Origin of the sequence: Pseudomonas sp. R3-52-08, from assembly GCF_003851745.1 — a bacterium.
In the GTDB taxonomy this organism is placed as follows: Bacteria; Pseudomonadota; Gammaproteobacteria; order Pseudomonadales; family Pseudomonadaceae; genus Aquipseudomonas.
Map to the genome: position 1 here is coordinate 3,247,485 of NZ_CP027730.1, position 57,509 is coordinate 3,304,993.

Consider the following 57,509-nt stretch of genomic DNA (forward strand, 5'->3'; position numbering starts at 1 on the left):
TGCTCTGCAGCCCCCACTCCACGTGGCGCTGCCCGGATAACGCTGCATACGCCGCCTTGCCGAGAAACGCCACATAGCGCGGTGCATAACGAGCGATCTTCTGTTCGAAAGCCGCTGCCGCTGCGATGAACTCCTGCCTGGACAATTGATCGGCCCGCGCCGTCGGCCGTTCGACCACGGCGGTCAGCCCGCACTGGTACTGAAGCAGGGTGCGATCACTTTGCGCAGGCACTTGCCCAGAGGTAAACCCGGCCAGATGCAGCGTGCGCCAGAAACGATTGCCTCGGCCCGCAAAGTGATGCCCTTGGGCGGCAGCGGTCATGCCGGGGTTGATTCCGCAAAACACCACCGCCAACTGCTCGGCCAATATGTCTTCCAGGCCTTCATTCACCGCAGATCACCCTTATCAGGAACTATCGCCAGACGAACTGTCGAGCTTACAACGCAAACGTAGCGCCACGCGTATTCACAAACAGCGAATAGATCGAGTGACTACTGGCCATGAACAGCCGATTCCCTTCACGTCCCCCAAAGCACACATTCGGGCAGCGCTCTGGCAGCGAAATGTGCCCGATGGCCTTGCCCTGCGGATTGAACACGCGCACGCCATCGAGCTTTTCCAGGTCAGCCTTGGGATCCCCATTGCCGCCCCACCCACACCACAGGTTGCCGGCTTCGTCGCATTTGATGCCGTCGATTGCGGCATAGTCCAGCCCCTCGATGTGCTTGCGGCGTTCGCCCAACGTGCCGTCGTCCTTCACGGCAATCGCCCAGATCAGGCGATTGGGCTTGGCGCGACCTTCGACGACGTACAGGGTTTTTTCATCCGGAGAAAAGCACAGACCGTTGGGGCCATTGAGGTCGTCGATTACCCGCGTGACGGCTTGGCTCTCGCCATCGATGCGGTACACGGCGTGGGGTTGGGTCGGGGTGATTTTGTGCCCTTCGTAGTTGTTGCCGGTCTGGAATGGCGGGTCGGTGAACCAGATCGATCCGTCACTTTTGCAGACAATGTCGTTGGGCGAATTGAAGCGCTTGCCGTCGAAGCTGTCGGCCAGCACGGTGATCGTGCCATTGTATTCGGTGCGCGTGATGCGTCGGCCTTCGCTAGTGGTGGTCGAGCCTTCGCAGACGATCAGACGCCCCTGGCGATCCCGGCACATGCCGTTGGAGAAATTCGAATGTTCGCGGTACACAGTGAAGGTGTCGCTGATTTCGTCCCAGCGCATGATGCGATTATTCGGAATGTCGCTGACCAACAAATAGCGGCCATCACCCACCCACACCGGCCCTTCGGCCCAGCGCATACCGGTGGCGAGCTTTTCAACGCTGGCGTTGAATACGCGTAGCTCGAGAAAACTGTCGTCGAGGATGTGGACCAATGGATCAGGGTAACGCTGGCTCAAGGGTTCGGCGGCTTCGGAGAATCGGCTCAGCGCGGCGCCGCCGACGGTGGCGAGCGTGGCGGAAACAGCGAGGGATTTTTTCAGGAAGCTGCGGCGGGTATTGCCCTTGGCTTGGGTAAGGGTTTCAGGCGTGGCGGACAGGGATGATTCCATGGAGTGGTCTCCGTGAATTTATTTTTGTTGGGAAGAGGTAGTAATACCGCGTGGTAGGACATCGTACAAGTGATTGTTGCGAGACCATAACGCATGAGGTTCTGAAAGCCGGATGACACCGAACCGCAGGCAATACAAACCCCGTAGACGTTAATCTACGGGGTTCTTAAGAGTGGAGGCGAGGTCGGAATCGAACGGCGTAGGCGGGTTACAAACCACGGATGTTCATTATTTATCAACTAGCTGCAAAAAATTAAATTCCGAAAACGATGGAAAAACTGTACGTTTCTGCTCAATTCCCCAGGGGCAAGCAATCATTTGCGGAACTGATTTTCCAGTGTGCAGCGCAGCTACATCCTTTTCTTCACCGTAGCCGCTGGTTTTAAAGGTAAACGTGGACAAACCAAAAGTACGCACTCTCTGCCCAACCTTTGCTACATGAGCTAACCTAAGGCAACCCTCTCTCATTAATGGCTGAATGACATGTATAACCGATTTATAGGATTGCAGATCAATGACTGTGGAATCGGGATATCTATGCCCAACGGAGGGACGGGGGATGTCTTCATTAACCCGCAGATTAATCGCTGTGGCGTAGCAGTTGAATATCGCGACGCCCCTAGCGTGCTTGAGTCAATCGGGCTACCTGGGGATACACCCCATGACGCCATTATTGAAGTACTACGGATTTTGAAAGCGCACGAAAAAAGCGACGCTGTTCAAAAGACAGCTCTCATTAAACGCTCAAAGCTGGGTGCATTAGTCAATGGCTCTGTGAACGCATCAACAATTATGGCTAATTTGATCACCATCTCCGCATCTCTACAGTTTTCTACAATCGTCAGTATGTTGAAGAACCTAAACCCATAGCACTCAACACGAGATCAAGCTGGCGCTGTCGGAGACTCTTCCTTGGAGGCGCTGATTCGCCAGTCCCAATTCAAGGAGATCCCTCCGAAGCGGCCAGCGAGATCAAGCTGACACACGCGAGCCGCCTGCTTGGCCACACCACGGAAGAGATGACCAAAAAGATCTATCGACGTGTCGGGGAAATCGTTAAGCCAACGAACTGATTTATCCGTTTAATACTTACATCCCAAAGAACTTTGTCAACGCAGAGGTCAGCACGCCAGCTCCAACCTGAGCCGGTATCTCCCATGCTGGAGTACCGGCTTTAGAAATCATGCCGGCCAGCCAAGCGCGTACACCAGGCCCAAAATTCTTGCTATCTGATTCAGCATTTAGGTCATCGTCATTAATGGCAATTTGCAGCTCTGCCACATCCGCCTCTGCAACCTTGTTTCTTCTTAGCTCACGAATCAAAGACGGCAAATCCTTTATGCCAACAGTTGACTTATTATGTGATGCTTGATTCCCCTCACCAATAGCCAAACTTATATTTGCACCATCACCAAAAACGGCGCCTTTGAACATTTCACTTAGCCCCTCAACCTTTGGTATGACCTTGGGGTCGGCGCCCGCTTCCGTTTCCGGTAAGACATGTTCAAGGTTTAGCAAAAAGTCCAGCAGTCGGGATCTTGACTCGTTAAGGATTTGCTCAAAACAACCAGCAGGAGGCTTTCCCCAAGCACTTGAAATACCGAACGATTTCTCTATTCCTTGCCGTAGGAATGGAAAAAAACGGTGGTCAATATTCACTATGAGGTCATCGGGCTTTTTGGAAAACTCTTCAATTACGGCAATACTTTGACTGTGCCGGACAACCAATACTTTTTCTATAAAGTCTTCAGGCATGCCGCCAATTGGCAATCTATAGTTCGTATAACGTTTGACCCCATTCTCCACATTGCCGTACGGAGTTAAATTTGAGATGCGATATTTTGGAAGCTCATCGTCATCTCCGTACCCCTGAATTTCACCCTTCACCCACTTTGCGAAGTCTTTGTTCTGCAGTTTATGCGCAATAACCTGAGCCTTAAAAAAAGCGTTTGCCAACGGGAGATTAGCATCACTCAGGATGTCTATCGCTTCGTCTATTAGCTTCATTGAGCCCCTCAAACCTTCGTAGTTGCAGCTCTTTCGGCTGTCTGTCTCACGTCATCCCCACTGACATCATGCGAGCCATCACGCGCTCAAATCAAGTAGTCAATTCACAGGTTTCACCGCGCTTACGACCTAAAATCCCGCCGCATTGAGTGTCCTTGGATTTGCAGAAATCATTACATAGTTGCGGAACACATACCAAAAGTTGCGGAACGTTTCCTAAATTTCAGCCAATAAAAAACCCCGCAGACGTTAATCTACGGGGTTTTCAAGAGTGGAGGCCGAGGTCGGAATCGAACCGGCGTAGGCGGATTTGCAATCCGCTGCATAACCATTTTGCTACTCGGCCTCAAACGATCAATGCCTGTGTTGCCAACATTCATCGCATACAAACTTGAGTGGGCTCTGTGAAGCGCGCCTCTACTCTAACTCATTGAATACATTGAAGTTTTTAATGCTTCATTGCGTTCGATGGGCGCCATTATGTACTCATTTGCTTTTGCCTGCAACCCCTTGATTTCAAAAATATTTCGCATTGGCATCAAGGGGTTGCGTGCCTGCCCTACTCCTGGATGCGTTGCTCCTGGTAGTGCGGGTCGGCTTTGATTTGGGCGTCGGTGAATGGCAGTGGGCGCAGGTTTTTCGCGGAGAAAGCCTGGGTCTGGTCCTTGGAATAGTTTGAGTCAGGATTGCTGGACTCGGAGAACGCCAGTACGCCTACCGCCTGGGGGCCTTTGTCGTCGAAGGTGACGATTTGCAGGTAGCTGGTGCCGCTGACGACTTCGCGTTTGCCGTCGGCACGGGGCACGGTTTGCATGGCGTTGTAGATGCCCAGTTCTTGCGGGCCACCATGGATCGGGGTTTGGCCGGAGACTTGGATGTCGCCCCAGCGGCTGACGCCGAGTTTACCGACTGCGCTGCTCGAGGCCAGCATGGCTTCGCGCAGGGCTTTGGCCACGGGCGCGCGGTCGATGGCCAGGCCGCTGGGAGTAGTAAGCGGGTGCGCCGGGTCGAAGGCAACGCGCCAGGCATCGGGTATTTGCTGCAGGTGCTCCACCAGGTTGATGAAGTGCACCAGGCCCAGGCCGCTGTCGAGGTTGGCGCGTTGGTCCCAGGTTTTCAGGCTGGTGCACAGCGCCTGCAGCGCAGCAGCATCGTTGCCCAGGTGTTTGGCGCAGAACTGCAGCAGGTCCGGCATGACTTGCCCGGCGAGGTACACCTCGTTGTCCATGACCATATTTTGCAGGGCGCTGACCGTGATCGGCTGTTTATCCAGGGATTGCAGGCGTTGCAGGGCAAAACGGGCACGGGGGCCGAGGCCGATGTTGTCCTGGCTGATCACTGGCGAGAAGCCGGTAAGCGGCGCCTTGGGGTTGGCCAGCCACGCGGAGTCATTGGAATGCTGCACATAGTCCGCGCGGTGCAGTTGCGGCAATTGGGCGGCGGCGAAGATGCCGGCCTGAGCGGCCCGAGGGTCGATGTCCCAGGCGCAGGCACTGCGGCTGCCGTCGAGCATGATCATTTGCAGGCCGGCGCGGGGGTCACTGCATTGCGCCAGTTTGGCGGCGCTGACGTTGGGCACCACCGACAGGTTCATGTACAGGCTCTGGCCCTGGTCATCGGCGGCCAGGGTGTTGACCCAGGGGATGCCTTGCAGGGTGTGCACCGAAGTTTGCAGTTCCGCGAGGCTGCCGGCGCGGTTCATGGCGTACCACTGTTGCAGCACGCGGTCGTTGCCGAGGTTGGCGTCGCGCAGGCTGAAGGCGTAATGATTGTCCCAATCCAGCTTGCCGGGCCACTGCACCACCGGGCCGAATTGTGAACTGTAGACCGTATGGGTGACGTCCTTGACGCTGCCATCGGCCTGCTTGACCTGCAGCGTCAGCGTGGTTTTATCCAGGGGCACGGACTTGCCATCGAGCAGGTAGCGGGTGGAGTCCTTGGGGTCGAGCGTCAGGCGATACAGGGTGAAATGCTTGGAGGTGTCCACCGTATGCGTCCACGCCACGTGCTGGTTGAAGCCGATGTTCATCACCGGCAACCCAGGCAGCGCCGCGCCCATCACATCCAGTTGGCCGGGGATCGTCAGGTGCATCTCGTAAAAACGCATGCCGCCCACCCACGGGAAATGCGGGTTGGCCAGCAACATGCCGCGACCATTGAAGGAGCGATCGCGGCCCACCGCGACGGCGTTGCTGCCTCGGTCAAGGGTGAAGCGCTGTTGATTGGCCGCAGCCAGTTCGAATGCCTTGGCATCGGGCTGCACGGCGGCGGTGGCCTGGGGTGGCGTCGCGCCCATCAAGGCTTCAGCGAATTGGCCGACACCGCCTTCTACCAGCAGCCTACGGGTCAACTTGATCAGGTCTTCCTTGACCAGCGGACGCACCCACGCCGCCTGACACTGCGCCGGCGCGCCCTGCTCTTTCAGATAACGGTTGTAACCGGCCACATAGCCTTCGATACGCTGGCGGATCTGCGGCGTTTGCGCCTTCCAGAACGCCTCTACCGCATCGGGTGTGTTGAGCCAGGTAAAGAACACATCGCTGGCCAGGTTGTTGCGCTCCTCCAAGGTTGCCTGCTCGGGGCCGAAGAACCGGGCGCGCTGGCCATTCACCGTGACCACTTCATTGGCCAGCAGGCACAGGTTGTCCTGGGCATACGCATAGCCGATGCCGAAACCCAGGCCGCGCTCATCATTGGCGCGGATATGCGGCACGCCGTAGGTGGTACGCCGAATCTCTGTGGACGCCTGCGCCACTGACTCCCGCGCCGATGCCGCCAGGCTCATTCCCAGCAACAGCCCTGCCACGCATACCCTGGACAACCCGTTGAAAATAATCACGCCGACTCCACAGTCAAATTGAACACCCTCGGTAGGGACAACTCCCCCACCGTAAGGACGCAGCCAACCGAAAATAATTTAATGGCGTGGGCGGTTTATTCCAGGCGCTCGCACTGTGACAAACCCGATACCGACAAAATTTCTACATCCTGCACTTCATGATTTTGCGCGTTCGTTCGTCTTATTGAATAAGAGCACCATCATTTTCCTGATCAGGCTCTGATAAGGAGTTTTTGCATGTATAACCCGCAAGTGCCCACGGATGGACATTCATCGACCGCCGAGGCCAATGTCGGCAACACCCCCCTAGGGTTCGGCAAAACGCCCGAACAGCAGGGCAACCAGCGTATTCGCCATTTGCTCAAGTGCTTCGGTCTGCGCACCAGCCTGATCCGGCTGAAGGTCATCGACGCCCTGCTCACCGCTGCCGGCAACCAGCGCACCCTCGGCGTGCGCGGCGTGCACAGCCATCTGCTGGAGCTGGGCATCCCGTTGTCGTTTCTCAGTGTGCGCGAGGTGCTCAAGCGCTTGTGCAGCGAGGGCGTGATCACCCTCAATGCCGACAAGAGCTACAGCCTCCACGAAGAGGCCGCCAAAGTGCTCGAGGGACGCGCCTGAATCGCGCGCGCATCAGAAGTGTGGCTTGACCTTGCGACGCATGATGCCGTTGATCACGACCACCACCACGGCAATGGCAATGGCCAGGTACTGGAAGGTTTTCTCGCTGATAGCGCCAATGTTCTGCAGGTAGGACAGGCCGAACATCGAGGCCAGCACGGCCAGGGCAATCAGAATCGAGTATTTCAAGCGTTGTTTCTGGGTCATGACGAGTTCCTGAACCTTAAAGAATGTATCCAGTGTGTATCGCCGCAGATGCCAAGCACATACCCGAAAACGGGGATGGACGCTGGGCGGCAAGGTCTCATGTTACAGGCGATGAAAAGCTTTGGCTCGTTCCGCGCCCGATTGACCTTGTGAGCCCCTGGAGGATTGCCCAAATGCTGCGTCGAATCACCCTGCTGATTCCCTTGCTGATCATGTTGACCCTGAGCGGCTGCTTCTTTTTCCCACGAGGTGGCGGCGGCTGGCATGACCATCGCTACGGCGGTGGCCCAGGCTACGAGCACCGCTGAATGAACGAGCGTCTCGCTGCCGGCGAGACGCTCACCCTGTAAAAACCGCTACCCGCCATGCACCCAGCGCTGATGCAGCCACCGCGCCAACGTATCCAGCGCAAATCCCAGCAGCCCGATCAGCAACACCATCGCCATAAGTTCCGAATACGCCAGGCGGTCACGGGTATCGAGGATGTAATACCCAAGCCCCGCACTGACCCCAAGCATCTCGCACGGCACCAGCACAATCCACAGAATGCCGATGGCCAGGCGCACGCCCGTCAACACGTGCCCCACCACGCCCGGAATGACCACTCGGCGCAACGTCTCCCAGCGCGTCGCGCTCAAGCTCTTGCTCAATTGCAGCCAGCGCGGGTCGAGCTGGCGCACGCCCGCCGCCGTGTTGAGCATGATCGGCCACACGGCGGCGAACGCCAGCAGGAAATAGATCGGCTGGTCCCCTACCCCCATCAGCATCACCACGATCGGCATCCAGGACAGGGGCGAGATCATCCGCAAAAACTGGAAGGCCGGCGTGGTCGCCGCCTCCAGGTTGCGCGAACTGCCTACCAGCAGACCCAGCGGAACTCCAACCAGCAAGGCCAGGAACAGCCCGACGAAGATGCGCTTGAGGCTCACCGCGATGTGCACATACACCTCACCGCGTCCGAGCAATTCCCACAGGCTGCTGAACGTCGCCGCCAGGGAAAAGCGCGCCGACAGGCCGTCCGCCACGCCAAACAGTTTCACCCCCAGCCACCACAACACCAACAACCCGGCCAGGCCGCCGAACCCGAGCAACCAGCCCGGCCACGCGCCGGTTTTACCGTTGTTCAAACGCCAATCTCCTCATGCCGCGCGTAACCCTCAGGCAAGCCGAAGGTCTGCATGCCGCCGACGGCCTCGATGGCGTTGCGCACAAAGCGGTCGTCCACCAGGTCTTTGGCGACGAAGGCCGGGTCGAGATCGGCGAGGAATCGCTTGTCGCCTTCGATCAAGGTGTCTTTGAGGCGGCGCACCAGTTCTTCGGTGTAGCTGGGGAATGGGTAAGGTTGGAAGTCGATGCGGTGCTCGTCCCAGTTGGCGTGCTGGATCGCGCCATCGGCCAGGTACCCGGCGCGATCGGCGGTGGCAGGCGCGAGCACCTTGCTCAACACCGGTTCGGCATGCGGCGTGTAGCGGTTCGGGCCGTCCTTGGACAGTAGCTTCACCGCTTCCTCGCGATGGTCACGGGTCCAGACCTGGGCCTTGACGATGGCGTTCACCACTTTCTGCGACCATTCAGGGCGGTTGGTCAGGTCATGCTCATGCATGAACACCACGCAGCAGGCATGGTTGCGCCATATGTCGCCGGTAAAGCGCTGCACCCGGCCGACCTTGAGGTTCTCGGCCAGGGCGTTGAACGGCTCGGCGACGATGTAACCGTCGATGCGCTTGCTGGCCAATGCCGGTGGCATGTCCGACGGCGGCAGCACGATCAGGTTGACTTCATTGGCGCCAATCGCACCGCCCGCCGCGCGTGCCACCGGCGTCAGCCCGTTATCGCGAAACAACTGCTGCACCACCACGTTATGAATCGAATACCAGAACGGAATCGCCACCGACTTGCCGCCCAGCTGCTTCACATCGGTGATGCCCGGCGCCACGGTCAGGCCCGAACCACCAACGTGGTTCCATGCCACCACTTTGGCCGGCACCTTGCTGCCGTAGCGCGCCCACACGGTCATGGGCGACAACAGGTGAATCACGTTGACCTGCCCCGAGATGAACGCTTCGATCACCTGGGCCCAGCTGCGCAGCAACACCGGGCGTTCAGCCTTGATGCCTTCGGCTTCGAACAGCCCATTATTGTGCGCGACCAACAGCGGCGTGGCGTCGGTGATCGGCAGGTAGCCGATGCGCACCGGCGCGTCGGGCTCACTGGCGGCGCGCGCCTGCAGGCTGCTCAGCAACGGCAAGGCGCCAGCGGCACTGAGCACCGCCGAGAGTTTGAGAAAGTCGCGACGCGAGTGGGACAGGTCATCCAGACACATGGCTAAGCTCCAGCAGATCAAGGGGGTTGGGTTGAGAGCGGCTCGCCTGCCGCAGGGTTTTAAGAATGTCGATGCGCAATGCGCCAATGGCTTCGACCTGGTCCTCACGCGGTTGCGGCAGGTCGATTTGCCACTCGCCCAAGGTGCGCGCGGGGCGGTTCCCCAGCAGCAGGATGCGGTCAGACAGCAGCAAGGCTTCATCGATGTCGTGGGTGATCAGCACGGCCGCCGAGCCCTGTTCGCGATTGACCTTGAGCAGCAGGTGCTGCATGTCCGCGCGGGTCACTTCGTCGAGGGCGCCGAAGGGCTCGTCCAGCAGCAACACCTGTGGCTGGCGGGCCAGGCAGCGGGCCAATGCGGTGCGCTGGGCCATGCCGCCGGACAGCTGCGCGGGAAATTGGTGGCGGGCGTGTTCCAGGCCGACAGCGGCGATCGCATGCTCCACACGCTGGCGGCGCTGTTCATTGCCCAGGTGCGGTTGCCGGGCGAAATCCAGGCCGAAGGCGACGTTCTTTTCCAGGTTCAGCCACGGCAGCAGGCTCGGGTCCTGAAACACCACCGCCACCCGTGGATGCGGGCCATTCAAAGGCTCCCCCAGCACGCGTACGCTGCCGCCCTGGGGCGCCTGCAAACCGGCCAGCACACGTAACAGACTGGACTTGCCCACGCCGCTGGGGCCGAGGATTGACACCACTTCGCCTGGCTGCAACTGCAGGTCGAAGCCTTCCAACACCGGGCCACTGGCATACCCCAGGCAAACGCCCTGCGCCGTCAATACCGCGGGGCTCATAGGTTGGCCTGGCGGTGCAGCTCGGTGCGCAGCTGCACCAGGCTGGGCGTGACGATGGGCACAAACGCCGATTCACGCCAGCGCCGGGCAAAGCCGCTGCCGTGGGCGGTGAGGTAGGCCTTGCCGCCGCTGGCCTGCAATTCCAGCTGCACAGCGCTGGCGGCGGTTTCCGCCAGGGCGATGCGCAGCTTGAACAACGGCACCGGTTCAGCGGCGAACCGCCCGGCCAGCAGGCCGTTCTTGAGTTCGCTGACCAGGTGATCGAGTGTCACGCGCAGCGCTTCGAGTTCTTCGCGCAGCACGGTGCGCGAAGCGCCCAAATGATGAGCCACCTCCGCCAGGGAGCGGCGCGCCAGCCCGATCGACAGGCCGCATTGCAAACCCAGGAACGCCGGGCGCACGGCGGGCAGGAACTGGCGCGCGTCCTCATGCAATAACCAGTCGCGGCTCAGCTCCACGCCTTCCAGGCCGAGGGCGGCGGTATTGCTCGACTGCAGCCCGAGCAACTCCAGGTCGCGGGAGCGCTGCAAGCCGGCCACTGAATCCGGAATCGCCAGGATAAACGGCGCGCCGCCAGCCGCGTGTTCAACGGCCGCAGCGGCGACGAAGCCGCTCTTGCGCAGGTTGGTCACCCAATGCAGGCGACCGTTGAGGGTCCAGCCGTGATCGTTGGGTTCGGCGCTGATCTGCAGCGTCTCGATGCCGGACAGGAACTTCATCGCATTCGACAGCCCGGTGGCACCGGCCAGCTTGCCGCTGAGCAAGTCCGGCAGCAATTGCTCGCGCAGCGGCGCGTTGGGGCTCTGCAGCAGGTATTCGATAAACGAGCGTTGGCCCCAGCAAACGAACGCGGCCGCCAGGGAATGGCTGGCAATATTGGCGATGGCCTCCACGGCCCCGGCCACGTCACCGCCGAGGCCACCCAAGGCTTTGGGCACGCCAACGCGCAACACATTGGCCTCTGCCAGCCGTGGCAGCACTTCCTGTGGATCGCAACTGCCCACGTCCAGGGCCTGCGCTTGAACATCGAGCCAACGGCTCAAGATTGGGTCAAGCATGTACGTTTCTCCTTGTTCCTACAGATGGACCATCGCCGGTTCAGCTTGCCGGTTTTTCCCAACGGTATTGCGCCAGCTCCGGGTTCAGCGGCGTGCGCGCAAACACATTAGCGAAATTGCACAGCGTGGCCAGGCTGACGCCCAGGATCACTTCCAGCGCATGCCCGTCGCTGTAGCCGGCGGCGCGGAACGCGTCATAGCCTGCATCGCTGACATCACCGCGGGTGGCGATCACTTCTCGGGTGAACGCGGCGAGTGTCTCATAGCGCGCATTGGGCAACTCACCGCGCTGGCGCAGCGCGTCAATCACGTCTTCGGGCAGCTTGGCTTTGTTACGCGCGACGGCGGTGTGCCCGGCAACGCAAAAATCGCAACCATGCTGGGTGGCAGCGATCAGTTGCACCACTTCGCGGTCAGCCAGGCTCAGTTCCGACTTGGCATTCAGGCCGGAAACGGTGATATAGGTTTCCAACGCGGCCGGAGCATTGGCCAGCACGGCGAGCAGATTGGGAATGAACCCTGAGCCTTTCAGCGCGTTTTCCAGAAAGGGCCTGGCAGCTTGCGGCGCGGTTTCAAGGGTGAGCAGCGGTACGCGGGACATGGAGTGGTCTCCTCATGGGTGAATGACTCCAGTCTGTTGGTTATAAAAAAACCGCTCAATAGGCTAAAGTAGCGATTACTTGCTCTAGAGTCTTTTCATTAGATGAATTCGTCCAGCGCGCTCGTCGATTGGTTATTAGACAGCCTCGAACTCAACACTAGCCTGTTCCATGTCGGCCGCTATTGTGGCGACTGGCATGCGAGCACCCATGGGCTGGCCAGGGCGAGTTTTCATCTGATTGTGCAAGGCGAATGCTGGCTGCACATCCACGGCCAGCCGGCGCAGTACCTGAACAACGGCGATGCGGTATTCCTGCTGCGCGACCTGGAATATCGGCTGTCCGGTGCAGACACTGCGCAGGGCGCGCAGGAATGCCCGCGCCGGCCGATGCTGGCGCTCGATAGCAACGCTGCGGACGGGGTGGGCCTGGTCTGCGGTTTCTTTCATTTCCAGTCCGGGCTGTCGGCGATGATCGTCGACAACCTGCCCGCCTGGATCATCCTGCGCGCCGGCGACCCGTCGTTGACTGCCGCGCGCAATCTGTTCGAACTGATCCTGCAAGAGTGCGAGCGCCAGCCAGCGCCCTCCTCGGCCATGCTCGAACGGCTGTGCCATCTGTTGTTTTTGTATGTGCTGCGTCAACAAGTGCTGGATAACCGCGAATTGGGCGGGCTGGCGGCACTCGCTCGGCACCCGGCATTTTCCAATTTGTTGGAACAGCTGATTGCACGCCCGGCCGAAAACTGGACGCTGGAAAGCATGGCCGCCTGCACCGGGCTGTCACGCTCGGCGTTTTTCAAGCGTTTCAATGAACTATGCGGACAATCACCCGGCCAGGTATTGTTGATGATGCGCATGCGCCACGCCTGCCAGTTGTTCAAGGCAGACCAGACCGTGGCGGATGCATCGCTGGCGGTGGGCTATCAATCGGTGGCAGCGTTTACCCGAGCCTTTCATAAAGTCACCGGGCAACAACCGGGCGCCTACCGCCGCGCGCAAAGCTAGCGCCGCAACCCATTGCCCGGCGCGGCGCACAGTTGCACCAGCCAGTCGACAAACACCCGAACCCGCTGAGACAGCTGACGATGTGGCGGGTACAGCGCGGTCAACGCCATGGTCGGCACCGCCAGCTGCGGCAATACCTCCATTAGCGTGCCCTCGGCCAGTTGCTTCATGGCGTGATAATGCGGCGCCTGGATCAGCCCGTAGCCGGCTTCGCAGGCGGCGAAATACCCATCGGAACTGTTCACGGCTACCACCTTCGCCAAGTTGATCGTGCGCAATTCGGCGCCGAGCTGGAACTCCAGGCCAAAGCGCTTGCCGCTCGCGCTGGAGACATACTCGATCATCTGGTGCCGCGCCAGCTCGTCCAGGCTGGCGGGCACGCCCATGCGCTGCAGATAGGCGGGGCTGGCCAGGGTCAACTGGTCCATCATCGCCAGCGGACGCGCCACCAGCGACTCGTCCAACGCCAGGCCACCGCGCAGCACGCAATCGACCCCTTCGCGGATCAAGTCCACCGGGCGATCATTGAGCCCGATGTCCAGCTCGATCTGCGGGTACAACGCGGTGAATGTCGGCAACGCCGGAATCACGATCAAACGGCCGATGCCCGACGGCATATCGATGCGCAAGGTGCCTCGCGGGTTTTGTCGGCGCGAGGAGAACACCGCCTCGGTTTCCTCCAGGTCCGTCAGCAACTGCACGCAACGCTGGTAGTACGCCGCGCCGTCGAGGGTCGGGCTGACCTGGCGCGTGGTACGTTGCAGCAGTTGCACGCCCAGGTGCGCCTCCAGTTGCTTGATCAGGATAGTCACTGAGGCGCGCGGCAATTGCAGGCTGTCCGCAGCCTTGGCGAAACCGCCCAACTCCACAATCCGGGTGAAAACGCGCATGGCGTTGAAACGGTCCACCGTGCCCCCCTTGAGGATTGTTTAGATTTTATAAATAGTCATAGTGCTTTTAGCCGGTTTATCCAGGTTTTGTCGAGGATAACAATGGACGCCTTCATCCAAGGAGCTCCACCATGCGCACTCGTCAACTGGGTAAAAACGGCCCGCACGTCTCCGCCATCGGCCTCGGCTGCATGGGCATGAGCGATTTCTATAGCCCCGGCGTCGACACCACGCAAGCCGTCGCCACCCTGCACCGCGCCCTGGAACTGGGGGTCAACTTTCTCGATACCGCCGACATGTACGGCCCGCACACCAACGAACAATTGATCGGCAAGGCCATCGCCGGCAAGCGCGACCAGGTGTTCCTGGCCAGCAAATTCGGGATCCTGCGCGACCCGGCGAACCCGGCGCTGCGCGGCGTGAATGGGCGCCCCGAGTACGTTCGCGCGTCCATCGACGGCACGCTGCAGCGCCTGGGCATTGAAACCCTGGACCTGTACTACCAGCACCGCATCGATCCGCAGGTGGCCATTGAAGAAACCGTCGGCGCCATGGCCGAGCTGGTGCAACAGGGCAAGGTGCGCTACCTGGGCCTGAGCGAAGCGTCAGCCGCCACCCTGGAACGGGCGCATAAGGTCCACCCCATCAGCGCCCTGCAAAGCGAATATTCACTGTGGAGCCGCGACCAGGAGCACAACGGCTGCCTCGCCGCCTGCCAACGCCTGGGCATCGCCTTCGTGCCTTACAGCCCGCTGGGCCGGGGCTTTCTGACCGGCGCGCTGAAAAGCCCGGAAGATTTCGGCGCTGACGACTACCGCCGCTTCAACCCGCGTTTCCAGGGCGAGAACTTTGCCAAAAACCTGCAACTGGTCAAACAGGTGCAGGCGCTGGCGGCGGACAAGGGCATCACGGCGGGCCAACTGGCGCTGGCCTGGGTATTGGCGCAGGGCGACTACGTTGTACCGATCCCAGGCACCAAGCAGCGCAAATACCTGGAAGAGAACGTGGCGGCCGTGTCGATCAGCCTGACCGCGACTGAAGTGGCAGCACTGGCAGCGATCTTCCCGGCGCACGCAACAGCCGGCATGCGTTACCCCGAGGACGTGATGGCCATGCTCCAGATCTGACCTGGCGGCGCCGCTCGACGGCGCTGGCACTTTCTTGCACACACCTACCTAAAGCTCCTACCGTCCAAGCCGATAGCCCTACGAAGCTCTAACAAAGCCGCGCCGACAATAACGCTTCGTAAGGACGATCCCATGCCCCCACTGCGCTCCATCCAAGCTCGCTATACCCTGTTCCTGGTGCTGTTCGTCCTGGTGTTATTGGTGTTGACTGTCGTGGGAATCGGCCAGTTGGTCGCACCCAAGCTGCAATACACCGAAGAACAGGTGGTACTCAATCGCATCGGCGAAGTGGCCGAACAGATCCAGGGCGAACTGAACAAGGTTCAGGCCCAGCAACGCACCATCACTCAAACGATTCCGCTGCTCGACAGCGACGCCATCGACAAGGTACTGCCCGGCCTGGTGGATCAATACGGCGAGCTGAAAGTATTCGGCGGCGGTATCTGGCCGCTGCCCAACCAGCGCACGCCTGGGCGCAACAAACACAGCACGTTCTGGCACCGTGACGCGTCGGGCAAGTTGGCGGTCAACACCTTCTGGAACAGTGACCCCGCGCCCAACTATTACGACCAGAGCTGGTACAAGGGCGGCCTCGCCTCGCCCCGTGGCCAATGCGCCTGGGCCGCCGCCTACAAGGACGACGCCAGCCAGGAGCCGCGCACCAACTGCGCCATGGCGATCCAGCGTGACGGCGCCGCCTATGGAGTGGCGACCATCGACGTGACCCTGGGCTTCTTCAATGACCTGGTGGCCAGCAAGGAAAAAGACATCGGCGGGCAAATGCTGATCGTCGAAGGCGACGGCAAGATCATCAGCAACAGCTCGCGCATCAGCAGCCCGGTGGTGTTGAAGAACATCAGCGAACTGACCGGCACCTCGGCCTTTGCCGCCCAGGTCAGCAAAGCCCTGGCCCATCGTGACCAGGCCTTGCAACGCAGCGAGTTCGACAACCAGGGCGTGGCCAGCACGTTCTACATGCGTCCGATCGAGGGCACCCCGTGGTTCCTGGCGACCGCCCTGCCCACCTCACTGATCACCGCCCAGCGCAATGACGTGCTCGGCAGCCTGGCGTTGCTGCAAATCCCGATGGTGATCCTGCTGGTGCTGCTCGCGGCGTATGCCATTCGCCAGTTGGTACAGCGCATGAAAGCACTCAAGGGCAATATCGACGCGCTGTCCGCCGGCGACGCCGACCTCACGCGACGCATCACCATCCGCGCCGAAGACGAACTGGGCGCCATCGGTCACTCGGTGAACCACTTTATCGTCTACCTGCAAAACATGATCGGCGAAGTGACCCAGGCCACCGGCGCCATGGCCTCGGGCCTTGCGCAACTGCAGCAGACCTCGGCGCACACCAACCAGATCCTGGTGCGCCACGCTTCAGAAACCGACCAGACGGTGACCGCCATCACCGAAATGAGCTCCACCGCCGACACCGTCGCGCAAAACGCCGCTGAAACCGCAGCGTTCACCCAGCGCGCCAACGAACACGCCGACCGTTCCCGGGTGGTGGTGGGCGAAGCGTCCACCAGTGTCAGCGCCTTGATCGGTGAGGTGGCCAGCGCGACCCACACCGTCGAGAACATGCGCCAGGACGCCGCACGTATCACCGAAACCCTCGGCGTGATCGGCGCCATCGCCGGCCAGACCAACCTGCTGGCGCTCAACGCCGCGATTGAAGCGGCGCGGGCCGGCGAACAAGGCCGCGGTTTTGCCGTAGTGGCCGATGAAGTACGCGCACTGGCCGCACGTACCCAGGCCAGCACCTCGCAGATCAACGAGATGCTGGCGCGCTTGACCACCGGCGTAAGCTCATCGGTTGCCGCCATGGAAAACACCCAGGCCAGTTGCCAGTCGGCGGCGGATGCCACCGCGCGGGTGAACAGCGGGCTCGATGAAATGGCCGGTTCGGTCAGCCATATCAACAACCTCAGCACCCAGATCGCGACGGCCGCCGAGCAACAAAGCGCCGTGACCGAAGAGATCAACCGCAGCATGGTGCAGATCCGACATATGGTAGAAGAGCTGGTCGAAAGCGGCCATGCCACTGAAACCAATACCCACAGCCTGCTGGAAGCGAATGGCCGGGTGATTGCCTTGATGGGGCGCTTCAAAGTGCGTTGATCCACGCCTGAATACTCCCGTGCAAAGCGCGGGAGTCGGACTATTCTCACAGCTCCTGGTTTAAAACCCGCCACACAGGAGGTGTGTCATGCACGCTATCGAGCAACCGATCCGCGTGGAGCGAATCAGCCAGGAACGGTTCATCCACGCCCCGGTCGAGGCCGTCTACGACTACGTGACCCAACCCGACCGCTGGCACGAATGGCACCCCACCTCCCTCAGCGCCGACACCGGCACCCACGGCTCCCTGCCGACCGGTACGCGGTTTACCGAAATCATCGACCTGCTGGGTATCCGCGTGCCGCTGAGCTACCGCGTAAAAATCGCCCGCTGCCCCTTTGAGTTCATGACCGTGTTCACCTCAGTGGTGGTCGACGGCTCCCTGCAGTATTGCCTGCAACCACAGCCTGGCGGCACGCTGTTTACGCGGGTACTGACCTATGAGACCGAACTGCAACTGGTGACCTTGCATGAGCGCATGATCGAGCTCTCGCGTATCGCGCTGGACCGGCTTAAGCACCGGCTGGAAAACGCCAGCGGCTTGGCGAAGTAACGATAGGTATCTATACAACTTTCGCGCGGCGCGACGGCACAGCAGCCGAAGCCTCTCTAACTGACGCTCAGCGGTCCAAATGTGGGAGGGGCGGTGCGACGATTCGACTTGCCCCCGATGGCAGCCTGACAGCCGACCAGGATGTTGGATCAGAACGAGTACATATCCGTTGCTGCGGTAACGGCGGCTTAGGGTTCCGCCCCCCCCGCAGCGGGTCTGTTAATCCCCCGTTAATCCCCCCCAAACAGCATCCAGAGCATCTTTTCCCGGAGTTGATGCCCATGCCTTCCATCCGTGACTTATGCGTCGCCGGCCTGCTCACCGCCAGCGCCGCGCCTGTGTTCGCCGCCACCTACGGTCCTGAACTCCAGGGCTTCCAGTACCCCTATCCGGTCGAACGCTTCAACTTCGAATCCCAAGGCAAAAGCCTGCAGATGGGCTATATGGACGTCCCGGCCAAAGGCAAAGCCAACGGCCGCAGCGTGGTGCTGATGCACGGCAAGAACTTCTGCGGCGCCACCTGGGAAAGCTCGATCAAGGCCCTGAGCGACGCGGGTTACCGGGTGATCGCGCCGGACCAGATCGGCTTTTGCACCTCCAGCAAGCCTGAGCACTACCAGTACAGCTTCCAGCAACTGGCGCTCAACACCCACCAGTTACTGGAAAAGCTCGGCATTCAAAAAGCCACGCTGCTCGGCCACTCCACCGGCGGTATGCTCGCCACGCGCTATGCCTTGATGTACCCCGAACAAACCGAGCAACTGGCGCTGGTCAACCCGATCGGCCTGGAAGACTGGAAGGCCTTGGGCGTGCCCCACCAAAGCGTTGACCAGTGGTATCAGCGCGAGCTGAAACTGAACGCTGACGGCGTGCGCAAGTACGAGCGCGACACCTATTACGCGGGCCGCTGGAAGCCCGAATACGAGCGCTGGGTGGACATGCTCGTCGGCCTCAACCAAGGGCCGGGGCATACCCTGGTGGCCTGGAACTCGGCGTTGATTTACGACATGATCTTCACCCAGCCGGTGTACTACGAGTTCAAGGACGTGCAGGCACCAACCCTGCTGTTGATCGGCACCAGCGACACCACCGCCATCGGCAAAGACCTGGCGCCACCGGACGTGAAAGCCAGGGTCGGCAACTACCAGGTGCTGGGCAAGCAGGTGGCCAAGCTGATTCCCCATGCGACCCTGGTGGAGTTCGACGGCTTGGGCCATGCGCCGCAGATGGAAGAACCGGCGCGGTTTCATCAAGCGCTGTTGCAGGGTTTGAAGGCCCTTTAACCTGAGTGAGGCACGCGCATGTCGCTACAGATCGCAGTCATTGATGATTGGCAGCAAGTGGCCAGCGGCGTGGTGGATTGGTCGGTGCTGGCGCCCTTGGGCCAGGTGCATTTTCTCCATGACTACCCCGCCGATACCGCCACGATGGTCGAGCGTCTGCAGGCGTTCGACGTCATTTGCGTTATGCGCGAGCGCTCCCCCTTCGACCAGGCCTTACTGCAAGGTCTGCCGAGGCTCAAATTGCTGGTGACCGGTGGCATGCGCAACGCCGCCATCGACATCGCCGCCGCCAAGGCATTGGGTATTCAGGTGTGCGGCACCGACAGCTATAAGCAGGCCGCGCCGGAGCTGACCTGGACGCTGATCATGGCCTCGGCACGCAACCTGCTGGGCGAAGCCAATTCCCTGCGCGCAGGCGGTTGGCAAGTCGGCCTGGGCGGCGACCTGTATGGCAAGACGCTGGGCATCCTGGGGCTAGGCAGCATCGGGCGAAAAGTTGCGCAGTTCGCTCAGGTCTTCGGCATGCGCGTAATCGCCTGGAGCGAAAACCTTACGCCGCAACGGGCAGCCGAGGCCGGCGTGACCTGGGTCAGCAAGCGCGAGCTGTTCGAACAGGCTGACATTCTGACCATTCACCTGGTACTCAGCGAGCGCAGTCGCGGTCTGGTCGATGCGCAGGCGTTGAGCTGGATGAAACCCACTGCCCGGCTGGTGAACACGGCACGCGGGCCGATTGTGGATGAACAGGCACTGGTTGAGGCATTGAGCAGCGGGCGACTGGCCGGCGCGGCGCTGGACGTATATAGCCAAGAGCCACTACCGCTTGAACATCCCTTCCGCTTGCTGCCGAATGTGCTGGCAACGCCCCATGTCGGTTACGTGAGCGAACAGAACTACCATCAATTCTATCAGCAGATGATCGAAGACATCCAGGCCTGGACGAACGGCGTGCCCATTCGGGTGCTCGGCTGACGCACCATTTCGGGGCGACACCTTGAATGAAATGACTACGTGCCCCTTGTAGAAGCGAGCTTGCTCGCGAAAAACCCAAGGGCGCCGCGTGCATTCAGGATGCCTGCGTCATCATTGACGTCCTTCGCGAGCAAGCTCGCTCCTACAGGGGCGACGCACATCCGCAGGCATAGGGTTAAAACTATTTTGTCCTACAAAATCCCCGTTTAAACCCTATGGATGCTGGAATCTGTCCTAGACTGATGACCGATGGGTCCGTTCCAAAACAAAAACCCCGCAAAAAATCGAAACTTTCGAACTCTGCCGCAGGTCCAGTTTTAGGTAAGGCGAACATATCCGGTTCAGGCCGCATGCCCGCCCATCCAAACTATTTCAGCTAACCGTGCAACTGGCATACGCCTTGCCAGTTTGTATTGCGCTTGTGCGCCTGGCCGCAGGATGCGGTCACTCGGAGCTGATGGCAGCGGGCCATTAGCCGACCAAAGAAACAAGGGGAGTGCATTATGATCAGTGCCGCAGTAGTAACTCAGGGAGAGCGTTTTAGTCAGCCGGCAGGGGGGCCTACATCGTTGGCCGACCTGCCCAACACTGTGCGGCCGATCGTGAGTAAGAACCCGAATCGAAAGAAAGTGTTGTTTGTTACCTCCGAGTTTGCCGACTTGGTGAAGACTGGTGGCCTGGGCGACGTCTCCGCCGCCCTGCCCCGCGCCATGGCGCACCTGCACGATGTGCGGGTGCTGATTCCCGGCTATCCGCAGGTGATGGAGAGCGATAACCCGATCCATATCGTCGGTGAGCTGGGCGGCCACGCGGCGCTGCCACCGTGCAAGATCGGGCGCATGGACCTCAAGGATGGCCTGGTCATCTATGTACTGATCTGCCCTGAGCTGTACGAGCGCGAAGGCACGCCCTACGGCGCCAACAATGGCCGCGACTGGCCGGACAACCATATCCGCTTCGCCCGCCTGGGCCTGGCCGCCGCCGACATGGCCGCCAACCTGGCGCAGATTCACTGGTGCCCGGACCTGGTGCACGCCCACGACTGGCCCGCTGGCCTGGCCCCGGCGTATATGCACTGGCGTGGTTCACGCACGCCCACCCTGTTCACCATTCATAACCTCGCCTACCAAGGCGTGGTGAGCCTGGGCTGCACCCCCGAACTGGGCATCCCGCCCCATGCCCTGCAACAGGAAGGCATGGAGTTTTACGGCAAAATGTCGTTCCTCAAGGCCGGCATGGCCTATTCCAGCCACATCACCACGGTCAGCGCCACCTACGCCGAGGAGATCACCACGCCGGAATTCGGCTGTGGCCTTGATGGATTCCTGGCCAGCAAGACCCAGCAAGGCCTGCTCAGCGGGATTCCCAACGGTATCGACGAAAGCTGGGAAACGTCCACTGACACTCACCTGACCCATAACTTCAATATTGGTGACTGGGAAGGCAAGGCCATCAACGCCGCCCACGTGCGCGAGCTGTTCGGCCTGCACGATTCCACCGGCCCGTTGTTCGCCGTGGTGTCGCGCCTGGTCTACCAGAAAGGCCTGGACCTCACCGAAGCGGTCGCCAGCTTCATCGTTGAGAACGGTGGCCAGATCGCGATCATCGGGCGTGGCGAGCCGGAAGAAGAACAGGCCATGCGTGAGCTGGCACTGCGCTTCCCAGGCCAGGTTGGTGTACGCATCGGCTTCAACGAGACCGATGCCCGCCGTATGTTCGCCGGCAGCGACTTCCTGCTGATGCCATCGCGTTATGAGCCCTGCGGCCTGAGCCAGATGTATGCCCAGCGTTTCGGCTCGTTGCCGGTAGCGCGCAACACTGGCGGCCTGGCCGACACCATTGAAGACGGCGTCACCGGATTTCTGTTCAACGAATCCACTGTCGACAGCTACAAAGCAGCCCTGGAGCGCGCGTTCAAAGTGTTTTCCTTCCCTGGCCTGCTCAACGCCATGCGCAGCCGCGCCATGACCCAACCCTTCAACTGGTCACAGGCGGTGGAACCCTACGCCGAGCTGTACGAACAACTGGTGGTTAAAGCACTGGGGAAATCGACTAAATAATCAAGAGAGGTCTTCATAGATGCCGTTACGGACTTTGGAAACCTGGCCCCACGGCGCACTGATGCTGGACGCGCAACACACGCGTTTTGCCTTGTGGGCGCCAGACGCGTTTTATGTCAGCGTTGAATTGCAGGACGGAAAATCCATCGCCATGCTGCCCCAGGCAGATGGCTGGTTCGAAGTAGAAGTGGCCTGCCCTGCCGGAACGCTTTACCGCTTCAATATCGACGGCGAACGGGATGTTCCCGACCCTGCCTCCAGGGCCCAGGCGCTGGATGTGCACGGTTGGAGCCGCGTCGTCGACCCGCTCGCATATGAGTGGCGGCACAGCCACTGGCAAGGCCGCCCCTGGCACGAGGCAGTCATCTACGAACTGCACGTTGGCGCCATGGGCGGTTACGCTGAAGTCGAGAAGCAGCTGCCGCGCCTGGCCGAGCTGGGTGTAACCGCCATCGAACTGATGCCCCTGGCGCAATTCCCCGGTGAGCGCAACTGGGGCTACGACGGGGTACTGCCTTACGCACCCCACTCTACCTATGGCACCCCTGAACAACTCAAGCACTTGATCGACAGTGCCCACGGGCATGGCCTGGCGGTGATCCTCGACGTGGTCTACAACCACTTCGGCCCGGATGGCAATTACCTGGGCCAGTACGCCAAGGGCTTCTTCCAGGAAGACGTGCACACCCCATGGGGCGCGGGGATTGATTTCGAGCGCCGTGAAGTACGGGATTTCTTCCTGGATAACGCCTTGATGTGGCTGCTTGAATACCGCTTCGACGGCCTGCGCCTGGACGCGGTGCACGCCATCGACAACCCAGGGTTCCTGCTGGAACTGGCGCAACGGGTGCGCCAGCAGGTCGACACCGGCCGCCACGTGTGGCTGATGCTGGAGAACGAGCTGAACCAGGCCAGCCTGCTCGCAGAGGATTTCGACGCGCAATGGAACGATGACTTCCATAACGTGCTGCACGTACTGCTTACCGGCGAAACCGATGCCTATTACAGCGACTTCGCCGAGCAGCCCACTGCCAAACTCGCACGTTGCCTGGGTGAAGGCTTTATCTACCAAGGCGAGCCCACCCGCCACGGCCATGCACGCGGCGAACCCAGTGCGGAGCTGCCGCCGACCGCTTTCGTGGCGTTCCTGCAGAACCACGACCAAATCGGCAACCGCGCGCTGGGCGAACGCTTGCACCAACTGTGCCCGCCGCAGGCGTTGAAGGCGGCGACCGCGCTGTTGCTGTTGTCGCCGATGATCCCGCTGATGTTCATGGGCGATGAAGTCAATGCCGCGCAGCCGTTCCTGTTTTTCACCGACCATCACGGTGAACTGGCGCAGGCCGTCCGTGAGGGCCGACGTAACGAGTTCGCCGATTTCGCCGCGTTTCATGACCCCGAGCAGCGCGAACGAATTCCCGATCCCAACGCATTGACGACCTTCCTGCAATCGAAGCCGTCCCTGGTCGAAAACGAGCATGCCCAGCTCTATCGCCACTTGCTGGGCCTGCGCCATCAATATGTGGTGCCCCATCTGCCCGGCAGTGTGGCCCTGGGTGCGCAGGTGCTGTCGGACAGCGCCGTGACTGCGCGCTGGCGCCTGGGCGATGGCAGCGTGTTGCAAATCGACCTGAACCTGAGCGCCGAGCCCATCGACCAGCCCGCCTCGCCACATGTGATCTTTCAAACGCCTGCCGAGCCCGTGGCGCACCTGCCGCCCCTCAGCGCACGCGTGTCCTTATTCCCCGTCGGAGAAGAGTTTTGAGCGAAGCGAACCTGGAACTACTCGCCAGCCGCGCGGGCCTGGCCGTCGATTGGATCGATGCCAACGGTCGCCCGCAACATGTGCAGCCCGACGCCCTGCGCGCCGTGCTCAAAGGGCTGGGGCACCCGGCCGATACCGAGGCCGAGATCGACGCCAGCCTGCGAGAATTAGAGCAGGCCCAGCAGGACAAGCATCTCCCGCCGCTGCTGACCATCGACAGCGGTGAAGGCCTGGACCTGGCGCGATTTTTTGCACCCGACACGCCGTGCCGTGTCCATCTGGAAAACGGTGAAGTCCTGGAATTGCGTCTGGACGGTGATGCTGTGCTGTCCGGCGTCATCGCCACGGGCTACCACCAAGCGCATATCGACGGCCAGACGTTTACCCTCGCGGTAGCACCCGCCCAATGCTATAGCGTGGCCGAAGCGGTCGACACCAACCCCGCCCGCGCCTGGGGCCTGAGCGCGCAGCTCTACTCGCTGCGCCGCCTGGGCGACGGTGGTTTCGGCGACACCCTGGCCCTGGAGCACCTGGCCCGCTCAGCCGCCGAGCGCGGGGCCGACGCCCTGGCGATCAGCCCGATGCATGCCATGTTCAGCGCCGACGCCGAACGCTACAGCCCTTATTCGCCTTCCAGCCGGCTGTTTCTCAACAGCCTGTATGCCTCGCCGGCCTGCATTTTGGGCGAGCGTGAAGTGCGTAATGCCATCGAAACCGCAGGCCTGGCCGAGGAGCTGCATGAGCTGGAACAGCTCACGCTGATCGACTGGCCCGCCGCCGCCAAGGCCAAGCAACGTCTGCTGCGCGCCCTGTATGAAGATTTCCGCCACGGCCACCATCCGCAACACGCCGATTTCCAGAGCTTTCGCCAGAATGGCGGCGAGGCCCTGGAAAACCACTGCCGTTTCGAAGCCGTGCAAGCGTTGCGCGCCGCCGCTGGCGAAGAACTCGATTGGCGCCACTGGCCGCAAGACTGGCGTACACCGCAGAGCCCGGCGCTGGTGCAGTTTGCCGAGGAACACCGCGAGGAGATCGGCTACTTCGCCTTCACCCAATGGCTGATCGCGCGCAGCCTGCAACGTGCGCAACAGGCAGCGCGTGGCAGCGGCATGGGTATCGGCCTGATCGCCGACCTGGCGGTGGGCGCAGATGGCGCCGGCAGCCAGGCGTGGAGTCGCCAGGATGAATTGCTCGCCGACCTGACCGTCGGCGCGCCACCGGACATTCTCAACCGAGCGGGCCAGGGTTGGGGCATTTCCGCGTTTTCCCCCGAGGGGCTCCAACGCAACGGTTTCCGCGCGTTCATTGAAATGCTGCGGGCCAATTTCGCCCATGCGGGCGGCCTGCGTATCGACCATGTGATGGGCCTGCAACGCCTGTGGGTCATCCCCAATGGCGCGTCGCCGCGCGAAGGCGCCTATCTGTATTACCCGGTGGACGACATGCTGCGCCTGTTGGCCCTGGAATCCCATCGCCACCAGGCCATTGTGCTCGGTGAAGACTTGGGCACCGTGCCCGACGGCCTGCGCGAAAAACTCAGCAGCCGGGCGATTCTCGGCATGCGCGTGTTGTTGTTCGAGCAAAACCACGAAGGCCAGTTCAGGCCCATCCTCGACTGGCCCGACAACGCCCTGGCCACCACCAGCACCCACGACTTGCCGACCCTCAATGGCTGGTGGCACAGCCGCGACATCGAATGGAATATCCAACTGGGCCTGATCGACGCGCCAACCGTAGACCAGTGGAGCGAACACCGCCTGCGCGAACGTCAGGCCCTGCGCCAGGCCTTGAGCCAGGACCCGCAGAACTTCGTCGATGAAATCCGCAACGACACCGACCACATGATCGATGCCAGCGTGCGCTACCTCGGCCACACCCGTGCGCCGCTGGTGTTGCTGCCGCTGGAGGATGCGCTGGGCATGGAGGAACAACCCAACCTGCCCGGCACCACCGACACCCACCCCAATTGGCGCCGCCGCCTGCCAGGCGAAGCGTCCAGCCTGCTCGACAATGCCGGCGCCGCACGCCGCCTCGAGCTGCTGGCCGTCGCGCGCAACCAAGCTTATGAGCGTGATCGATGAAAGCACTGCCCTTGCGCGCTACCCAGCGCCTGCAATTTCATAAAGGCTTCACCCTGGATGACGCGGTGCCATTGGTGCCGTATTTCGCCCGACTGGGCATCAGCCACCTGTATGCCTCGCCCCTGCTCAAAGCCCGTGCCGGTTCGATGCACGGCTACGACGTGGTCGACCCCACCCGTGTCAACCCGGAACTGGGCGGCGAGGCGGCGTTGCAGCGCCTGGTGGCCGCGTTGCGCGAACACGATATGGGCCTGATCCTCGACATCGTCTCCAACCATATGGCCGTCGGCGGCGCCGATAACCCCTGGTGGCTGGACCTGCTCGAATGGGGGCGCTTGAGCCCCTACAGCGAATTCTTCGATATTCAGTGGCACTCCCCGGACCCGCTGCTCAAGGGCCAACTATTGATGCCGTTCCTTGGCAGCGATTACGGCGAAGCGTTGCAGAGCGGCAGCCTGGTGCTGAAGTTTGACGCGGCGCAGGGCGCGTTTTACGTCGAGCACTACGAACACCGTTTCCCGATCTGCCCACGGGACTACGCCCTGGTGCTTGGCGGCGACGAGGGGCTCAAGCCCTTGGCCGATCGCTTCGCCACCCTGGCTTATCAGGACGACGCCTACGCCGAAGCCGGCCTGCTCAAACAGGCCCTGGCCGAGCGCGCAAGCGAACTGCTGCCCGCCATCGAACAGCGCCTCGCCGCATTCGACGGGCGTACGCCGGAAGGTTTCGCGCGCCTGCATCAGCTGCTGGAACAACAAAGCTACCGCCTGGCCAGTTGGCGCACGGCGGCGGATGACATCAACTGGCGCCGTTTCTTCGATGTGAACGAGCTGGGCGGCCTGCGCGTGGAGCGTACGGCGGTGTTCGAAGCCACCCACGGCAAGATTTTCGAGTTGATCAGCGCAGGCTTGATCGATGGCCTGCGCATCGACCATATCGACGGGCTGGCCGACCCACGCGGTTACTGCCGCAAGCTGCGGCGCCGGGTGGATGCACTGTCGCCGCAGAAGCATTTGCCGATCTTCGTGGAGAAGATCCTCGGCGAAGGCGAGACTCTGCGCGAAGACTGGCAAGTGGACGGCACCACCGGCTACGAATTCATGAACCAACTGTCGTTGCTGCAACATCATCCGGACGGTTTCGCGCCGCTGGCCGAGTTGTGGTCACGCCACAGCGAACGGCCCTCGGCATTTATCGAAGAAGCCCGGCTGGCGCGCCAGCAGATTCTCAATGGCTCGTTGGGCGGCGATTTCGAAAGCGTGGCCCAGGCGCTGTTGCAAGTGGCCCGTGACGACGTAATGACCCGCGACCTGACCCTGGGTGCGATCCGCCGCGCCTTGCAGGAACTGATCGTGCACTTCCCGGTGTACCGCACCTATATCAGCGCACGCGGGCGCAGCGCGGCTGACGACAAGGTGTTCCAGCACGCCATGGAGGGCGCGCGCAGCACCCTGAGCGAAGGTGACTGGCCGGTGCTCGACCACCTGGAAAAATGGCTGGGTGGGCAACCCTGGCGCAATCGCCCGGTGGGCCGCGAGCGCAAGATGCTCAAGCATGCCTGCGTGCGTTTCCAGCAACTGACCTCGCCCGCCGCCGCCAAGGCCGTGGAAGACACGGCGTTCTACCGGTCTGCGGTGCTGTTGTCGCGTAACGATGTGGGCTTCAGCACCGAGCAGTTCAGCGCGCCGTTGGCCGATTTTCACGCGGTCAACCAGCAGCGGCTGCAGTGCTTTCCGCACAACCTGCTGGCCACCGCCACCCACGACCATAAACGCGGCGAAGATACCCGCGCCCGTCTGGCTGTGCTGAGTGAATGCGCTTCCTGGTATGCCGAGCAGGTCGAACACTGGCGCAGCCTGGCCGCGCCGCTGCGCGACAGTGCCGACAGCCCCTCGGCAGGCGATGAACTGATTCTGTATCAGGTGCTGCTCGGCAGCTGGCCGCTGGAGCCGAACCCCGACCTTGAGGCCTATCAGCAACGCCTGTGGCAATGGCAACAGAAAGCCCTGCGCGAAGCCAAGCTGCAGAGCAGTTGGAGCGCGCCCAACGAGGCCTACGAACAGGGCGTCGAAGCGTTCCTGAAGCGCGTGTTGCTCAGTGAGGCCGGCGCCCCGCTGCGCAGCGCCCTTACCGCTGCGGCCGAGGCGATTGCACCCGCTGGTGCCCTGAACGGGCTGGCGCAGTCTTTGCTTCACCTGAGCGTGCCCGGCGTGCCGGACGTCTATCAAGGCGATGAGTTCTGGGACTTCAGCCTGGTAGACCCGGACAACCGCCGCCCGGTGGACTTCCAGGCGCGGCAACGCGCGTTGGAGGCGCCAGTGGACACCGCTGAACTGTTGGCCAACTGGCGCGACGGGCGTATCAAACAGGCGTTGATCGCGCAGGTACTGACCTTGCGCAAGGCTAACCTTGAGCTGTTCAGCGACGGTGCCTACACCGCCCTGGAGGTGGTTGGGCAACAGGCCGAGCACGTCGTCGCCTTCTGCCGCGAACACCAAGGCAACTATGTGCTGGTGGTGGTGCCACGCTGGTCCCGTTGCATGCTGGAAAACGCACTGCAGCCGTTGATTCCTGCGCAGGTTTGGGGCGATACGCGGGTGAAATTACCGTTCGCCGCCGCAACGCAAAACTGGAAGGGACTTTTTCAGACGAGCGTAGTCACACCAGACAAGGAGCTGTTGATCAGCGCTGCCCTGGGGGATTTCCCGGTCAATGTCTTTATCAATTCCGATAGTCAAGAAAGCTGAACATTTTCTCTGAGGAGTGTGTGATGAGTAATGAAGACAAACGCATCCGCGAACTAGCGCATCAGATCTGGGAGTCCGAAGGCAAGCCTCACGGTGAAGATGCCCGTCATTGGGAGATGGCGCGCAAGCTGGCCGAAGCCGAGGCGCTGACGCCAAGCAAGCCCAAGCCGGCCGCCAAGCCGAAGACGGCCCCAAAGGCAGCGGCCAAAGCCAAGCCGGCTGAGCCTGCTGCCGCCAAACCGGCGCCAAAGAAGCCCGCTGCGCCGAAAAAGCCCAAACCTCCCGCTCATTGATCGCCGCGCCCCCTGACTGCCTTGCCGTCGGGGGAGCCTTTATCTCTTTACGTCATGCGCTGAATAACTGTCAGTACGGCCGCGTTCGGCCCGAAAAAAAGAACCCCTGCAGGAGCTACACCATGAGCAAGCCCGAAAAAGCCTCAACGACGCCGGACCACGAGCCGTCGCGGATTCGTGAAGGTTTGCCCTTCCCTCTTGGCGCCACCTGGGATGGCCTGGGCGTCAACTTCGCGCTGTTTTCGGCCAACGCCACCAAGGTCGAACTGTGCCTGTTCGATGATGCTGGCGAGGTGGAACTGGAGCGCATCGAACTGCCCGAATACACCGACGAGATCTTCCACGGCTACTTGCCCGACGCCCACCCCGGGCTGATCTACGGCTACCGTGTGTACGGTCCCTACGACCCGGCCAACGGCCATCGTTTCAACCACAACAAATTGCTGATCGACCCCTACGCCAAGCAACTGGTGGGCGAACTCAAGTGGTCCGAAGCCCTGTTCGGCTACACCATCGGCCACCCCGACGACGACCTCAGCTTCGACGAGCGCGACAGTGCGCCCTTCGTGCCTAAATGCAAGGTCATCGACCCGGCGCACACCTGGGGCAATGACCAGCCGGTTCGCGTGCCGTGGGACCGCACCATCATTTATGAGACCCACCTGCGCGGCATCAGCATGCGTCACCCTTCGGTCGGCGAATCCGTGCGCGGTACCTGCGCCGGGCTGATGGAAGATGACGTGCTCAAGCACATCCGCCAGTTGGGGGTTTCTTCGGTCGAGCTGTTGCCGGTCCACGCCTTCGTCAACGACCAGCATTTGCTGGAAAAAGGCATGACCAACTACTGGGGCTACAACAGCATTGCGTTTTTTGCGCCCGACCCGCGCTACCTGGCCAGCGGCAAGATCGCCGAGTTCAAGGAGATGGTCGCGCACCTGCATGAGCAGAAGCTCGAGGTGATCCTCGATGTGGTCTACAACCACACTGCCGAAGGCAACGAGCGCGGCCCTACCCTGTCGATGCGCGGCATCGACAACGCTTCGTACTACCGGCTGATGCCCGATGACAAGCGCTTCTACATCAATGATTCCGGCACCGGCAACACCCTGGACCTGAGTCACCCCTGCGTGCTGCAGATGGTCACCGACTCCTTGCGTTACTGGGCCACCGAGATGCACGTCGACGGCTTCCGCTTCGACCTTGCGACGATTCTGGGTCGCTACCGCGACGGCTTTGACGAACGTCACAGCTTCCTCGTGGCGTGCCGCCAGGACCCGATCCTGCGCCAGCTCAAATTGATTGCCGAACCCTGGGACTGCGGGCCAGGCGGCTATCAGGTGGGCAATTTCCCGCCGGGCTGGGCAGAATGGAACGACCGTTTCCGCGACACCGTGCGTGCCTTCTGGAAAGGCGACGACGGCCAGCTGGCGGACTTCGCCGGGCGCATGACCGCCTCGGGCGAGATGTTCAACCACCGTGGGCGCCGGCCTTACAGCTCGGTGAACTTCATCACCGCCCACGACGGTTTTACCCTGCACGACCTGGTGTCGTACAACGACAAGCACAACGAAGCCAACGACGAGAACAACCAGGACGGCAGCAACAACAACCTGTCGTGGAACCATGGCGTCGAAGGCCCTACCGACGACCCAGAAATCAACGAGCTGCGCCTGCGCCAGATGCGCAACTTCTTCGCCACCCTGCTGCTGGCCCAAGGCACGCCGATGATCGTGGCTGGCGATGAATTCGCCCGCACCCAGCACGGCAACAACAATGCCTACTGCCAGGACAGCGAAATCGGTTGGGTCAACTGGGACCTGGACGACGATGGCAAGGCGCTGCTCAAGTTCGTCAAACGCCTGATCAAGTTGCGCCTGGCGTACCCGATCCTGCGTCGTGGGCGCTTCCTGGTCGGCGACTACAACGAAGACATCGGCGTGAAAGACGTCACCTGGCTCGCGCCGGATGGCAATGAAATGACCACTGAGCAGTGGGAAGACAGCAATGGTCGTTGCCTGGGCATGCTGATGGATGGCCGCGCCCAAGAGACCGGGATTCGGCGTGCTGGTGCCGATGCGACCCTGTTGCTGGTGGTGAATGCCCATCACGACATGGTCAATTTCCGCCTGCCACCGGTGCCACAGGGCGAGTTCTGGAATTGCCTGCTCGATACCAACGACCCTGCGGTGCGTGGCCAGGAGCGCTTTGACTTCGAACACGAGTACGCTGCCACCGGCCGCTCGCTCCTACTGTTTGAGCTGCAACACGACGACGAGGTGTGAGATGGCGTTGCACGGATTCCTTTCCGGCTACCGGGGCTATGCGGACACGCAAGCCCTTGGTAAGGCCTTGAAGGACCTTCAGGAAGAAGGCCTGGACCAACTGCCGTTGCCCGGCAGCGGCCAGACGCTTTCGCGCTATAGCGGGCTGGCGCAAGTCGCCGGCCATGACCTGCGCCTGTGCAAGCTGTTCGAAGGCCACACCGATGCGCTGGCGATCATTGCTGAACTCGACAGCCCGCTGCCGCCCTTGGGCAGCACCTGGGGGATGTGGGCCGCCGAGCCGCCGAGCGCCAAGGTGCGCGTGCAGCGCGACGGCCAGCGCTTGATCGTCGACGGGCGTAAAGCCTGGTGTTCCGGTGCGTCCGTGGTCTCGCACGGGTTGTTGACCGCGTGGGACGAGGAGGACCGTCAGCAACTGGTGGCCGTGAAGATGGACCAACCGGGCGTCAGGGTAACGGATGAAGGTTGGGATGCGGTGGGCATGGCCGCCACAGGCAGTGTCGAGATCGTCTTCAGCGAGGCCAGGGGCCTCGCAGTCGGCGGGCCGGGCGACTATCTGGCGCGCCCGGGCTTCTGGCACGGCGGCATCGGCATTGCGGCGTGCTGGTATGGCGCGGCGCAGCGCTTGGCCGAAGTGCTGCGCGAGCAGTGCGCCAAGCACTCCGAGCCGCATGCGATGGCCCACCTCGGCGCGGTGGACAGTGCATTGAACAGCGCAGCCTGCGTGCTGCGCGCCAGTGCCGAGCAGATCGACCGGGCACCGACCGCCGATGCCCGGTTGCTGGCCCAGCAAGTGCGCGCGTGCGTCGAGGAAACCGTCGAGCAGGTGATCCAGCATGTCGGGCGTGGCGTAGGCGCGGGGCCTTACTGCAAGGACCCGCACTTCGCCCAATTGATGGCGGACTTGCCGGTGTACGTGCGCCAAAGCCACGCCGAACGCGACTTGGCCGCCTTGGGCGTACAGGTAGCCGGCGAGCCCTCCGGGAGGTGGCAGTTATGAAACCCAATCCGATTGTCGGCCAGGGCACATCGCTGCATTACTGGCAAACCTCGTCGCGCCTGGCTGAACTGCCGCATATCAGCGTTGAGCAACTGGTACCGGAGGGGCATCGTGCGGTCATCATCGCCCCGCACCCTGACGATGAAGTGCTCGGCTGCGGCGGTTTGCTGCAAGGGCTGGCCGACCTGGGCCGACCCATTCAGTTGATCTCGGTCACCGACGGCAGCGCCAGCCATCCAGGCTCGCAACGCTGGCCGGTGCAACGTCTGAGCGTGGTGCGCCCCCAGGAGTCGGCCCAGGCCCTGCACCGCCTGGGCTTGCCGATGCACAGTCTGAAGTGGCTGCGCGCCGGGTTCACCGACAGTAAAGTCGCCGAGCGCGAAGAAGAACTGGCCGTATTCATCCAGCGCTACCTCAAACCCGACGACGTGGTGTTCGCCACCTGGCGCGAAGACGGGCATTGCGATCATGAGGCCGTCGGCCGCGCCAGTGCGAAAGCCGCCCAGGCCGTGGGCGCCACCTTGTACGAACTGCCCGTGTGGACCTGGCACTGGGCGACCGCCGAAGACGGCATGGTGCCGTGGGACCGTGCGCGCAAGATCCCTTTGACGCCTGAGAGGGTGGCGCGCAAACGCCATGCCATCCACGCTTTCGCCAGCCAGCTGGAGGGCGACCCCCAGATCGGCCTGCCCCCCGTGCTGGCGCCCTATGTGGTGGAGCGCTTACTGCAACCTTTTGAAGTGGTGTTCGTTTGAGTGTGACAACCCCTTACTTTGACCAGATGTTCGCCGGCAACGACGACCCCTGGGCATTTCGCCAACGTTGGTACGAACGGCGCAAACGCGCCATGACCCTGGCCGTACTGACCCGCGCGCGTTATGCCTCGATCTTCGAACCCGGCTGTGCGAACGGCGAGTTGAGCGCTGAACTGGCGGCGCGCTGTGATCGCTTGCTGTGCTGTGACACGGCGAGCGCTGCGGTGACGCTGGCCAAGAAGCGGCTCGCAGGATTTTCCAACGTGCAGGTGGAGCAATGCCGGTTGCCCGAACAGTGGCCATCGGGGCAATTCGAGCTGATCGTGTTAAGTGAGCTGTGTTACTACCTTGACGCCGCTGATCTTGAGCGCCTGATTGACCGCTGCCTCGATACCTTGACGGATGACGGCCAACTGCTGGCGTGCCATTGGCGCCCGCCCATTGAAGGCTGCCCGCAAACTGCCGAGCAGGTCCACGTCCTGCTCCAGCAGCGGCTGGGCCTGCATTCGGTCGTGCGCCACCATGAAGAAGATTTCCTGCTCGACCTGTGGGGCCGCGACGGCGCCTCGGTCGCCAGCCTTGAGGGCCTGCGATGATCGGCATTCTGATTCCAGTGCACAACGAAGAAGCGCTGCTGGGCGAATGCCTGAAGGCTGCAAAGGTCGCCGGCCGCCATCCCGGTCTGCTCGGCGAAGCGGTACAGATCCTGGTGGTGCTCGATAGCTGCAGCGACGGCAGTGAAGCCATTGCCCGCGCGCATGGGGTGCACAGCCTGGCGGTGCAGGCACGGAATGTCGGGCATGCCCGTGGGGTGGGCGCGCAACATCTGCTGAACCTGGGCGCGCGTTGGATCGCCTGCACCGACGCCGACAGCCTCGTGGCTCCGGACTGGCTGGTGGCGCAACTGGCGCTGGGCTGCGACGCCGTGTGCGGCACCGTGACCGTGGACGCCTGGAGTGCAGACTTCGACGCAGCGGCGCAGATTCGCTATCACCAGGCTTACCAGGCCCGCGACGGGCATCGGCACATCCACGGCGCCAACCTCGGCGTAAGCGCCAGCGCCTATCTGCAGGCCGGTGGCTTTGAACCCCTGGCGTGCCATGAAGATGTGCAGTTGGTGCGCAACCTGGAACGTTGCGGTGCTTCCATCGCCTGGAGCCACAGCCCGCAAGTGATCACCAGTGCACGCCTGGAGTGTCGCGCCCAAGGTGGTTTCGGTGACTATTTGAAGAGCCTGATGCAGGTTTCGTAAAAACAACCACATTTCTTGTCTATGCTTATAACCCATCGCACAGCGCTCCAGGATCGGAGCGCCGCGCACTCACCGCAGCGGAGCCTGGGGTGAACACACACGCTTGAACCGACAAGGATGTGACACTTGATGAAAACCGCCTCGTTAAGCGAGGGCCGTCGCGGCCCCGCGCAAATCTGGAACAGCGCGCCGCAGTTGGCGCATATTCCCGCTATCTCGCTGAGCAGCCTGGTACCGCCCGGCGCCCGGGTGGTGGTGATTGCCCCTCACCCCGGCGACGAAGTGCTCGCCTGCGGCGGCCTGCTGCAGCTGCTCAGCACCCGCGCGCACCCGTTGAAATTAATTTCCATCACCGATGGCAGCGCCAGCCACCCTGGCTCCCAGGTCTGGTCGGCCAACCGCCTGAGCGCGGTGCGTCCCCAGGAAAGCGCCGAGGCCCTGCGCCGCTTGGGCGTGCCACTGCACAGCCTGAAATGGATTCGTGGCGGCTTTCGCGATAACGCCCTGGCCAGCCATGAACAACCGATCAGCCAGTTCATCGCCCGCTACCTGAAGCCAGGTGATGTGGTGTTCACCACCTGGCGCCATGATGGCAACGATGACCACGAAGCCGTCGGCCGTGCCAGTGCCAAGGCGTGCACGCTGGTGGGCGCGCAACTCTATGAATTGCCGATGTGGGCCTGGCACTGGCCGGCACGCGAAGGCTCGGTGATCCCTTGGCAACGCGCGCGCAAGTTGTGCCTCGACACTTGGAGCGTGGCGCACAAGCTGCACGCCGTGCACGCCTACGCCAGCCAGCTGATGGGCGACCCCGCGATCGGCTTGGCGCCGATGCTTGCCCAAGTGTTGCTGGAGCGCATGCGCGAGCCCTACGAAATAGTGCTCACCTAGGCAAAGGTGGCAAAACGCCGGTGCCCGGCGTATGAAAATTTCGTTAACTGATTCATCTCGTAGGCTTTTTCCCACAAGCTCAATCTGCCACACTGATGCGAATAATTATCAACAGATTTATTATTCGCTAAGGATGGCGTTCCGGGAGAGCTACATTCATGTCTGTGCGACACCATGGCGGCAAAGGGTTTTCACCGAGTTCGATAGCAATGGCTATCTGCCTGACCACCACCCAGGCGACCTTCGCGGCCGAAGCCGACGCCCCGCCCACTACCATTGAGCTCGGCGCTACCGAGGTTTCGGGGCACCAGCTTGGCGAAACCACTGAAGGCAGCGAGTCGTACACCACCGGTTCGATGAAAACCGCAACCAAACTGCCCCTGACCCTGCGTGAAACCCCACAGGCCGTCACCGTGATCACCCGTCAGCGCATGGATGACCAGGCGATGACCAGCATCAATGATGTGGTCAACGCCACGCCAGGACTGTTCCTCAACTACTCCAGCGGCCCCGGCCGGCAGGGCTACACCGCGCGTGGTTTCGACGTCGACAACCTCATGTACGACGGCATTCCCAGTGGCTATGACGGCGTTAACGTCGGTGCCCAGCCGAACCTGGCGATGTTCGATCGCGTCGAGGTGGTTCGCGGTGCCACTGGCCTGGTGACCGGCGCCGGAAACCCCTCGGCGGCGATTAACCTGATTCGCAAGCGGCCCTTGGCCGAGCAGAAAGTCACCTTGACTGGCGCCGCCGGCAGTTGGGACGACTACCGTGGCGAACTCGACGCTTCCAGCCCGCTTAATGACAGCGGCACCTGGCGTGGCCGAGTGGTCACCTCTTATCGCGACGCCAACAGTTTCATCGACAAGGCCGAGCAGGATCACGGTTTGTTCTATGCCGTGACCGAAGCCGACCTGAGCGAAGACACCCGCTTGACCCTTGGCTACTCCAACCAGAAAGACAAGACCAACTACTTCTGGGGCTCGTCGATGATCGGCCTGGATGGCCATCACCTCGACCTGTCGCGTTCGTACAATCCCGGCACCGACTGGGAGAACAAAGACCAGGAGATCAACACCGTCTTCGTCGAACTGCGCCAGCAGCTGGCCAATGATTGGGCACTGCAGGTCAACGCCAACTACGCCGTACAAGACGCATTGTTCTCCGGTTCCTACCAGTCGCGCTGGACCGACAACACCCTGGCCCGCACCGTGTACCAGTCCGCCGCCGATGAAAAGCAGGCCGGGTTCGACGCCTTTGCCAGCGGCCCGTTCCAGGCGTTCGGGCGCACCCATGAGCTGGTCGTGGGCGCCAGCAAGCGCATCTACGATCTGACCACCCGCAACTACAGCCCGTACGATCTGAATTGGCCGATCAACGCCGGCAAACCGAACTTTACCCACACCAACAACCAGCGCGATGTCACCACTCAGGACGGTGTCTACGTCACCACCCGCTTGAGCCTGGCCGACCCGCTCAAGCTGATCCTCGGCGGGCGCCTGGACTGGTACGACTACGACAACCGCGATGGCGACGGCGACTATAAGGTCACCCGTAACCTCACCCGCTACGCGGGCCTGATCTACGACCTGGACGACCAGCACTCGGTGTATGCCAGCTACAGCGACATCTTCACGCCGCAACGTGAAAAAAACACCGGCGCCACCCCGCTCAAGCCCATCGTCGGCAAAAACTATGAAGTCGGCATCAAGGGCGAATACCTGGGCGGCGCGCTGAATGCCAGCGTGGCGCTGTTCCGGGTCGATCAGGAAAACCGCGCCGTGCAGATCGTCGTGCCGGACTGCCCACAGGCCTCCTGCTACCAGGCCTCGGGCGAGATTCGCAGCCAGGGTATCGACTTCGAACTGCAGGGCGCCTTGACCGAGAACTGGCAGGTCGGCGGTGGCTACACCTATGCGCGCACCCACACCCTCAAGGACGACGCCAACCCGCAGAAGGTCAACAAGCAGTTCGACACCGACACCCCGGAGCACCTGTTCAAGGTCACCACCCGCTACAACTTCCAGGGCCCGCTGGAAAAACTCCGCGTGGGCGGCAACGTCTCCTGGCAGAGCCGCATGTACAACGACATCCAGTTGGCGGACGGCAGCACCTATCGGCTCAAACAAGGCGGCTACGCTGTCACCGACCTGATGGCCGGCTACCGGGTCAACCAGCACCTGGACTTGCAGCTCAACGCCAACAATATCTTTGATCGTCACTACTACCAGTCCATTTCCAACGCGGTCACCTATGGCGGCGATTCCTACGGCAGCCCACGCAACATGATGCTGACGGCCAAGTACAGCTTCTGATCGTCATCCGCGGCTGCCCGCTCGGGCGGCCGTGCTTAAAGTCCCCTCTCGACTGGCCGATAACCGTCTGTCGGATCTTGTCCGGCCCCCATCGCCACACCTGCTTTTCCTGCGGCCAGCGTGGCACGCCGCATGCTTGGTTCCTGGCCAAACCACATGGAGTACACGTGAATGCTCAACCGCACACGCTTTATGGAGCACTACCGCAAGGCCGACCGCATCATGCTGGCGTTGATCTGGCTGATGTTCCTGTTCTCCTTGGGCCTGGCGTTCTGGCATGACACCTTCACCCAGGCGCTGATCGTCGGGGGCGGCACCGGCGTGGTGCTGACCGCGCTCTACCGCGCCATCGGCGGCACCCGCGTGATGCGTTGCGTGCTGGGTGCCGGCCTGATGGTGATGGCGGCCTTGCACATCAATCAGGCGCAGGGGGTGATCGAAGCGCACTTCGGTATTTTCGCGCTGCTGGCGGTGCTGACGTTCTACCGTGACTGGCTGCCGATCCTGGTGGCGGCGCTGACCATCGCCGTGCATCACCTGGTATTCCATGCCCTGCAGCATCAAGGCCTGCCCGTGTTTGTGATGGCGCATCACGGCGGCTGGACGATGATTTTCGTGCACGCGTTCTACGTGGTGATGGAAACGGTCGCCCTGCTCTACCTCGCCGTGCACAGCCACGCCGAGGCGGTCGAAAGCCAGGAAATGCTCGAAAAAATGCTCGCTGTCACCTCGCAATTCGAAGCCGAAACCGCCAAGGGTGAAGACAAGGTGCGTGTGTCCCTCGCTAAGCGCTTCGACCACTTCCTGCAGCAACTCACCCACCTGATCGACGGCGTCGCACGCGACTCCCATGGCCTCGGCCAACTCGGTCAGGAACTGGCCACGGCCAGCGGCACCCTGGAAAAAGGCGCGCGGCATCAACTAACGCAGATCAATGAGATGACCGGCTCGATGCAGCGCATGGAAGACGCCATGGGCCATATCACCCTGCACGTCGAACAAGCGGTGGAACACGCCGGCCAGGCCAGCCAGCAGATTGTGCGCGGCCAGGAAAGCGTTGGCCGCGCCCGGCATGAAATCACCCAACTGGCCTCGCGCATCAATGGCACGCAATCTACCGTACAGTCGTTGGCGGTGCAGGCCGAGCAAATCGGCTCGGTGCTGGAGGTGATCAGCAGCATCGCCAACCAGACCAACCTGCTCGCACTCAATGCCGCCATCGAAGCCGCCCGCGCCGGCGAGCAAGGCCGTGGCTTTGCAGTGGTCGCCGACGAAGTGCGCAGCCTGGCCCAACGCACCGCCCTCTCCACCCAGGAAATCAAGACCATCATCGAAGGCCTGCAGCAAGGCAGCCGCCAGGCCGTCGAAGCCATGCACGACAGCCGCCAGGGCGTGGAGCGGTGCGTGGAAGACAGCCAGATGGCCGTCGACATGCTGCGCGCCGTGGGCGAAGACATCGCGCATATCGATCAACTCAACGGCCGCATCGTCACCACCACCCGCGAACAGACCTCGGCGAACCTGGAAATTGTCGAACGCCTGCAATCGGTGCAGCACATCGCGCAAAACACCGCCGACGACGTGGAAACCCTGGCCCGCAGCAGCGAACGCCTGCCACCGATCGCCGTGCGCCTGGATGCGCTGGGGCGCAGGTTTCATCCCTGATTCATGCCATCGGCTCAGCAGCCGAAGCCTCTCTAACTGCAGCCCCGCGCTCCAATGTGGGAGGGGGCTTGCCTAATGCCAGTCAGTTAAGCAAAAGGTGCTCACAGTAGGAGCGAGCTTGCTCGCGAAAAACGCTCAGACAACGCGTTCATTCTGCATAAACGCGGGGGCGCTGAGTTCTTCGCGAGCAAGCTCGCTCCTACAAAAAGCCTTAACTGACTGGCATTAGGGCTTGTCCCGATGGCGGTCTGAAACTAGCGAACAACTGTACCTGTAACACTGCAAGTCATCGCCTCCCGCTCGCGCACTACGAAACTCCTGCACTTTCCCCCGGTCGATGCTTTCAAGAGGCCGACAGTGCCTCGGGTGCTTTGTGTGTGTAGTGAATGCCTGCGGAGACGGCCATGAAAGAAGCCATTAGCGATTTGCCCGGCCCTATAAAACGACAGGCTGACCGAATTTTGCGTGAGATCGAACTGGCAGGGTCGATGATCCTGGCTGTCAAAAGCGGTGCCAAAGCCCAGGGGTTTGTGCTGGGCATCACCTGCTGTGAAGGGCTGACGTCGGAGCGCTGCGAGCAGCTGGCAAGCCATTTCGACAGCGTGGTAGAACAGAGGCTGAGGGCCCTGACATTGGGCCTGTAGGGTCAGGCGCATGAGCGCTGTGCGCGCGTAGATTGGATCCATGGCAGCCCCGGCACCGGCCGCGCTTTAAAAGCGGCGAACAACCTCCTACACTGCCGGGAATTTCCCTTCATCTGCGCAGCCTCGCTCTTCTGCCCGACTCGCATCAGGATTTACAGACATGCGCCTGCCCGATTTCATCCTGGAAAACCTTGAGCCGATCCTGCAGGCCTGGGAAGATTTCGCCAGAACCATCGAGACACCGGGCGAGGAACTCGACAGTGTCGGGCTGCGCGACCATGCCGAGCAGATGTTGCGGGCCATCGTCAGCGACCTGCGAACCAAGCAGACCCGCCAGGAACAAATAGCCAAGGCTCAGGGCCAGGCGCCGGCGGACGACCAGGAAACCGCGGCGGAAACCCATGCCATGACGCGGCTGATGGCGGGTTTCACCATCGATCAGATGGTCTCGGAATACCGCGCGCTGCGCACCAGCGTGGTCAGCCAGTGGATGCGCCAGATCAAGGACGGCACCCCGATCAATGTCGACGACATGACCCGCTTCCACGAAGCCATCGATCAGGCCCTGGCCGAGTCCATCGCCAGCTATTCACGCGCGGTCGAGGCCTCACGCAACATGTTCCTCGGCATTCTCGGCCACGACTTGCGCACCCCGCTCGGCGCGATCCTGCTGGGCGCCGACGTGCTGCGCCGCTCACAGGACGCCGGCGCCCGCGCGACCAAAATCGCCAACCAGATCTACACCAGTGTACGCCGCGCGAGCCAGATCGTCGGCGACCTGCTCGACCTGACCCGCTGCCAGATGGGGCCGGGCATCCCGGTCAAAACGGCCGATATCGACCTTTCACCGCTGTGCCAACGCGTCATAGAAGAAATCCGCACCTTTCATCCTGAAGCTATCGTGATGTTCGACGCCAAAACGCCGGTTGCTGGGCAATTCGACGGCCCGCGCATGGAGCAGGTCTTCTCGAACATCGTCAGCAACGCGGTGCAGCATGGGGACACCACCCGGCCGATCCAAGTCGAGTTGGGCATACGCGAGGGCTTCGCGGTCTTCACCGTGCACAACAGCGGTGAAGCGATCCCCGAGGACGTCCTCCCGTTCATCTTCAACCCCATGGGCCGCTTCTCCCAGCGTACCGCGATCAATCACGGCCCCACGGAGGGTTTGGGTTTGGGCCTGTTCATTGCCTCGGAAATCGTGGCGTCTCATGGTGGGTCGATTGAGGTAAGTTCCGATATGGAACAGGGCACGGTGTTTAGTGTGAGAGTGCCGATTGATAAGCAAGAGAACAGTGTTGCCTGAAACGAGGCGCGCCCGATTCGCGAGGGGTGTAACCACTATGGAATACGACGAAAAGCTGATAGAGGAAGCCGTGCTGGCCCTGCTGACAGTCTTCAGCACCGATGACGGAAACTCATGGAAGGGGCACGATTTTCAGGTCATGAACCGATTACATGGACAGGGTTTTATCGATAACCCGGTAAACAAGAACAAATCGGTCTGGTTGACGCCACAAGGGCTGGAGCGCGGTCGGGAACTAGCTGATCGGCTGTTTGGGACGAGGGCTTAGGTCAGGACAACCTGTACCTTAGTCGACATAACTCGGCCGTGATTGCCGCAGCGCCCCCACTCCCCTTATCCTCGACGCTCCCGTCCGACCCACTCCGGAGCCGCCATGGACCTCGCCGCCCTCGCCCTCTTCCTGCCCGCCTGCTTCGCCCTGAACATGGCGCCCGGCCCCAACAACCTGCTGTCGGTGAGCAACGCCACCCGCTACGGCTACCGCACCTCCTGCCTCGCCGGTCTCGGCCGTTTGCTGGCCTTCGCCGGCATGATCGCCCTCGCCTCCGCCGGGTTGGCGGTGGTGCTGCAAACCTCGGAGTTGTTGTTCTACGGGATCAAGCTGCTTGGTGCGGCGTATCTGTTTTACCTGGCCTATCAGCTGTGGCGCGCAGACCCGCACACGGAGGCGCAAACCGCCACGAACAACGTGGGCTTATGGGCCTTGGCGCGTCAGGAGTTTCTGGTAGCGGCGGGTAACCCGAAAGCCATCCTGATCTTTACCGCCTTCCTCCCACAATTCGTGGTGCCCGGCCAACCTATTAACGCGCAATTCGCGTTGTTGGGCGCAATGTTCCTGGCGCTGGAATGGATCGCCATCAGCGCCTACGCCTATATGGGCCTGCATATGCGCCGCTGGTTTGCCGAGCCTAGGGGTAAGCGGATCTTCAATCGGTGCTGCGCGGGGTTGTTGTCGGCGGCCGCAACGGTGTTGTTGACGGCACGCCGGGCGTAATTCCCACGCCTGCAGGCGCCCTACCCTTTGGTCAAATCAACCAACGGCGTCTGCCGCACCTCAGTCTCGCGCCCGGCCTGAATCTCGCTGACCTGCTGCAAGGCCTTGTCCACAGCCGCCTTGTCCGCCAACAAGCTGTAGCTGATGCGGAACTGCTTGTGTTCCTTGGGCCCAATGGTGGGTACCAGGTTCAGTGGCCGCTGATAACGGCGGTTGTAGGAAAAACTCGTCCCCGGCTCCAGCCCCGTGACATAGCCCTGCCCTTGAGTATCGGTGTTCTTCCACAGGGAAAACACCGGCAGCGTCTGCGTATTGAAACCTACCGACACGCCCAGGCTGCCAGCTTTGTTATGCAACACGGTCAAGGTATCGCCCTTGGCATCGGCATAGGGCACCACGTTGTAAACCGTTTCGTCGTAGTCCTTTGTGGGCGCGCGGTAGGTTTGCCAGTCGGCCAATTCGCCCTTGGCCTTGTCGTTGAACGGCGACACCTGCTTCACCGGTGCGGCGAAACGCGCGCCCTGCTCCAGAAACGGGGTGCTGAAGTTACTGTGATACAGCGCCTGGTATTCCTTCGGATAGTCGCCGTTGTTGGTCAGGGTGTCGTTGAGAGCAAACACGACACTGCCGGGCTCGGTGACCAGTTCGGTCGCCACGGAAAAATCGACCTTCTTGAACGCCTGTTCTTTCAGTTCGCCGCGCAGGGTGATGGCGTACGGCGGCTTCTCATCAATGTGCAGGGTGACTTTGTTCGCAGGAATATTCGCGGCCCTGCCATGCAGAGTCAGCAATTCGCCGTTGTCGATGCCAGGGTGACCGACCCATTCATAGCCGCAACGGGTGACCAACTCATTGAAACCTTCCAACCAGCCCAGCCCGCCGCGACCATTGAGCTCGATGAAGGAAGGATTGACCACTTCCTTGACCGGCGAATCCCACCCCATGCGCACATCGCCGACCGAAGCCTGCAACACGTTCATACCGCGAGTCGGCACCACCGAGAGCTTCATCGTGCCGTTATCGATATCGACAATGCTCACCCCCTCCTGCCGACCGCCGTGCAGAGTGCGCAGGGTAACGCTGAAGGGTTTGTCGGTTTGCACACCGAGTTGCTGGCTGGTGACCTGCCAATTCTGCGCGGCTTTGTCGGTGTCGAGAAGCACGTAGTCCCAGGCCATGGCGTGGGAGGCGGCGGAGAGTGCGGTGAGGGCGACAGCGAATTTTAGGGGGATCATGACGGTTGCCTTTCTTGGAGTTGTGGCAGTTTTATAGACTCGATTAAACGTTTCAGCAAGCGTAAAAGGCGGTATTACGTGGGCAAGTGCCGAAAAGGGGTTGCGGAAAGTTGGAAAATCGACTCGGTGCCAGCGCAGGTAGATGCGATCGAAGAATGGTGGTGAAATCGTTCTGGATTATGTCGATCACAACGAGGCTGGGATAGCGTTCGAACACCTGCTTTACATGATTAATGAGCCACCGCTCATTGTTTCTGAAGAATGCACAAAGATATTGGCCCGGATCGCGAAGACCCTGGAGATGCCGTTTACCGGGGACGAAAGCAGCCGCCTATGAGGGGCAGCTATCGGCCGATACCCGACAAATTCAAAGGTTTGTGATCTGCACGAAGTGGCTCGCATGAGTGTCTTCCGTTCGAATAAAGCCGCAGCTCAGGTAAAAAATGTCCCCCTCGATAGTGTCGGTATAGAGGCGCACACGTTCAAAATGCAATGCGGCGTGAGCAAGCAATGCGCTAACCAATCTGCGGCCGACCTGTTGCCCGCGTGACGCAGGCGCCACGTACATACGTCGCAGCCTTCCTGTACGGTCATGGGTGAACGGATCAACAGACAGACCTCCAATGCCTACAAGCTGCTGCTTCAGATACGCTGCCATAAGGCATTCGCCAGGCGCATCGAAGCGATTGGTGCCTGACTCCCAGTCTGTAGTCAGTCGGGTGAGAAACCTGAAGCCTTCTGCAACTGCCGCTTTTTCCAGGTCGAGGATTTGGGGCGGCAGATGGGTGATCCGTTGAATCTGCATTGAGGTCAATCCTCTCTGATCGGGGGCGAACCCCGCTTTTCACCAAGCCCCTAGGCGCGGTTGCCGATTTTCCTTTACACCCTAATGAGGAACTCATACACCCTAAACGGCCGCTGCAGCATGTGTCCAACTGTCCGTCGTACTCCTTCAACTCGATCAAGGGCTAATTAGTAAGTGCAAACCTTAGCTTCGCGGCCTCCAACAGTTGTGCGGCTTATTTCTCCAGAATCTTCATTTTTGGTGATTTTTTAAATTGTGATGTAACACAGCCCTGAGTTAGATTCATAGTCAGCGCCGGCCTCAGGTAAAAAGTGCACACTTGTAAAACATTGATACCTCCCACTTGCTGGTGTACCTGCATACACTAGAGTTATCGGCTTGCCCGGCTCAATATATACTTCTGAGCTATTCTTCATCCCGTCACTACCCGGTATTCCCAGCATGCGATCATTGAACGTCCGATCATTTGCAATAGCAAATGATCTTGAGTTCACCATTCCAACGCCGGGAAGTGCCCAGTCGACACAGGTGCTACCTGGCACCAGACGTACAGTTTGATTGGTGATAACTCTGAGCCTGCTTGATGTAGGACTAGGCGGCTCAATATATGCAGTCGTAAAAGATTTTAGGTTATCTATCGTAGAACAACCTGACAATATTAAAATCGGCACAAATATTAAGTATTTTAAATATTTCATACTTTAAACTCTCCATAAGCTCTGCGTGATTTTTAGAGACTTCAACTCTTGCACAATATGCAGTTAAAAGACCTTCCTATCTGGTCTGCTCAGACGCCTTCTCGCTCTTGAAAATCGGTTACACAAGGCGGCCCTATACGCCCTTTCGGATCGCAGCTTGAAGGCTCACGAGCGCTTGAAGTGGGTCAGTCATATCCATACTGGTTTCCCTGCTCGCCCTCATACTGGATTAGCCCAACGTTGACGGCTGGGCTTGTGATGGACTTGGCCGAGGCATGAGGTACGCGTGGTTACGGTGCAGTCGCCGGCAACTCCTGGCACCATTTGATAGAACGCAGCGCTTCCTCAGCAGGCACAAGCGCATAGCGTGAGTAAAACATTGTTCCACCGAAACGACCCTCGTCGATTTCGCCCAAGGTCTGTCCGTCCTTGTAAGCAGATGTGCTGAGTTGGTCTGCGATGTAATACACCTTTCCATTCTCGACGGTGATATCGAAACGCTTGTTAACCATACCGCTTATTATGGGTGGCGAGGTGGAGGCGACGCTGTGCTTGCCGGCGGGAATGTCGGCTTTGAAAAAACTACCGGAGGGCAAGCTGCCAATAGCGCGACCATCGACCAGAATGGTCGGAGCGACCCCGCTACCGATGCTGGCGGAAGTGCGATAGAAGTAAACCGTGGCCTCGTCCGGACGGGGTTGTGCCGGTGATGTGAAGAATGGCTGGCCCGTCAGGTCTGGACCGCTGATGCAGCCGGTCAGTGACGCCAGGCCTACGAACAGGCTGGCCCAGAGTAGCGTAGAGCGCTTCATAGCATAAAACTCCTTGAACTGGGATCAATGGGCGCGGGTTCGATGACTGTCACTGTTACCGGATTCAGATCGTGCACAGCCCTTTACCGAAGTCAGTGGCATCAGAACTCGGCCAAGGCGCAAAACCGCTCTTTGCCGTCACATTCAAGATGTTCCGATCCTTGAGCATCGGGTACTTGCGCTTCAGCTCCTGCACAGTGCTTTCGGCATTGTTCACGTTGGCCAGGCAAAAGCGCAGGGCATCGGCGCGCAGATCGCCGATATAGAGGGTTTCCCCGGCCTTCACCGAGAAAACCGCAGGCACAGGACGCGGCATCGATCGGCCCGCGTAATACACGTAATGCCACTGCGTGTACTCATACTCTCCAGGCGGCACTTCATACATGAAGTAGTGGCCCAGCACATGGGGTGATGGCTGATCGTCTTCATTGCCCAGCGTCGTCAGCCGTAATGCAGTGCCGGGTGCCCCCTGTTGGTTGATCTCAACCACCAGCCCATGCGGCTGCATCATCACATAGCTCTCATCAATCGAACCCACAATGATCGCCTTACTCGGGTCCGGTGCGTGCTTGCCGTCGTAGCGTGACGTAGCGCACCCGGACAGAAGGGTCACGCAAAGTGCGACTGCGGCCCAGACTAGATGTTTACTGCTGACTTTCCCTAGCATTGGTCTTTTTCCGATCAGTAATCTTGCAGTTCGTAGATCCCAGCCGAGCGAACTAAAAGTTCGCACACCTGGTGCCTCGTTGCCGGCTCGGCCGGACCTATTGTCCAGCTACCCGCACCTTGATAACAACCCGCTGTTGACCAATCACCCAAGTTATGGGGCCATTGTCTTCAACCCGCATTCGCCGCAGGGCTTGTACTAAAGGGGCTGCAGTGGGTCAGACGTGCTGTTGAGCACCGCATCTTTCGCCGCAATTCGCAGTGCCTGAAGGCAAAATCCGATTCCCTCGCCGCGGCTTGCTCCATTGCCTACGCGTGCGTCAGAATCCGCCGGCTTGTGCGCTAGAGAGGCTGTCTCTAAGGTGGCTTGGTCGCTGAATTGTTCAGTGATCGGGTTTAGTAGCCTGAGGGTTTATCCAAACAATGTGCACAAGCTTCATCGATCAGACATTGCGTCTGTGTTTGATGGTGGCTGTGCGCAGGGCACCTTCGGGTGCGCCGGCTTTGTTTGGATTCCCCGGTCTACTAACCTGCGCACAGCCGCCACCCTTATGTTTAGTAGCTAAAGGATGGTGGCCCTAAACAGGAATTCAAACATGCTCAAATCAGATTCAAGTGCCCTCTTCGATGTTGACCCCAACGCCAGCAACGAAAGCCTCATCACCAACAGCTACGAAACCTTCACCAGCGTCAGCACCCTGCTGCTCGACCTGTCCGAAGACCTCAACGGCAAACACCGCGACGTCGCCCTGGCCATCCACCAACTGAGCGAAATGGGCGTACTCCTCACCGCCAGACTCCTTGACCGAGAAGTTCCCTGCCCTGGCTGATGATCAGCTTCTCGACTCATTAGACCGATGACCCGCCGCGTCGTCGCAAGCTACATACAACGACTCGGCAATTTGGCGTTTGATGGCCTTGGTGGATTCCAGCCTCGGCGCAACCCCCTCTGCGATGACGAGAGCGGCGCCTGCTTTCGGCCAAGAACAGACTTCAGCTATCTACCAGGCGATATAGCGCTTGAGCGTGGGATGTCGCTAGCCCTGTACGCTGCAAATTTCGGCGACTTTGCGAGCTGGGGAGCGCGGTTGCGGCGATCACAAGACTGCCGTGTTTTTTTGCTTGCTCTATCCGATGAGATATCAGAGCTCCATGGTAGCCCTGGCCTCTTGCATTTTTTCGGGTGGCAGCCGTCCCAAGGTAGGCAACTCCATTGCAGGCCAGGTACATCAACGCTCCTGCCACGACCTTTCCATCAGCTTTAAGGACGTAGATTTTCAGACGTTCATTTGACATCAGTCCTGCGAACGAAGCCTGGCTCAACTGAAGATGCTCTGGCTTGGTATGAAATCCACTCGCATGCACGGCTGCGAACTCAGGAAGCGTTTGTGAGGTGGCTTCTTCGATTTCGAATGAGTGGTGATTCAAGACCACATTTTCGATGGTGCATGCGAGTTGCAGATGCGTCCACCCCCTCAGACGCTCCAGCCGCTTCTCACCCACCAAAGCGTACTGTTCCAAAGTCGAGGCCTTTCCGATAAGAGGCGTTACTGTCGAATACTCTGCAGATTCCTTGAGCAAGCTCAATAGTGACTTGGGTCTGTCGGTACTATCGCCGTAGATGCGATTGAGCATCGGGCTAGGTGATGCCTTCACCTGAAAGCATGGAAAAGCTTCGTTGAAAAACACACGAGCACCAAAAGGGTTTCCACTTATCCGAGACAAACTCTCGACGCGGGCACACAAATACTCGCTTTCTGCGGCCTCAATCGAATGAGCCATTCCGACATTCATGTGCATAGTCCTTATTGCGTGATGTCCCAGAAGGTAACGGCAAATTCAACAATACACACCTCCAAACACACTGCTGGTATATAACCTGCTCCGGTGTGCCCCTTGGGCATCGATAACTGCCTGTCGCGAAGGGCAGCTATCGGCCAAAAGCGGACACCAAGAGCGTCAACGAAACCCGGAGCGATTCACTCTCGGCCGAAAGCAGCCTATCAATAAAGGGGAAACTCCCTAAAACCGCGTCCATCCGTCACCCCCCCCCTCCAGCCCCCACCCAACCTGCCGATAACCCTACTAATCGCATGCCTACCCCTACCCCCCCCCTCAATCGAGTCCACCGAATGAACCCACTCTCCCGTCTAAAAAAAGCCCGGGGCGATCGTCAAGGCACCGCCACGCTCACCAGCACTGCCAACGATCTGGACGCCGCCCTCACCGCCTTACGCATCACCCCCACCCTGATCACCGGCTTTATCTCGCCGCATCTGGACATCGACGCAATCTCCGCCAAGCTCAAACGCCGCTTCCCCCAATCCTCCATCAGCCTGTGCACCACCTCCGGCGAACTCTGCAATGCACCCAATTCGCTGTATTGCGCCACGGGCGAGCGCTGGGACCGGGTGGTATTACAGCTGTTCGACGACACTCTGATCGCCTCGGCCGAGGTGGTGATGGTGCCGTTGGAGTGTGAGGACATCCGCGGTGGCGGTAAGCGGTTGGGGATGCAGGAGCGGATTGCCAAGTTGGTGGCCAATATCAAGCGAATGCAGGTACGCATGTCGATTGATCATCGCGATACGTTGGCGTATGTGGTGTTCGACGGGTTGTCGGCGTCGGAGTCGTTTTTTATGGAGGCGCTGTATGAGTCGGGGCGGTTTCCTTGTTTGTTTGTCGGGGGATCGGCCGGGGGTAAGTCGGATTTCCAGAAGACGCTGATTCATGACGGTCAGCGCAGTTATCAGAACCATGCGCAGATCGTGTTCCTGAAGACGGCGGCGCATGCGCGGTTTGGGGTGTTCAAGAGCCAGAACTTCAAACCGGCGGATTTGACCTTCAGTGTGCTGACCGCCTCGGTGGAGGACCGCACGATTGACCAGGTGATCGACAGCAACGGCAATATCAAGAGCATGGTGCAAGCGCTGTGTGATGCGTTCAGTTGCGCGCCCCAGGCGCTGGAGTCGAAGCTGGCGGACTATTCGTTTGCGATTCGGGTGGGCAGTGAGTTGTTTGTACGATCCATCGCGCGCATCGATTATGAGCAGCAGATCGTGCAGTTGTTTTGCGACGTGGCGCCGGGCGAGGAATTGGTGATGGTGCGGCGTACGCCGTTGCGTGAGGCGACGCGTCTGGACTATGAGCAGTTCCTGCGCGGCAAGGGTGGCCAGCCGGTGGCGGGGATTTTGAATGACTGCATTTTGCGCCGGCTGAACAACGGCGCCGAGCTGGGTAGCATGGCCGGCATTTTTGGTGATGTACCGTTGGCGGGGTTTTCGACCTTTGGGGAGATTTTGGGCTTGAACCTGAATCAGACGCTGACGGCGATTTTCTTCTTTCGGGTGGCCAAGGGTGCGAGTTTCACTGATGAGTACGTGGACAATTTCATCGCCCATTACGGCGAGTTCAAGGCATTTTTCCTACGGCGCCAGGTGAAGAAGTTGGCGGGGTTGAACCATGTGGTGGTCAAGCAGATTGCCGCGTTCAAGAACAATGACTTCAGCAATACCCTCAATACCCGTGGGCTGGACCGCAATATCCTGCCGGTGTTCGAAGGCTTGGCAGACTTAGGCATGGTGTTGTCCCATGCCGAGCGTCAGCAGGAGGACATCGCCGCGCAGCTCAAGCATTACTCGGGTGAGTTGCACGCTTCGATGGATGAACTTGTGGGTACGATCGACCAGCAGAACGCCGTGTCTGCCCAGGCCGGGACAACGGTAGAAGGGCTTTCCAGCCAGGCGGATGTGGCGGTGGAAGGTGCGCGCACGCTGGCCGGGTCGAGTTTGCGTATCCAGTCGATTGTGCAGGTGATCCAGCAGATCGCCGGGCAGACCAACCTGCTGGCGCTTAACGCCGCCATTGAAGCGGCGCGCGCGGGCGACCTGGGCCGGGGTTTTGCGGTGGTGGCGGATGAAGTGCGCAAACTGGCGGAAATCACCCGTAAGAATGCGGCGGAAATCGGCGTGGATATTGACCTGCTGTCCAGTGAGATCCAGCGCGTTGCCCAGCAGATCGAAGACCAATCCACCGGCGTCGGCGCGTTGCGCGAAATGCTCAATGCACTGGAGGCGTCGAGCCGCGCGACCGAGGGTACGGCGCAACGCACTAAAACCATTGCGGATACGTTGACCGGCCTCACCCATGCGTAGGCGCAAGTCGAGTCGCCAGGGCTACAACGCTCAGTCAGAGAACCTATTCACCATTTTTTCCAAGAACGTTAGGTTGCCGATATTGGAAAGCGCCCCGTAATCCGGGTTCAGGATATCCCGCAAATAGCCCTGATCAAGCCGGATACTGGCCGAGGATGTGCAAAAACGTTTTTGAGCGCGTCAGGTACTCCAAACTGGGCCGGAAATCGCGTTTCTACGCGAAATCCACATCTGCAGACGTGCCGATAAATTTCAGATTTAACGTAGACGCGCACACTTCAATTTTGGCGAAGCGTTTTTACACACTCTGGGTCGATCGCAGTCGTTCATGACAGGCAGCAATCGGCTGATAGCTGCCGCTCACGAACGACTGCTATCGGCCAATAGCGGACGTCTACCTTCAGGCTGAATTTGACCCAGTTGAGCATTCGATATATCTGACTAGCCTAGCCCGCTCATTTCAACCTGCACATCACATCTTGGAATAAATACCGCTCAAATGAATAGAATTATTAATTCCGAGTCTTCCACGCACAGACAACCCTACGTCGCAATTTTCGAAATAGTCTGCCAACTATATTCACTTCCAATGCACACCAGCCAAATCGCACACAAGCCCCTCACCAAAAAAGCTAAACATCTGCCGATATAATCGAATCACACCATTGAGGGCAAGCCAACTACAATTATTCAGTAGCTAATATTATCAGGATGAACTTTAAAGATATTTTCAAACAAGCGACTTGTTCTATCTTTTATCACCCCAGAATCTTCTCGCTCTGTAAGCCACGAAAACTCATATTTAAATGCTCCCTGCGCAGTCACCCACTGGCTACTCAAGTTATATACAAGGTTCGCAGCGTAAAATGCATTGAACGTTTTTTTTATATTATATTCAGGTTTTCCAGGAATCATACGCGGCAAAATTGTCTGCTCTTCAGAATGATCACTGTACAATGATAAATTTCTCAACCAGATATCTTGATATTTTCTGAACTCCTGTCCAAACATAAAATGTTTTCCTGCCCAACAGAAAAATTCTGGAGCCTCAAGCTTATCCAAGTTAAAAGTTATAAAATGCGAGAAGAGGACACGAATGGCAATACTTTCTGGATCATAATCAAAAGTGTCTTGCTGCCTTAATAACTCTTGAATTGAACTTCTATCTTTTTTCCATTTGGATATTAACGTAGGTATTTCATATGGATGCTCGAGGCCACTGCTCTGCGTCAGTATTTGCGCCACCTCAAGGTATTCCTTTTTGCTGCAATCTTTAATATGAAACTTTAAGTGAGAATTTTCTTTAACAGCCTTGCAAAGTGTTAGAAATCGATAATTGCAATCGACGACATTAATGAAGTCCTTCATATTACTTACTGTCTTTGGGAATCCTTCAGAAGGATTAAGTGATATGTCACAAACAAGAAGATACAACGCAACAAGAGGACTATCGATTAGCTTAGGCGCCTCACTATTTGTTAGCTGCAGAAACAACTTGAACGCCTCACCATATACTCCTTGTAGGTAACCCTCTTTTTCAATTTGCTCGAACGTTATCTTATTTTCGCTTACAGCCGACAGAAACTGTAGCTGAATGAATCTAGCCTGCCCTTCAATGATATCAAACCCTCGAATAGGATATAGCTTTAAAGGGGAACCATAGAAAAAACCACTAAGCTTCGCAGCCTTGTTACTCTCAAAATCGTCGTGCCAATCGTCAGCGTTAGGAAGAAACTCCGATTCAGGATCAAACATACTTTTCAGAATGTTTAATGTCGCGACGTATGCAACATTGAAAGCATGGGCTTTTGATTCAAAATAATTTAAAGTCGCTATCTGCTTAATGTCCGAAGCATTTATGATTAGCGATCTGTAAAACGCTATGTCCAACGTGTTGTTTGTTACAGTATTAGCATATGCAATGTCTGGATCCGTATGATCTTTCCCCCTGCGCATCTCCGCTTCAGCCCACGCCATAAGTGGCTTTTTGGCTTTCTTCGATTTTGCGAGGTGTTGCAGCGCTTCCATATTATTATGCGTTTGTGCGGGATAACCCATACTCAACATAAAGCCTGTAGTTGAGCCAATGAATTGCCACCAGTGAACAGTTTCGTGGAGATATGTAGAAAAAGCTTGAAACTCTTCCCAAGTTATATCTCCATTCTTTTTTTTAGTTGCACTATCGACCAACTTGTGCACTGAATAACTCAATCTGAGAACATATTGTGTGGGATGATATAACCCCAAAGCGTCAAGACAAGAAGAAAGGCTAGGCTGTGATGCCTCAATGTGACTAAATGTGTCTAGTAGCGGGTGAGAGAGTTTTGCATGGCCGTCATCATTGAGCATAATCAGTCCTCAGCGCGGTGATGAAACGTTGAATGGAGGCGTCTTGCTGCCGCAAGCGAATGCGACAAAATGCTTGATTAAAATCATTGTCGGTCGACATAAGCTAAGCTCGAACTTACTACAAAGTCAAATACACCTCGACCACAAGCCTTAACGAACAAGTTTATCGAAGCGATTGAATAAGCGCTTATACTTGAACCGCATACTTAGATGAAGCATTCACTTTTGTGCTGAGTACATACGATCAAGGCGGGTTACTATTTTTCGGACATCACCAACCATAAGTAAAAATAGCAAGCTTGGTGCGCTCCACCGGAGAAGTTTAAGATGAGAATTATATCTTTAGCCTCATACTCCTTGCCGCTCTGCTCGCTGCAAATAACTCATACACCCATGTTAAGTAACATCCGTCAGCAATGCTTTTCTATAAGACTTTTCATACTTCTATTCGCGCTTCAAGGACTCTCGCCGCCACGCCATCTTTGAAGTGAAAGTAACTGGCAAGTCCAAACAAAATAAATTGCGCAAATCCCAGCTTCAAGGTTGGCTGCGCAATCATCCCAAAATAGAACAATAAGGACACCGCTACCATGAAGAAGCGTTTGGAAGCATACCAGCCCAGAAACCTATCATCGGTAGAGCGGTGCTTGATGGCCGATCTCGTCATTCTTACTGCTACCTGTCCAAAAATTATGCAAGACCCCAGCGACCAATCTGCTGAAAGCACAATTTCCTGCCATGTGTATGCATACAGCTTGATGAGTACCAGCATCGTGAAGGGAATCACGATAAAAAGGTACTCGGACATAAGTTCGGCTAAAATAGCCTTCCGGTCTCTAGAGGAGAGGTCTGGGTTCATGCTGAAGCCCCACATCTCGATGGATGTCAATTACCCTTTTAATTTTCGCACTGGATATGAAAGGCTTACCTTTCCCCGCGGGCGGCGTGTAAATCTCGTAGGCAACTTCAGCCTCCATGACATCTTTTGGCCCGATAGGTTTTATCAGCCCATCCTGATACCCTTCTAGCCAGCCGAGATCAGAAACATTGGCATTGTATCGACTACCAGTGCTGACACTTAACATGGCCCATGCACCCTTGCCTATATTGACAGGAGCCCTCACATAAAGTTTATCGACACCAATATGGCTTTCCTTTGTCCCCAAAAACATATCTTTGGGATTAGCATTGAAGCGCCAATGCGTGTTGATCGGAGTTACGCAGTGAGCTTCGGTCAGGGTAGCCGTAGCACTCTCTTCTGGAAGCAATCGTTTATTGGCTTCCGAAAGCTTACTCAAAGCCACTGCCAAAGCTTTTCGATCAATCATTGGATCCACAGTTTGCCCAAAATCAAACTTGCTCAAGTGAGTTTCCAGCTTCGCCGCCAAGAGGTCCACGTCTTCTTCTGTGCTCGTTGAGTCGATTTCAGAAAGCTCACCCGCTAATTTCACACCAGCATCAAAAACAGCATCTTCTACCCACGTTCTTACCTTCCCTGGAACGGACTTCAGCAAACTCGCTATCGATCCCGCCTCGACATTTTCCAATCGAAGTTCAAAATCGTCTTTTGCGCCAACGCTCGTTGCAATAACTTGCCCGAGTGCCTGGTAAGCTTCTATGTAGCTGCTCATGGCCTGGAATATTTCGGCGGGTCTGCGACGTTCCTTGGCAAAATCGATCTTGATCTTCAGCGTCTCGTGCATTGCGACCTACTTCCATGAATGATTAATAGCACTACGGCTAACTGAAAACTCTCGTCTGCACGATCATTAGACGCACTAAACGGCCTGTAAGATCTGATTAGATCCTCACCTGCTGAACCAGAAGGTCGCTGATTCTAATTCCAATGATGGCAAAATGTCTTCGTCTTCTAAGGTCGCGTAGCGTTCTGATGTCCTGGTGTCTCCCCATAAAATACTGTTCATCCAAACAGTACCTCAGATATGGGTATCTGGCAAATCCGGCGATTGCTGCGCTGGGTAGCCAACCTACAATCACTGATCGTCGATCTCCGGTGCATTCAGTTGAAATGCAGTGTTGACTGAAACAGCCAGTCGAGATCCGCCCGCCATGGGGTGTTACAAGCCGTGCGAGTGACTGCTTTTGGCCGAAACCCGCCAGTCACTCCCTCCTCACACCCAATCCCACCCCACCAAAAAATCCACAAACGCCCTAACCCTCGCCGGCATCGCCGCCCCACCCACAAACACCGCATGAATTGGCTCCACATCCCCCGGGTTATACGCTTCCAACAACGCCACCAACTCCCCCCGCTCCAGATCCTGCGCCACACTAAACGCCCCTACCCGCGCAATCCCCGCGCCCAGCTTCGCCAACTGCGCCAACGCCTCTCCGCTATTCCCTTCAATCGTTCCCGTCACTTTCAACGAAAAATCCTGCCCATCCACCCGAAACGGCCAATCTGGCGCCGCTCTGCGGAAGTTGAAGCGCAGGCAGTTGTGTTCAAGTAAATCCTGTGGCGTCACCGGGGTGCCGTGGCGGGCCAGGTAGTCGGGTGAGGCGACGATGACTTGGCCGGTGGAGCCGATGTGGCGGGCGGTCAGGGGGCTGTCGGCCAGGTGGCCGAAGCGGATGGCGACGTCGGCCTGGCCGGCGAGGATATCCACGAGTTCATCGCCGAGCATCAGGTCGACCACGATGGCGGGATAGCGGGCGCTGAAAGCGGCGATCAGCGGCACGACGGTCAGGCGGCCGTGGGCCAGGGCTGCGCTGACTCTGAGGCGTCCGCGGGGGGCGCCCTGGTCGGTGATGGCGTCTTCGACTTCGGCCATGTCGGCCAGGATCCGCCGGGCGCCGCGCAGGTAGGCTTCGCCTTCGGCGGTGAAGGTGATGGCGCGGGTGGTACGCAGCAATAGCCGGGTGCCGATGCGTCGTTCGGTACGGGTGATGATGCGACTGATGGACGACGGCGTCAGCCCCAGGGCGCGCGCGGCGCCCGACAGGCTGCCGTGCTCGGCGACCATGACGAACACTTCCATCTCTCCCGAGCGGCCGCCGATGTCCATTTGTGCCTCATACGCAAAGGTGTAGTTCCCAACCAGGGGCTACTGCTGCAAAAGGCTGGATTGTAGCATTCGGCACACAGATGAGGAGTCACCCATGCGTATCAATCCACCCCTTGTAGCCTTGTCCATCGGTGCCTTTGGCATCGGGGTCACGGAGTTTGCCCCCATGGGCATGTTGCCCGGTATTGCCGCCGACCTTGGCGTATCCATCCCCGCCGCCGGGCTGTTGGTGAGTGCCTATGCCATGGGCGTGCTGATCGGCGCGCCGATCATGACGCTCGCGACGGCCAGGGTACCGCGCCGGTATCTGTTGATCGGGCTGATGGCGATCTTCACCTTGGGTAATCTGCTGTCGGCGCTGGCGACCAATTACCAGACCTTGATGATAGCCAGGCTGGTGACATCGCTGAACCACGGGGCGTTTTTTGGCATTGGTTCGATTGTGGCGGCCAGTGTGGTCGCGCCGGAGAAGCGCGCGGGGGCTGTGGCCGCAATGTTCTTGGGGCTGACCCTGGCGACCATTGGCGGCGTACCGCTGGCCACTTGGTTTGGCGAAAACTTCGGCTGGCGCACGGCGTTCTGGGGCATCAGCGGTCTGGGCGCGGTGGTGATGGCCGCGCTGTGGTGGGCACTGCCGAATGCACCCGCGCCGAAGGGTGGCAGCCTGATGGCGGAAATCCGCGTACTCGGTCGCGGGCCAGTGCTGGCGGCGTTGGCGCTGACCGTGGTCGGCTCCAGTGCAATGTTTACCGTGTTCACTTACATCGCGCCGATTTTGCGCGATGTCACCCATGCGTCGACCAACTTCGTCACCGGTATGCTGGTGCTGTTCGGTATCGGGCTGACCCTGGGCAACGTGTGGGGCGGCAAATCGGCGGACCGGTCGGTAGACCGTACGTTGATTACCTCGCTGGTGGTGTTGATCGCCGTGCTGCTGGCCTTCGCGGTGCTCATGCAATGGCCGCTGCCCGCCGCGCTGTCGATCCTGCTGTGGGGCGCCGCCAGTTTTGCCTTGGTACCGCCGTTGCAGATGCGTGTGATGGAGGCCGCCAAGGATGCGCCTAACCTGGCCTCTGCAATGAATATCGGCGCGTTCAATTTCGGCAATGCCATCGGCGCGGTGCTGGGCGGTGCAGTGATCAATGCCGGGCTGGGCTATCCCGCCGTTTCCCTGGCAGGCGCGCTGATGGCAGGCCTGGGTTTGTTGATGGTGCTCGGGTTGGGCTGGCGTTCGCGACGTGCGGGTGTTGGTGCTAAAGACGCCCTGGCGTAGCGATCGTCTAGACTCCAGGCACCTTTCAACCTGAGGAGCCTGCGATGAACAACAAAAATACGATTTGCCTCTGGTACAACGGCGATGCGCTGGAGGCGGCAACCTTCTACGCCCAGACGTTTCCGGATAGCGAAGTGAAGGCGGTGCACTACGCGCCCGGCGACTACCCGGCCGGTAAGCAGGGTGATGAGTTGACCGTGGAGTTCAGCGTGCTGGGCATCCCGTGTCTGGGCCTGAATGGCGGCCCTATGTTCAAGCACAGTGAAGCGTTTTCCTTTCAGGTGGCGACCGATGACCAGGCGGAGACCGACCGGTTGTGGGACGCCATCGTCGGCAATGGCGGCCAGGAAAGCGCCTGTGGCTGGTGCAAGGATAAATGGGGCCTGTCGTGGCAGATCTCGCCACGCGTGCTGGTCGATGCGGTGACCAGCACGGACCCGGCGGTCGCCAAGCGTGCGTTTGAGGCCATGATGACCATGCGC

Annotated in this window: 52 protein-coding genes and 1 tRNA gene (2 of these 53 cut by a window edge); 30 read left to right on the plus strand and 23 right to left on the minus strand. The window is 59.6% G+C overall.

Features of this window, described 5'->3' with window-relative positions:
- From mug to C4J91_RS14845, 6 genes are all read right to left on the minus strand, one after another.
- On the minus strand, positions 1 to 391 hold the 5' portion of the coding sequence (gene mug, locus C4J91_RS14815; protein WP_124363017.1) for a G/U mismatch-specific DNA glycosylase. Its footprint begins 119 nt before the window's first position; the window shows 391 of its 510 coding nt (coding positions 1-391); the start codon lies at positions 389 to 391; the stop codon falls past the left edge of the window.
- Positions 392 to 437: 46 nt separating this feature from the next.
- A complete protein-coding gene (locus C4J91_RS14820) occupies positions 438 to 1,559 on the minus strand; it encodes an SMP-30/gluconolactonase/LRE family protein (RefSeq protein WP_124363018.1) in 1,122 nt (373 codons plus the stop codon).
- Positions 1,560 to 1,787: 228 nt separating this feature from the next.
- Positions 1,788 to 1,976, minus strand: coding sequence for a hypothetical protein (locus C4J91_RS14825; protein WP_124363019.1), 189 nt, complete (start codon positions 1,974 to 1,976; stop codon positions 1,788 to 1,790).
- Positions 1,977 to 2,648: 672 nt separating this feature from the next.
- A complete protein-coding gene (locus C4J91_RS14835; protein ID WP_124363020.1) occupies positions 2,649 to 3,566 on the minus strand; it encodes a hypothetical protein in 918 nt (305 codons plus the stop codon).
- A gap of 272 nt (positions 3,567 to 3,838) precedes the next feature.
- Positions 3,839 to 3,912 (minus strand) — tRNA-Cys (locus C4J91_RS14840).
- A gap of 213 nt (positions 3,913 to 4,125) precedes the next feature.
- Positions 4,126 to 6,405 (minus strand): acylase, encoded by a 2,280-nt coding sequence (locus C4J91_RS14845; protein WP_124363021.1) that lies wholly within the window; start codon positions 6,403 to 6,405, stop codon positions 4,126 to 4,128.
- Between the two features lie 237 nt (positions 6,406 to 6,642).
- On the opposite strand from C4J91_RS14845, the gene C4J91_RS14850 reads away from it, so the two are divergent.
- Positions 6,643 to 7,023 (plus strand): fe2+ zn2+ uptake regulation protein, encoded by a 381-nt coding sequence (locus C4J91_RS14850; protein ID WP_124363022.1) that lies wholly within the window; start codon positions 6,643 to 6,645, stop codon positions 7,021 to 7,023.
- 12 nt (positions 7,024 to 7,035) lie between these two features.
- Here the strand turns inward: C4J91_RS14850 and C4J91_RS14855 are convergent, their stop codons facing one another.
- Positions 7,036 to 7,230 (minus strand): hypothetical protein, encoded by a 195-nt coding sequence (locus C4J91_RS14855; protein WP_124363023.1) that lies wholly within the window; start codon positions 7,228 to 7,230, stop codon positions 7,036 to 7,038.
- A 173-nt stretch (positions 7,231 to 7,403) separates the two neighbouring features.
- Here C4J91_RS14855 and C4J91_RS27810 point away from each other — a divergent pair, with 173 nt between their 5' ends.
- On the plus strand, positions 7,404 to 7,538 hold the full coding sequence (locus C4J91_RS27810; RefSeq protein ID WP_256657411.1) for a hypothetical protein: 135 nt from the start codon (positions 7,404 to 7,406) through the stop codon (positions 7,536 to 7,538).
- Between the two features lie 48 nt (positions 7,539 to 7,586).
- Here C4J91_RS27810 and C4J91_RS14860 read toward each other — a convergent pair whose 3' ends face one another.
- Genes C4J91_RS14860 through C4J91_RS14880 form a run of 5 tightly spaced genes read right to left on the minus strand, consistent with a single transcriptional unit; the run spans position 7,587 to position 12,002 of the window.
- On the minus strand, positions 7,587 to 8,357 hold the full coding sequence (locus tag C4J91_RS14860; protein WP_124363024.1) for an ABC transporter permease: 771 nt from the start codon (positions 8,355 to 8,357) through the stop codon (positions 7,587 to 7,589).
- Positions 8,354 to 9,553: an ABC transporter substrate-binding protein gene (locus C4J91_RS14865; protein WP_124363025.1), complete on the minus strand. Its 1,200-nt coding sequence runs from the start codon at positions 9,551 to 9,553 to the stop codon at positions 8,354 to 8,356. Before C4J91_RS14865 ends, C4J91_RS14860 begins: the two co-directional genes overlap by 4 nt.
- Positions 9,540 to 10,343 (minus strand): ABC transporter ATP-binding protein, encoded by an 804-nt coding sequence (locus C4J91_RS14870; RefSeq protein WP_124363026.1) that lies wholly within the window; start codon positions 10,341 to 10,343, stop codon positions 9,540 to 9,542. Before C4J91_RS14870 ends, C4J91_RS14865 begins: the two co-directional genes overlap by 14 nt.
- Complete coding sequence (locus C4J91_RS14875) at positions 10,340 to 11,401, minus strand: acyl-CoA dehydrogenase family protein (protein WP_124363027.1); 1,062 nt, start codon at positions 11,399 to 11,401, stop codon at positions 10,340 to 10,342. Before C4J91_RS14875 ends, C4J91_RS14870 begins: the two co-directional genes overlap by 4 nt.
- A gap of 40 nt (positions 11,402 to 11,441) precedes the next feature.
- Positions 11,442 to 12,002: a carboxymuconolactone decarboxylase family protein gene (locus C4J91_RS14880; protein WP_124363028.1), complete on the minus strand. Its 561-nt coding sequence runs from the start codon at positions 12,000 to 12,002 to the stop codon at positions 11,442 to 11,444.
- Between the two features lie 102 nt (positions 12,003 to 12,104).
- Here C4J91_RS14880 and C4J91_RS14885 point away from each other — a divergent pair, with 102 nt between their 5' ends.
- Positions 12,105 to 13,007 carry an AraC family transcriptional regulator gene (locus tag C4J91_RS14885; RefSeq protein WP_124363029.1) on the plus strand — a complete coding sequence of 301 codons (903 nt, stop codon included), beginning with the start codon at positions 12,105 to 12,107 and terminating at the stop codon, positions 13,005 to 13,007.
- Here the strand turns inward: C4J91_RS14885 and C4J91_RS14890 are convergent.
- Positions 13,004 to 13,915 (minus strand): LysR family transcriptional regulator, encoded by a 912-nt coding sequence (locus C4J91_RS14890; RefSeq protein WP_124363030.1) that lies wholly within the window; start codon positions 13,913 to 13,915, stop codon positions 13,004 to 13,006. The two genes, C4J91_RS14885 and C4J91_RS14890, sit on opposite strands and share 4 nt — an antisense overlap.
- A 113-nt stretch (positions 13,916 to 14,028) precedes the next feature.
- Between C4J91_RS14890 and C4J91_RS14895 the strand changes: the two genes are divergently transcribed.
- The 22 genes from C4J91_RS14895 to C4J91_RS15000 all read left to right on the plus strand — a co-directional run bounded on the left by C4J91_RS14895 (position 14,029) and on the right by C4J91_RS15000 (position 42,009).
- Positions 14,029 to 15,024: an aldo/keto reductase gene (locus C4J91_RS14895; RefSeq protein ID WP_124363031.1), complete on the plus strand. Its 996-nt coding sequence runs from the start codon at positions 14,029 to 14,031 to the stop codon at positions 15,022 to 15,024.
- A gap of 132 nt (positions 15,025 to 15,156) precedes the next feature.
- Complete coding sequence (locus tag C4J91_RS14900; protein ID WP_124363032.1) at positions 15,157 to 17,151, plus strand: methyl-accepting chemotaxis protein; 1,995 nt, start codon at positions 15,157 to 15,159, stop codon at positions 17,149 to 17,151.
- An 88-nt stretch (positions 17,152 to 17,239) separates the two neighbouring features.
- Positions 17,240 to 17,704, plus strand: coding sequence for an SRPBCC family protein (locus tag C4J91_RS14905; protein WP_124363033.1), 465 nt, complete (start codon positions 17,240 to 17,242; stop codon positions 17,702 to 17,704).
- 281 nt (positions 17,705 to 17,985) lie between these two features.
- Positions 17,986 to 18,987, plus strand: coding sequence for an alpha/beta fold hydrolase (locus tag C4J91_RS14910; protein ID WP_124363034.1), 1,002 nt, complete (start codon positions 17,986 to 17,988; stop codon positions 18,985 to 18,987).
- 18 nt (positions 18,988 to 19,005) lie between these two features.
- Positions 19,006 to 19,959: a D-2-hydroxyacid dehydrogenase family protein gene (locus C4J91_RS14915; protein WP_124363035.1), complete on the plus strand. Its 954-nt coding sequence runs from the start codon at positions 19,006 to 19,008 to the stop codon at positions 19,957 to 19,959.
- A gap of 503 nt (positions 19,960 to 20,462) precedes the next feature.
- Entirely contained in the window at positions 20,463 to 22,019 is a 1,557-nt protein-coding gene (gene glgA, locus C4J91_RS14920; protein WP_124363036.1) for a glycogen synthase GlgA, read from the plus strand.
- 19 nt (positions 22,020 to 22,038) lie between these two features.
- The gene (gene treZ / locus C4J91_RS14925; RefSeq protein ID WP_124363037.1) at positions 22,039 to 23,784 is read left to right on the plus strand and encodes a malto-oligosyltrehalose trehalohydrolase; all 1,746 of its coding nucleotides are present in this window, start codon (positions 22,039 to 22,041) and stop codon (positions 23,782 to 23,784) included.
- Complete coding sequence (gene malQ, locus C4J91_RS14930; protein WP_124363038.1) at positions 23,781 to 25,865, plus strand: 4-alpha-glucanotransferase; 2,085 nt, start codon at positions 23,781 to 23,783, stop codon at positions 25,863 to 25,865. The genes treZ and malQ overlap by 4 nt, the downstream gene beginning before the upstream one ends.
- A complete protein-coding gene (locus tag C4J91_RS14935; RefSeq protein WP_124363039.1) occupies positions 25,862 to 28,612 on the plus strand; it encodes a malto-oligosyltrehalose synthase in 2,751 nt (916 codons plus the stop codon). The genes malQ and C4J91_RS14935 overlap by 4 nt, the downstream gene beginning before the upstream one ends.
- A gap of 23 nt (positions 28,613 to 28,635) precedes the next feature.
- Positions 28,636 to 28,905, plus strand: a complete 270-nt coding sequence (locus C4J91_RS14940; protein WP_124363040.1) for a DUF2934 domain-containing protein — start codon at positions 28,636 to 28,638, stop codon at positions 28,903 to 28,905.
- Positions 28,906 to 29,027: 122 nt separating this feature from the next.
- Positions 29,028 to 31,187, plus strand: coding sequence for a glycogen debranching protein GlgX (gene glgX / locus C4J91_RS14945; protein WP_124363041.1), 2,160 nt, complete (start codon positions 29,028 to 29,030; stop codon positions 31,185 to 31,187).
- 1 nt (position 31,188) lies between these two features.
- Complete coding sequence (locus C4J91_RS14950) at positions 31,189 to 32,187, plus strand: acyl-CoA dehydrogenase family protein (protein WP_124363042.1); 999 nt, start codon at positions 31,189 to 31,191, stop codon at positions 32,185 to 32,187.
- The gene (locus tag C4J91_RS14955; RefSeq protein ID WP_124363043.1) at positions 32,184 to 32,942 is read left to right on the plus strand and encodes a PIG-L deacetylase family protein; all 759 of its coding nucleotides are present in this window, start codon (positions 32,184 to 32,186) and stop codon (positions 32,940 to 32,942) included. The genes C4J91_RS14950 and C4J91_RS14955 overlap by 4 nt, the downstream gene beginning before the upstream one ends.
- A complete protein-coding gene (locus C4J91_RS14960; protein WP_124363044.1) occupies positions 32,939 to 33,538 on the plus strand; it encodes an SAM-dependent methyltransferase in 600 nt (199 codons plus the stop codon). The genes C4J91_RS14955 and C4J91_RS14960 overlap by 4 nt, the downstream gene beginning before the upstream one ends.
- The gene (locus C4J91_RS14965; protein WP_124363045.1) at positions 33,535 to 34,194 is read left to right on the plus strand and encodes a glycosyltransferase family 2 protein; all 660 of its coding nucleotides are present in this window, start codon (positions 33,535 to 33,537) and stop codon (positions 34,192 to 34,194) included. Before C4J91_RS14960 ends, C4J91_RS14965 begins: the two co-directional genes overlap by 4 nt.
- Positions 34,195 to 34,323: 129 nt before the next feature.
- Positions 34,324 to 35,085, plus strand: a complete 762-nt coding sequence (locus tag C4J91_RS14970; RefSeq protein ID WP_124363046.1) for a PIG-L deacetylase family protein — start codon at positions 34,324 to 34,326, stop codon at positions 35,083 to 35,085.
- Between the two features lie 158 nt (positions 35,086 to 35,243).
- The gene (locus C4J91_RS14975) at positions 35,244 to 37,400 is read left to right on the plus strand and encodes a TonB-dependent siderophore receptor (RefSeq protein WP_124363047.1); all 2,157 of its coding nucleotides are present in this window, start codon (positions 35,244 to 35,246) and stop codon (positions 37,398 to 37,400) included.
- Between the two features lie 972 nt (positions 37,401 to 38,372).
- On the plus strand, positions 38,373 to 39,065 hold the full coding sequence (locus tag C4J91_RS28185; RefSeq protein ID WP_256658987.1) for a methyl-accepting chemotaxis protein: 693 nt from the start codon (positions 38,373 to 38,375) through the stop codon (positions 39,063 to 39,065).
- 404 nt (positions 39,066 to 39,469) lie between these two features.
- Positions 39,470 to 39,709 (plus strand): hypothetical protein, encoded by a 240-nt coding sequence (locus tag C4J91_RS14985; RefSeq protein ID WP_124363049.1) that lies wholly within the window; start codon positions 39,470 to 39,472, stop codon positions 39,707 to 39,709.
- A 160-nt stretch (positions 39,710 to 39,869) separates the two neighbouring features.
- Positions 39,870 to 41,015: a sensor histidine kinase gene (locus C4J91_RS14990; protein ID WP_124363050.1), complete on the plus strand. Its 1,146-nt coding sequence runs from the start codon at positions 39,870 to 39,872 to the stop codon at positions 41,013 to 41,015.
- Positions 41,016 to 41,052: 37 nt separating this feature from the next.
- Positions 41,053 to 41,283: a DUF6429 family protein gene (locus tag C4J91_RS14995; RefSeq protein ID WP_124363051.1), complete on the plus strand. Its 231-nt coding sequence runs from the start codon at positions 41,053 to 41,055 to the stop codon at positions 41,281 to 41,283.
- Between the two features lie 105 nt (positions 41,284 to 41,388).
- Positions 41,389 to 42,009, plus strand: coding sequence for a LysE family translocator (locus tag C4J91_RS15000; RefSeq protein WP_124363052.1), 621 nt, complete (start codon positions 41,389 to 41,391; stop codon positions 42,007 to 42,009).
- Positions 42,010 to 42,029: 20 nt separating this feature from the next.
- Here the strand turns inward: C4J91_RS15000 and C4J91_RS15005 are convergent, their stop codons facing one another.
- Entirely contained in the window at positions 42,030 to 43,244 is a 1,215-nt protein-coding gene (locus C4J91_RS15005) for an aldose 1-epimerase family protein (RefSeq protein WP_124363053.1), read from the minus strand.
- 226 nt (positions 43,245 to 43,470) lie between these two features.
- Here C4J91_RS15005 and C4J91_RS27815 point away from each other — a divergent pair, with 226 nt between their 5' ends.
- Positions 43,471 to 43,581: a hypothetical protein gene (locus C4J91_RS27815; RefSeq protein WP_256681693.1), complete on the plus strand. Its 111-nt coding sequence runs from the start codon at positions 43,471 to 43,473 to the stop codon at positions 43,579 to 43,581.
- Between the two features lie 30 nt (positions 43,582 to 43,611).
- On the opposite strand, the gene C4J91_RS15015 is transcribed toward C4J91_RS27815, so the two are convergent.
- From C4J91_RS15015 to C4J91_RS15030, 4 genes are all read right to left on the minus strand, one after another.
- Positions 43,612 to 44,049 carry a GNAT family N-acetyltransferase gene (locus C4J91_RS15015; RefSeq protein ID WP_372238289.1) on the minus strand — a complete coding sequence of 146 codons (438 nt, stop codon included), beginning with the start codon at positions 44,047 to 44,049 and terminating at the stop codon, positions 43,612 to 43,614.
- Between the two features lie 248 nt (positions 44,050 to 44,297).
- Positions 44,298 to 44,747: a hypothetical protein gene (locus C4J91_RS15020; RefSeq protein ID WP_124363055.1), complete on the minus strand. Its 450-nt coding sequence runs from the start codon at positions 44,745 to 44,747 to the stop codon at positions 44,298 to 44,300.
- Positions 44,748 to 45,037: 290 nt separating this feature from the next.
- Positions 45,038 to 45,559, minus strand: coding sequence for a DUF2846 domain-containing protein (locus tag C4J91_RS15025; protein ID WP_124363056.1), 522 nt, complete (start codon positions 45,557 to 45,559; stop codon positions 45,038 to 45,040).
- 64 nt (positions 45,560 to 45,623) lie between these two features.
- Complete coding sequence (locus C4J91_RS15030; RefSeq protein WP_256681589.1) at positions 45,624 to 46,097, minus strand: hypothetical protein; 474 nt, start codon at positions 46,095 to 46,097, stop codon at positions 45,624 to 45,626.
- A gap of 724 nt (positions 46,098 to 46,821) precedes the next feature.
- Here C4J91_RS15030 and C4J91_RS15040 point away from each other — a divergent pair.
- Positions 46,822 to 47,055, plus strand: coding sequence for a DUF6124 family protein (locus tag C4J91_RS15040; RefSeq protein WP_124363059.1), 234 nt, complete (start codon positions 46,822 to 46,824; stop codon positions 47,053 to 47,055).
- Between the two features lie 163 nt (positions 47,056 to 47,218).
- On the opposite strand, the gene C4J91_RS15045 is transcribed toward C4J91_RS15040, so the two are convergent.
- Positions 47,219 to 48,019, minus strand: a complete 801-nt coding sequence (locus C4J91_RS15045; protein WP_124363060.1) for a GNAT family N-acetyltransferase — start codon at positions 48,017 to 48,019, stop codon at positions 47,219 to 47,221.
- A gap of 338 nt (positions 48,020 to 48,357) precedes the next feature.
- On the opposite strand from C4J91_RS15045, the gene C4J91_RS15050 reads away from it, so the two are divergent.
- Positions 48,358 to 50,379 carry a methyl-accepting chemotaxis protein gene (locus tag C4J91_RS15050; protein WP_124363061.1) on the plus strand — a complete coding sequence of 674 codons (2,022 nt, stop codon included), beginning with the start codon at positions 48,358 to 48,360 and terminating at the stop codon, positions 50,377 to 50,379.
- Between the two features lie 690 nt (positions 50,380 to 51,069).
- Here the strand turns inward: C4J91_RS15050 and C4J91_RS15055 are convergent.
- The 4 genes from C4J91_RS15055 to C4J91_RS15070 all read right to left on the minus strand — a co-directional run bounded on the left by C4J91_RS15055 (position 51,070) and on the right by C4J91_RS15070 (position 55,754).
- On the minus strand, positions 51,070 to 52,728 hold the full coding sequence (locus tag C4J91_RS15055; RefSeq protein WP_124363062.1) for a hypothetical protein: 1,659 nt from the start codon (positions 52,726 to 52,728) through the stop codon (positions 51,070 to 51,072).
- Positions 52,729 to 53,164: 436 nt separating this feature from the next.
- The gene (locus tag C4J91_RS15060; protein ID WP_124363063.1) at positions 53,165 to 53,587 is read right to left on the minus strand and encodes a hypothetical protein; all 423 of its coding nucleotides are present in this window, start codon (positions 53,585 to 53,587) and stop codon (positions 53,165 to 53,167) included.
- On the minus strand, positions 53,565 to 54,431 hold the full coding sequence (locus C4J91_RS15065) for a hypothetical protein (protein ID WP_124363064.1): 867 nt from the start codon (positions 54,429 to 54,431) through the stop codon (positions 53,565 to 53,567). Before C4J91_RS15065 ends, C4J91_RS15060 begins: the two co-directional genes overlap by 23 nt.
- A gap of 429 nt (positions 54,432 to 54,860) precedes the next feature.
- On the minus strand, positions 54,861 to 55,754 hold the full coding sequence (locus C4J91_RS15070) for a LysR family transcriptional regulator (protein WP_124363065.1): 894 nt from the start codon (positions 55,752 to 55,754) through the stop codon (positions 54,861 to 54,863).
- 94 nt (positions 55,755 to 55,848) lie between these two features.
- On the opposite strand from C4J91_RS15070, the gene C4J91_RS15075 reads away from it, so the two are divergent.
- Both C4J91_RS15075 and C4J91_RS15080 read left to right on the plus strand, forming a co-directional pair.
- A complete protein-coding gene (locus C4J91_RS15075; RefSeq protein ID WP_124363066.1) occupies positions 55,849 to 57,027 on the plus strand; it encodes an MFS transporter in 1,179 nt (392 codons plus the stop codon).
- 44 nt (positions 57,028 to 57,071) lie between these two features.
- Positions 57,072 to 57,509 carry the 5' portion of a VOC family protein gene (locus C4J91_RS15080; RefSeq protein ID WP_124363067.1) on the plus strand. 45 nt of this gene lie beyond the right edge of the window, so only the first 438 of its 483 coding nucleotides appear in the window; it begins with the start codon at positions 57,072 to 57,074; its stop codon lies off the right edge, out of view.

What these genes read in the sequence shown, in the direction of transcription:
- C4J91_RS14820 (WP_124363018.1), bottom strand. Translation starts at nt 1,559, where the DNA reads ATGGAATCATCCCTGTCCGCCACGCCTGAAACCCTTACCCAAGCCAAG.
- C4J91_RS14835 (WP_124363020.1), bottom strand. Translation starts at nt 3,566, where the DNA reads ATGAAGCTAATAGACGAAGCGATAGACATCCTGAGTGATGCTAATCTC.
- C4J91_RS14850 (WP_124363022.1), top strand. Translation starts at nt 6,643, where the DNA reads ATGTATAACCCGCAAGTGCCCACGGATGGACATTCATCGACCGCCGAG.
- C4J91_RS14855 (WP_124363023.1), bottom strand. Translation starts at nt 7,230, where the DNA reads ATGACCCAGAAACAACGCTTGAAATACTCGATTCTGATTGCCCTGGCC.
- C4J91_RS27810 (WP_256657411.1), top strand. Translation starts at nt 7,404, where the DNA reads ATGCTGCGTCGAATCACCCTGCTGATTCCCTTGCTGATCATGTTGACC.
- C4J91_RS14865 (WP_124363025.1), bottom strand. Translation starts at nt 9,553, where the DNA reads ATGTGTCTGGATGACCTGTCCCACTCGCGTCGCGACTTTCTCAAACTC.
- C4J91_RS14870 (WP_124363026.1), bottom strand. Translation starts at nt 10,343, where the DNA reads ATGAGCCCCGCGGTATTGACGGCGCAGGGCGTTTGCCTGGGGTATGCC.
- C4J91_RS14875 (WP_124363027.1), bottom strand. Translation starts at nt 11,401, where the DNA reads ATGCTTGACCCAATCTTGAGCCGTTGGCTCGATGTTCAAGCGCAGGCC.
- C4J91_RS14880 (WP_124363028.1), bottom strand. Translation starts at nt 12,002, where the DNA reads ATGTCCCGCGTACCGCTGCTCACCCTTGAAACCGCGCCGCAAGCTGCC.
- C4J91_RS14885 (WP_124363029.1), top strand. Translation starts at nt 12,105, where the DNA reads ATGAATTCGTCCAGCGCGCTCGTCGATTGGTTATTAGACAGCCTCGAA.
- C4J91_RS14895 (WP_124363031.1), top strand. Translation starts at nt 14,029, where the DNA reads ATGCGCACTCGTCAACTGGGTAAAAACGGCCCGCACGTCTCCGCCATC.
- C4J91_RS14900 (WP_124363032.1), top strand. Translation starts at nt 15,157, where the DNA reads ATGCCCCCACTGCGCTCCATCCAAGCTCGCTATACCCTGTTCCTGGTG.
- C4J91_RS14905 (WP_124363033.1), top strand. Translation starts at nt 17,240, where the DNA reads ATGCACGCTATCGAGCAACCGATCCGCGTGGAGCGAATCAGCCAGGAA.
- C4J91_RS14910 (WP_124363034.1), top strand. Translation starts at nt 17,986, where the DNA reads ATGCCTTCCATCCGTGACTTATGCGTCGCCGGCCTGCTCACCGCCAGC.
- C4J91_RS14915 (WP_124363035.1), top strand. Translation starts at nt 19,006, where the DNA reads ATGTCGCTACAGATCGCAGTCATTGATGATTGGCAGCAAGTGGCCAGC.
- glgA (WP_124363036.1), top strand. Translation starts at nt 20,463, where the DNA reads ATGATCAGTGCCGCAGTAGTAACTCAGGGAGAGCGTTTTAGTCAGCCG.
- treZ (WP_124363037.1), top strand. Translation starts at nt 22,039, where the DNA reads ATGCCGTTACGGACTTTGGAAACCTGGCCCCACGGCGCACTGATGCTG.
- C4J91_RS14935 (WP_124363039.1), top strand. Translation starts at nt 25,862, where the DNA reads ATGAAAGCACTGCCCTTGCGCGCTACCCAGCGCCTGCAATTTCATAAA.
- C4J91_RS14940 (WP_124363040.1), top strand. Translation starts at nt 28,636, where the DNA reads ATGAGTAATGAAGACAAACGCATCCGCGAACTAGCGCATCAGATCTGG.
- glgX (WP_124363041.1), top strand. Translation starts at nt 29,028, where the DNA reads ATGAGCAAGCCCGAAAAAGCCTCAACGACGCCGGACCACGAGCCGTCG.
- C4J91_RS14950 (WP_124363042.1), top strand. Translation starts at nt 31,189, where the DNA reads ATGGCGTTGCACGGATTCCTTTCCGGCTACCGGGGCTATGCGGACACG.
- C4J91_RS14955 (WP_124363043.1), top strand. Translation starts at nt 32,184, where the DNA reads ATGAAACCCAATCCGATTGTCGGCCAGGGCACATCGCTGCATTACTGG.
- C4J91_RS14965 (WP_124363045.1), top strand. Translation starts at nt 33,535, where the DNA reads ATGATCGGCATTCTGATTCCAGTGCACAACGAAGAAGCGCTGCTGGGC.
- C4J91_RS14970 (WP_124363046.1), top strand. Translation starts at nt 34,324, where the DNA reads ATGAAAACCGCCTCGTTAAGCGAGGGCCGTCGCGGCCCCGCGCAAATC.
- C4J91_RS14975 (WP_124363047.1), top strand. Translation starts at nt 35,244, where the DNA reads ATGTCTGTGCGACACCATGGCGGCAAAGGGTTTTCACCGAGTTCGATA.
- C4J91_RS28185 (WP_256658987.1), top strand. Translation starts at nt 38,373, where the DNA reads ATGGGCCATATCACCCTGCACGTCGAACAAGCGGTGGAACACGCCGGC.
- C4J91_RS14985 (WP_124363049.1), top strand. Translation starts at nt 39,470, where the DNA reads ATGAAAGAAGCCATTAGCGATTTGCCCGGCCCTATAAAACGACAGGCT.
- C4J91_RS14990 (WP_124363050.1), top strand. Translation starts at nt 39,870, where the DNA reads ATGCGCCTGCCCGATTTCATCCTGGAAAACCTTGAGCCGATCCTGCAG.
- C4J91_RS14995 (WP_124363051.1), top strand. Translation starts at nt 41,053, where the DNA reads ATGGAATACGACGAAAAGCTGATAGAGGAAGCCGTGCTGGCCCTGCTG.
- C4J91_RS15000 (WP_124363052.1), top strand. Translation starts at nt 41,389, where the DNA reads ATGGACCTCGCCGCCCTCGCCCTCTTCCTGCCCGCCTGCTTCGCCCTG.
- C4J91_RS15005 (WP_124363053.1), bottom strand. Translation starts at nt 43,244, where the DNA reads ATGATCCCCCTAAAATTCGCTGTCGCCCTCACCGCACTCTCCGCCGCC.
- C4J91_RS27815 (WP_256681693.1), top strand. Translation starts at nt 43,471, where the DNA reads ATGATTAATGAGCCACCGCTCATTGTTTCTGAAGAATGCACAAAGATA.
- C4J91_RS15015 (WP_372238289.1), bottom strand. Translation starts at nt 44,049, where the DNA reads ATGCAGATTCAACGGATCACCCATCTGCCGCCCCAAATCCTCGACCTG.
- C4J91_RS15020 (WP_124363055.1), bottom strand. Translation starts at nt 44,747, where the DNA reads ATGAAATATTTAAAATACTTAATATTTGTGCCGATTTTAATATTGTCA.
- C4J91_RS15025 (WP_124363056.1), bottom strand. Translation starts at nt 45,559, where the DNA reads ATGAAGCGCTCTACGCTACTCTGGGCCAGCCTGTTCGTAGGCCTGGCG.
- C4J91_RS15040 (WP_124363059.1), top strand. Translation starts at nt 46,822, where the DNA reads ATGCTCAAATCAGATTCAAGTGCCCTCTTCGATGTTGACCCCAACGCC.
- C4J91_RS15045 (WP_124363060.1), bottom strand. Translation starts at nt 48,019, where the DNA reads ATGAATGTCGGAATGGCTCATTCGATTGAGGCCGCAGAAAGCGAGTAT.
- C4J91_RS15050 (WP_124363061.1), top strand. Translation starts at nt 48,358, where the DNA reads ATGAACCCACTCTCCCGTCTAAAAAAAGCCCGGGGCGATCGTCAAGGC.
- C4J91_RS15055 (WP_124363062.1), bottom strand. Translation starts at nt 52,728, where the DNA reads ATGCTCAATGATGACGGCCATGCAAAACTCTCTCACCCGCTACTAGAC.
- C4J91_RS15060 (WP_124363063.1), bottom strand. Translation starts at nt 53,587, where the DNA reads ATGAACCCAGACCTCTCCTCTAGAGACCGGAAGGCTATTTTAGCCGAA.
- C4J91_RS15065 (WP_124363064.1), bottom strand. Translation starts at nt 54,431, where the DNA reads ATGCACGAGACGCTGAAGATCAAGATCGATTTTGCCAAGGAACGTCGC.
- C4J91_RS15070 (WP_124363065.1), bottom strand. Translation starts at nt 55,754, where the DNA reads ATGGACATCGGCGGCCGCTCGGGAGAGATGGAAGTGTTCGTCATGGTC.
- C4J91_RS15075 (WP_124363066.1), top strand. Translation starts at nt 55,849, where the DNA reads ATGCGTATCAATCCACCCCTTGTAGCCTTGTCCATCGGTGCCTTTGGC.